We start from the raw sequence: 57,671 nt of genomic DNA, 5'->3' as shown, positions 1-57,671 counted from the left end.
GGCAATAATCACATCATATATTCTCTCTTCGGACATTCAATCCCGCCCCTTTATCCTTATAATATTCTTATTCCACCGTATAGTGTAATGAAATTAAGATTTAACGTCTATCTTTTTGCTCATTTTTTTATCGCCCAAGGCCCTTCTTCTTCTGACAGCTTGGGATGCCGCTTCAAACCCTCTTCCCATAAACGCAATGCCTTGCTTGGGTTCCCCGATTGATAAGCTGTGATGCTATACCATTTATAATAGGATGCTCTTCTTTTAGCTTGCTCCCCAGAAATATTTTGATACCGTTCATAAGCTAAACCATAATTTGCTGTTTTCGCAAAGACTTCCGCAATCCGCAGCTTTTGTTCTTCATGCATCGGATAAATATTGTTTATAATGTCGATATGCGTCTGATAATCTGCCTCTCCCGTTTCATAATAAAACAGGGCTAAATTCAAATGGCTGTGCAAATTGTTGGGATAGTCCACGAGCATATCTTCTTCAATATGCATCGCCTGTTCTTTTCTTCCTGTATAGAATAAGGCCTGGGCATAATCATGGACAGCCAGCTTCTGCTCCGGAAAGTTTTCCATGAGCTCCTCAATAAACGGAATTGCTTTTTCCCATTCATCATGCTCCATATGATAAAATGCAGTCTCCTGCAGGACAATCAGTTCATCCTCATCCTCCAGAGAAAAATTTTCTTCCTCTTCATCCTCTATTTCAATGAAGTCAAGAAGCTGCGCAGCATCATTACTGAAGTCGCCTTCTGGTTTTTTATCTAAATACATCTGCGCATACTTTTTGGCATCTTGAAGCAATCCAAGATGCGCATAGTTGTTGGCAGCTAAATAATAACAATCAATATACTCTCCAGTCTGCAGCACTTCTGTCAGCAGCTGATTGGCTTTATGATAAGCACCGGTTTCTGTATAAATAATGGATAACTGACATTTATATAAAGGAAAATGAGGCTTGTCCTCAATTGCTTTTTGAATCCATTTAATCGCAATATCAAACTTCCTTTTCTTAAATGCTTCGACACCCTTTGTATAGTAAAAGTCGCCTTCAGGAATAAATGGGGTTACGTTATTTGCAGTTGTCTTCTTATTTTTCCTTCTTAGCATGAATCAATCCCCCGTTCTTAAAGACAGTCGAGAAAAGTATACCATAGAATATAGCAGATTCCCATAAAAAATAAGACGCACGATCTGGCGTGCATCTTATTTTTTGTTTCCTTCATTTATTTATCTGGATGCGTTGTTTCGTATAATAGCTGCTCGAGTTCTTTTCGATAGACTGCTGCTTCTTCCCTGGTCCAGCCGAGCTCTTTTTCCATAAATGGCAGGACAGTATCCATATGCGTCTCCACCCATGGACGGTTGAAGAATAATGCACCGGAGCGGCGAATGAAGAAGTCTACTGCTTTATATGCCATTTCTTCATTTATTGCATATATTACCTGTGCAAATACTGCCGGTTCGATGTTTTCTTTTGCAGCTGCTTCTTTATTCTCTTTATATAGTGTAAAAATTTTATCTACATTTGCGCCATAACGCTGTGTCAGCTCTGCTGCTTCATTTTCTGATAACCCAAGGCTGCTGCCTTCTTTGACTTTTTCTGCTTTAAAATTCTTGAAGCCTTTGGATCCGCCGACTTCTCCGCCGGAAATAGGCAGGTGCTTCGTTTGGCTCTCTGTATATAGGATGCCTTCTTCTTCTTTTAACTGTTTTGCTACCATATTGACAACATGCTCGCCCATTTTGCGGTAACCAGTTAATTTACCGCCTGCCATAGAAAGTAACCCGGAATCTGATTGGAAAATCTCATCCTTACGGGAAATTTCACTTGGACTGCTTGCCCCTTCTTCCGCAATTAACGGACGGATGCCGGCCCAGCTTGATTCGACTTTACTTGCATCAATACCAACAGATGGGAACATATAATTAATGGCATCTAAAATATAATCCCGGTCCTTCTCTGTCATCGTCGGATGCGCAATATCCCCTTTATAATCGGTATCGGTTGTACCTACATATGTTTTGCCGTCACGCGGAATAGCAAAAACCATCCGGCCATCCGGTGTATCGAAATACACTGCTTGCTTCAACGGGAAGACCGATTCATCGAATACAAGATGGACACCTTTTGTTAAATGAAGGGTTTTTCCTTTTTTGGAACCATCTAATTCACGGACATCATCCACCCAAGGCCCGCCAGCGTTAATAATTTTCTTTGCATAGATTGGATGCTTTTCTTTGCTGATTTGATCCTCGGCTACAACGCCGACTACTTTGCCTTCTTCATAGATGAATTCAACTGCTTTGGTGTAGTTGACTGCTTTCACGCCGTTTTCCACAGCTTTTTTAAGCACTTCAATCGTTAAACGTGCATCATCGGTTTTATATTCTACATAAAAGCCTCCGCCGCGAAGCTCCTCTTTTTTTACAAGCGGCTCACGTTCTAATACCTCTGCCGGCTTTAACATCTCCCGACGCTCTGATTTTTTTACCCCTGCTAAAAAGTCATATACACGCAAACCAATACTTGATGTAAACGGTCCTAAATTACTTCCTTTATGGAATGGCAGCAGCATCCATTCTGGTGTCGTCACATGCGGGCCATTTTCATAAACAACCGCACGTTCTTTTCCTACCTCTGCTACCATCTTCACTTCAAATTGCTGCAGATAGCGCAGGCCGCCATGCACCAATTTGGTAGAACGGCTTGAAGTACCGGCTGCAAAATCCTGCATTTCAATCAGGCCCGTACGCAGGCCTCTTGTCGCAGCATCCAGAGAAATTCCTGATCCGGTAATACCGCCGCCGATAACTAATAAATCCAGTTGATTACTTTCTAAGGCCCCTAGTGTTTCTTTACGTTCTTTACTTGAAAAATTATGCATTATTTCCACTCCCACTCCCAGTAATGATCTATTGTTTTTATTCCCTTTATTGAAGACGGTTATTCATCAAATACAGATGAAAAGCATGAATCTGCCCGACGAACATTGGCGGGCGGCTTCATTTCCAGCACAATAAAAAAGACCACAAATGCACTGGTGTCTATACACCAGATACTTTGCGGTCTCTCCTGCTTCTCCGTCCTTTATATTAACTTGATTATATCTTAACACAGATGACTTTTATTGTATAGTCACTTGCTCGATTCGGATTTTATCTATTGCACAGCCGGTATATTACTACGTTGCCGATCAATCCTCTAATTTAAATACACGCGTCGCTTCCACCGCTTTCTTCCAGCCTTTATATAAGCGCTCACTTTCTTCTTTATCCATTGCCTCTTTAAATGTTTTCTCATTTTGCCACTGCTGTGAAATCTCTTCCTGGCTCTCCCAGAACCCAATTGCTAATCCCGCTAAGTAAGCAGAACCAAGCGCCGTTGTTTCCTGAACAACCGGTCGCTCCACGGTCACATCCAGGATATCACTCTGGAATTGCATCAAAAAGTCATTTTTTACGGCGCCGCCATCCACACGAAGCGTTTTCAAATCAATATTAGAGTCGGCAGCCATCGCCTCCATCACATCTCTTGTCTGATAAGCCAGTGATTCCAACGTTGCCCGGATAAAATGCTCCTTTTTTGTTCCTCTGGTTAATCCAAATACAGCACCGCGGGCTGCACTGTCCCAATAAGGCGTTCCTAAACCGACAAATGCCGGCACCACATAAACACCGTCTGTGGTATCAATTCTGCCTGCAAAGTCCTCACTCTCCGGACTCGATTCAATCATTCTTAAACCATCACGGAGCCACTGGATTGCTGAACCGGCAACAAAAATACTTCCTTCCAGGGCATAGGTTACCTTTCCGCCCAAGCCCCATGCAATCGTAGTAAGCAAACCATTTTCTGAACTAACCGGTTTTTCTCCTGTATTCATTAATAAGAAGCCCCCGGTACCGTACGTATTTTTAGCCATTCCCTTTTCAAAGCAGGCTTGCCCAAACAAAGCAGCTTGCTGATCACCAGCAATACCGGCAATCGGAATCTCTTCCCCAAAGAAATGATACGCCACTGTGTTGGTATAAATTTCAGATGACGGGCGCACCTCCGGAAGCATGGATTTCGGTACATCAAAAATGTCCAGAAGCTCCTCATCCCATTTTAAATCATAAATATTAAACATCAGTGTTCTGGAAGCATTGGAATAATCAGTAACATGTGTTTTTCCAGCTGAAAACTTATAAATCAGCCACGAGTCCACTGTTCCAAATAAAAGGTCTCCCGCTTCTGCTTTTTCTCTGGCACCTTCGACATGATCCAAAATCCATTTCACTTTGGTTCCTGAAAAATAAGGATCAATCAGCAGCCCCGTTTTATTACGAACGGTGTCCTCATACCCCTGCTCCCTGAGCTCTTTACAGATACCTTCTGTTTGACGTGATTGCCAGACGATTGCCCTGTAAATTGGTCTTCCTGTATGCTTATCCCATACAATCGCCGTTTCCCGCTGATTGGTGATACCGATTCCTTCTACACTGCTCGGCTCAATCCCTGTTTTATTGATTACTTGAGCTATGCATCCCAATACGGACGTCCAAATTTCATTGGCATCATGCTCCACCCAGCCCGGTTTATCAAAAAATTGCTTAAATTCGTTTTGTGCCGTTTCTACAATATCGCCTTTTTGGTTAAATAAAATCGCACGAGAACTTGTGGTACCTTGGTCAATGGATAGGATATATTTTTCGGTCATGGTAAATTCCTCCTTTTCTAATGTAGCTTCCTAAACTAAAATAAAACAGGGATCAAAAAAAGTTCACAAAGACAAAACCATAATCTTTTAAAAGATATTCTGGCACATGATGAATGCGCTTTACTTATGCACATGCTTTATCCTATTTATTTATACATTATAATAAATTGAAAGCGGTGTAAATAATTTCAAACCTTCTTATTAATCTGTTATAAAGTTAAGATTAATTAGGTCATTAGATAAATGACAACAGGAACAGTAACCAGACTCAGCACTGTTGATATCAAGGTTGCAGCAGACACATTATTCTCTTGTACCCGAAACTGGATAGCATACATTGTCGTATTTGCAGCAGTTGGTGTAGCAGCTACAATAACCATTATTTGCTTCGTCAATTCATCAAGCGGCAACTGCCATACGATAAATAATGCTAATAAAGGAGACAGCATCAGCCGCATAGAAAGACTGAATGAAAGTAATTTCCAATCCACTTTTCTGATTGTCATGTTTGCTAGTTGCATTCCTAAGGCAATCATAATCACTGGAATTGCAGCATCTGCCATAAAATCAATCCCTTTCATTAAAGTTCCCAAGGGAATATTCAACCAGTTAAATACGATTCCAAGTGTTGCCCCGTAAATCATCGGCATGCGCAAAATCTGTCCTGCTGCATCTATGCTCCCTACATTAAATGGACTCCCTTTCGCCGCATAATAGACTCCTAATGTGCTCATTAGTAATTGCTGTAAAACCATTAATACAATGGCTACCTTCATCCCTTCTGGCCCAAACAAAAAGAGAACTAGCGGCGTACCATAATTCCCATTATTCATAAACGCACTGGATAATATTAATCCACAACGTTGTTCCTCAGAATATTTCAAGACCTTTGTAAATAAAGTAATGAATAAAATACTCAAAAAGCAAAGTCCAAGTAAAAAAATAATAAAATACATAAAGGAACTATCAATCGTCTGTAAATAAAAGGTACGAAAAACTAAAAAGGGAACAAGTATGTAAATCGCCAATCTCGATATCATGACAGTTTCTAACTTGAGAAAGGACTGCGCAATGTAGCCGACAACAAACACAAAGAAAATAGGTAGCATAATTGATAGAATAAACACTTGATCACCTTGCTTATTTTATTTATTGATGGATAACAGGGCTATCCGCTTAGAATAGCCCTGTTATCCGTCTTGCGTTAACGTAATTATTGAAATACGATTAATTTTTCCTCTGTCATTTCTTCCATCGCATACTTCGGACCTTCTTTACCGGTGCCGCTCTTTTTCACACCGCCATAAGGCATGTGGTCTACTCTGTAACCAGAAGTATCATTAATAATCAATCCGCCTACTTCAATCTTCTCGGCTGCTTTCATCACAAAGCTTAAATCATTTGTAAATAACCCTGCCTGCAGTCCATACTCGGAATCATTTACTTTTTCAATCACTTCATCTTCATCATGATACGTATCTACCGCAACTACTGGTCCAAAGACTTCATTTCTGCATACTTTCATTTCCTGATTTACATTTGTCAAAATAGTCGGCTGATAAAAAACCCCGTCGCGTTTCCCGCCAACCTGCAGCTTAGCACCTTGGCTTATCGCTTCATCCACCCAATTTTCAACACGGACAGCTTCTTTTTCGGCAATCATTGGACCAATATTTGTTGAAGCATCCGCAGGGTCACCTACCTTGAGAGCTTTTGTTGTTTCAACCATTTTCTCCAAAAAGGATTCATAAATGGCTTCATGCACAAAAACACGTTGAACCGAAATACAAACCTGACCGGCATTATTAAAGCTTTTTTGCGCAGCCGCTGCTGCACTGATCTCAATATCAGCATCTCGATGAACAATCGTTGCTGAATTATTCCCCAGTTCTAATGCTACTTTTCTTATTCCAGTATTTTCACGTATAATTTGACCTACGCTCGGGCTGCCGGTAAAGGTGTACATGTTTATTTCTTGATTGGAGGTCAGGTACTCACCGATTTCTGCTCCCTCTCCAGTTAACACGTTTAAACGTCCGACAGGAAGACCAGCCTCTTCAAATATTTCCGCCAGCAACAGCGCGGATATAGATGTTTCTTCAGCTGGTTTTAATATCACACTATTTCCCGCAGCAAGACCTGGCCCAACTTTATGACAAACTAGATTTAAAGGAACGTTAAATGGTGTGATGGCAGCTACGACCCCAACTGGTGCTTTTATTGTCAAAGCTTTCCTATTTTCCGAACCCGGTGCTGACTCTATTGGCACTCCCTCTCCATGGATACGCTTTGCTTCTTCTGCCGAAACTTCCAATGTTAACGCCGCTCTTTCCACTTCACCAATTGATTCTGTTAAAGGCTTCCCAACTTCTTGAACAAGGACATTAGCAACGCTCTCTTTTCGTTCCAATAATAATTCAGAAGCTTTTTTTAAAACATGAAAGCGCTCGTAAGGTGGAAATGGTTTTTTTAAAGCCTTTTTAGCTGCTGCAGCACTTGCAGTTACATCGCTTTCTTCCGCTACAGAAATTTCAGCAATCACTTCTTGTGAATATTTATTGAAAACCGGAAGCTTTCTATCCCTCTCTGTCCATTTTCCATCAATGAAAAGACCATAGATATTTTTTAACAATACATTATTCATCATAACATCATCCTTTCATAACATAAGGTTACTATCTTTTGTTTTCTTATAAATCCTTTGCTTTTCCTTTGCTTCCAAATACCTTTATTTTTTCCTGAACTTTTTTCTTTAAATAATCTTTTCCGTTTCCTAATGAATTGGCTAAAACAATTTCATCCGGATTCTGTTTAAAAGTTTCTTTTACACCATTTGTAAACGCCTGACGCAATTCTGTATCTACATTAATTTTGGCAACACCTAATTGGATTGCTTTTTGAACCTGTTCATCAGGAACATCTGAGCCTCCATGGAGCACTACGGGACGTTGAACAGCCTTTGAAATAGCATCTAATCTCTCAAATCGTAATTGAGGTGTTTGTTTATACAGCCCATGAGCAGTACCAATAGAAACAGCTAAATAATCTACGTCTGTTGCTTCTACAAAGGCAACTGCTTCTTCTGTCGTTGTAATAAGGGCATCTTTTTCATCGACAGAAATATCATCTTCTGTTCCGCCTATTTTGCCAATTTCTCCTTCAGAACCGATATGAAGCGCTTTTGCTACCTGAACGACATCACGTGTAATGCTGCTGTTTTCTTCAAAAGATCTTGCAGAACCATCAAACATGACAGATTGAAAGCCAAGCTGAACAGCCTGCATTGTTTGCTCAAAACTCCTGCTGTGATCCAAGTGGATAGCGACCGGAATTGTAAATTGTTTTGCATAGATATCTATCAATGCTTTCATTGATTCCATTCCTAATGTCTGAATAACCTTTTGCCCCACTTGGATCATAATTGGCGCCTGTTCTTCTTCTGCCGCCTCTAAAATCCCTAAAATGGTTTCTGCATTATGCGCACTGAAAGCTCCAACGCCATATCCATTCTCATAAGCATGCTGAAGCATTACCTTTCCGTTTATAAATGACATGCTGTGTCCACTCCCTATCTTTTTAATTCAATACTATATTGATATTTATCGCTTCGATATCTTGTTTTGGTATATTCAATTGGACGATCGTCCATTCCATAGCTGACTTTTGTCATTTCTAACAGAGCTTCCCCCGGACGAATCCCTAAATAATCCGCTTCATCCATTGTTGCGTTAATTGCTCTGATGGTTTCTTTTGCACGCTTCAAATAAATATTATGCTGCTCTAAAATTTCATAGTAATGCGCTTCATTCAGATTATGTGTCTGCAATAATTCTCCAATGTCCTTTGGCCAGCAGGATCTTTCAATCGCTATTGGAATATCATCTGCCAGCCTGATTCTTTCCACCAGCAGGATAGGATCTTTTTCAGAAACCTCTAATATATCCTTTTCGAAAAAAAACGTTGATTTAAATTCGCTTCGTAAAACCTTTGCTCTAGGGATTTGTCCTCTTTCTCTTGCTTCTTCTGTAAACCCTTTTAGCTTGCCCAAGTGCCCTACCAGATTTTGCGGCCGGACAACAGTCCCTCGTCCCTGTTTCTTTTCAAGTAAATTATCCTGAACAAGCAAGTTTATTGCTTGTCTTATGGTCGTTCGGCTGACATCAAATTCTGAAATTAATTCTTGCTCTGTAGGAATAAGCGTATCCGCCTTCCAGATACCTTCCTGAATACGTTTATATAATTCTTTCTTCACTTGTAAATACAATGCCTCGCCTTTTTTAGGCTCAAAACGGCTCCCTGACATAACTATCTCTCCTAGGAATCGGTGAAGGATAAGAAGGAAGGTCTTCTCCAATTAATGGAGTCAACCACTCATAATATGCCTGATGATTATCAATAAAATAATCCGGCAGCAACCTTTCTCCCTCTTGAACTACTTCCTTCAAATCGACTGGTATTTTATTTATATTATAGTCGAATTGTTTCGTTCTTTGTAGGGAAACCATGATTTTATTTTTGCCTTCTCTTAACCATTTGCCCCCACAGATTCCAGCTTGAGATGCTTCCTTATAGTCCACTGGTGAAACAGACATGGAAGAACTGCGCTGGTTCATCCCCAGCAGCTCTGCTCTTGCCATTATCTTTAATTCCTTTTTTATTAAAAACTCGATTTCTGAGGAAATCCCGCCAAGTATCTTTCTGCCATCAACAACTTCCTTCTCAATTTGATCTGCTCCTTCCCATTTCACCCCCTCACTCACTACGATTACAGCACAACCATTCTTCTGAATTATTTTATCAACTTCTTTTAAGAATATTTCTTTTTTTACAGGTCTTTCCGGAATTAAGATGATATGCGGACCGTCCTCTTCATATCTGCGAAGAAATCCAGTAGCCAGCGCCAGCCAGCCGGCATTTCTACCCATCGTTTCTAAGATTCGGACCTGTTCAAAATTTCTCATGGAATAAAGATCTCTGCTGATATCTAAGGTTGATTGAGCAACATACCTTACCGCACTGCCAAAACCCGGCGCATGATCCGTTCCTCCCAAATCATTATCCACTGTTTTCGGTAACCCGATAACTTGTAATTCATACCCTGTATTTGCCGCTTCCTGTTCAATTTTACTTAAAGCTTCCATTGTGCCGTTACCACCGATTACGACAAGCGCATCTGCCTGTATGTTTCTTAATTGCTGAACACATTGTTCGATATGCTCAGCTTCCAAAGGAAATCGTCCAGACCCAAGGCAGGCTCCCGGCACATGTTTGTTTTCTACAATCCAGCTGTTTATTTCATCTGTTCCATCCAAAAAATTTCCGTAAACCAGGCCTTCGTAGCCGTTTTGTAAAAAGGTAAGGTTGTATTCATCCATCACTTCCTCTACAAAACCCGCTAATGTTGCATTGATAACAGAAGTTGGACCGCCTGCCTGTCCTATAACAACCTTTTTCATGAAAGAACTTCTTCCGAACGACTGTTATATACCACAGTTTCAATATTCAGCTGTTTGCCCAACTCGATTAATTCATCCGTTATATCTGCATATACAAGGGCGTAATGTGGTTCAAATCCTTCATCCATTAAATCATAAAGCGTATCTGTTACGTTTGTTCCCAATTCTACTTCTACAGAGGTTCCATTAAAACGCTGCGGTGTATCCAATGCTTCTCCTGACATGATAAGCATGCGGTATCCTTCCGGTGTATAGCTTACTCTGAAAATAGTTACTTTTCCCGGTTTTAAACCAAATTCCATGGTAAATCCCAGTTTTCTATTTGGATGGACCCCGGGACGTGCTCCAGTTTTTGGATTTGCTAAAGAATATGCACCTGCCCCGCAATGCCAAAATACCACAGAATTGCTTTCTTCATTAACATGTACCATATCTCCTAAATAAGGAGCACTTCCTCCTGACAGCTGCTGCAGAATTGACATCGAGATAGCCCCATGAATATCCGATTCACAAGCTGAAACGATACCGTCTTCAGTAAATTGTGATAGTGTTGAGCAGGCTGCAGCACCTAATTTATTGAAAAATTCCGGGTAACAACGTACTGCTGTTCCTGTAAGTTCCTCTTGATCAATTTGCTCTTTGACATAGGTGGTGAATTGTGCAAATCGTTCTACTGTTTCATCAGATCTGTTTAATCCAATCACCTGCTTCTCAGCTCTCTCAATGGCTCCAATCCATTTTTCCTTCGGGAGCTCCACACATTTCTCAAACGCTTCATTTAAATCAAAAAATTTCACCGAAACCCCCAGCTGTTCTCCAAGTTTTTCTTCATTTGTACCAGAGAAAAAGAATCCTGGTGGATGATCTCCAAAAACGCCAATTTTAATATTTTGAAGATCTTTAATAACTTTTTCTACTTCTGATTTTTGTTTCGTATTTACTTCAATCAGGGTATTAATTGTTTTTACGTTTCTTTCCTTTTCTTCTTGAACCCCATTTAGATAGTTCGATAATATTTCTTTGACTCTTAATTCTCCTGCATTGCCAAATACAAAGACATACGGATGTTTCGCAGCTTTTAGGTGATGGCTGGTTGCATTTCCTCCAGTTAGAGAATTTAACCGTAATCTTCCGCCAACACTAGGCTCTCTGACACTCCAGACTATAATCGGAGCTTTCACTACTTGAATCAGTTCTTCCACAGCAGCAGCATCAGCAAAAGTTGCATGTTGATAGACAACGTAGGATATATCATTTAAATCCTCTGTATTCAGAAAATCCATTACATCTTCAGTAGACGTAATAATCTCATTTGGTTCTATTAACGTATCAGCCAATTCACGTAAGAGTTTTGAGCTTTGTTCCCTCTGCTCTTCAGCAGCTTTTAAATCAAACGTTTTTCTTCCAATTGGAATATATACTATTTTATTAACCATGTAATTTCCCCTCTTTCCAAAAACATTTTATAAACACTGAATTAGAAATTGAACTTCAAAGTAACTCAGCTTTTTGAACACCTTCTTTATAGAAGGATTCTTTCTATCAGATTCTTCTTAGTTATTCACCACCGTGTCTTTCGGATTTGCAGCTAAAAAATCATTTATAATTACTTTTTCACCGGTTCTTAATGATTCTTCTGCCGCCAATCCTACAACGATAGACCAGAAACCTTCCTCTACAGTGGCAGTCGAAGTTGTTTTTCCTAAAATATTATCTACAAAGTAAACATGTTCATAATAAGTTGCTCCGCCATGTCCACTTTTTTGAATCTCTGTCGGATAAACCGGCGTAGAAGTTTTCGAAGGACTTCCTCCTGCACGAATAACCTCCAAATAGTTATCTGGTCCTTCTAATGGTACAAACCGTTCTGTTTCAGTAGCTTTCAGACGTCCTTCATTTCCACAAAGCACTAATTCTTCATAAAACATAGGTGAAAACATAGATAAATTAAAATTACATTGAATACCATTTTCATATTTTACAATGACAAAGCCGCTATCAATAATATCTGAACTTTCCCCCTCATATTGGAAGGTTTGAAAGTTTACTGCCTGGCTTCCTGTTGCATATACTTCTACAGGCTTCGATTGCGCAAATAAATTAAATAAATCGAAGTAATGACAGCATTTCTCTACAAATGTTCCCCCTGATTTTTCGGAGAATTTATTCCATTGCCCTACTTTATCAAGGAAAGGTACACGATGCTCCATAATGGAAATCGTTTTAATGTCACCAACTGATTTTCTTTCCAGTGCTTCATGAATTGCTTCTACATAGATTGGTTTATAACGGTATTGCAAACCTATTTGAAAAATACTTGGGTAATCTTTAGCAATCTCCATGATTTCGTATGCATCTTCCAGATTTGTGGTCATTGGTTTTTCTAAAAAAATATGTTTTTTCGATTTCGCCGCTACCCGCACAACATCTATATGCGTATAGTTTGGCGTACAGATTAACAATGCATCCGCTTCCGGATCATTACATGCTTCTTCTAACGATTCAAATACGTTTATATCTCCAGCCTGCAATTCATTAACAAATACGTCTTTCGCCTGCTCAATACTTTTTTCATTTGGATCATATAATCCATTAATGGTTGCCCGGCCTTCCAGTATGGTTACTTTCATATGTTCCTGCCCAATATTCCCTGTACCTATTAAATTGAATTTTAATTTAGGCTGATTCTCTACGGTCAGATAACGATCTTCCCCTGGTAAATAATCAAATTTTGATTTATCGAAACCCGCTAAAATATCTAATTCCTGTCTTTCTACTGTCATTTCTCCATCTCTCCTTTAAATTTAGTAAATCTTATATCGTTTCTAATTTAAAATTTTCTCCAATAATTCCAGGATAGGCACCTTTAGAAATAAGCGGTGTTCTATCTGGATGTGCAAGCAGCCATTTATTTTTCATAAATAGCAGTTTGTCCTCTTCGGTTATCACTGATTTGCTGAAATCAATAGGTTCATTGGTTCCTTTAGGTAAGATAACCATACACTTAAAACCTTCCTCATTCACTTTACAAGGTGCAAAATGCAATGTAGTCTGATAAATTTCTATCATTGTTCCTTTAGGCAAATAGAAAATATCCAGATTTTCCGTTTTATACTTATTTTTGTGAATATCTCCGGTGTGTCCTAAAATAAGAATTAAATCGGTAACAGCAATGTTGATTTCACTGCCTTTATGATATTCTAACCCATTCAAATGACTATTGGGACCATTACAATATCCAACCTGTATCTCCATTCCTCCAAACAGGGTTGTTTGGATTTTTTCTGTCAGCTTTGCTTTTTCTAAAGCTGTATCAGAAGCAATATATTGATTTACATCCTGAGGAATCTCTATCTGCTTCATGGTTTCATTCCATTCGCTCCAATCAAATCCCGTTAGAATCCTGCCATATTTTTTAAATTTATCCGCTGTAATAGAGTGAATCGTCTTATTTGAATTATTTTCTTGCAATTTCTTTAGTAGATTATTCATCCTCTACCTCCCTCATATATAATGCTAAGCTTCTTTCTTTAGTTGCTCTTCATGACTGCTTAACAGTTTGTCTGCATATTTTTTATTCCACGATTTAAGTGCAATAAGATAAAGAATGATCGTTACAACGATAAGAGCAATCGTTGCCGGCCAGAACCAGCCTGAGATAATATTTTCCGGCGAAGCCACGCCAATTGGCGAGAATAAAATATAACTGAATACCATTGCACTTAATAACAGAATCGTTACTGGCAATGCATATTTCCAAGGAACCATGCTAACCTGCGCGTTAACTTTAAATACAAATGGCTCTTCTAAAGGCTTTACCATTCCAATCACAAGCATAAGCGCAACTTCAATTACAAACATTAACCCTTGAATGTGAATGAAGTTGATAGCTAATTCCACATTAAAGAATGTTGGCAACCCCCAAATCAAGAAATAATATGCTATTACATGGAGTATAATCGTAACTTTCGGCGCTATGGAAGGAACACGTTTAGAAAAAATCCCCACTAACACAATTGCAATAATTGGAATATTGAAAAATCCAGTAAACTGACGAATCAGAGTCCATAACCCGTCAGGAGCATTGATTAACAACGGAGAAATAAAAAACGTTATTAATGCCAAAATCGTTCCAAACCACTGACTGACACGTATCATTTTTCTATCACTGGCATCTTTGTTAATAACTACCTTATAGACATCATATACAAACAACGTAGAAGCACTATTTAATAAGGAGTTAAAGCTGGAAAAAACAGCTCCTAATAATACAGCTAAGAAAAATCCATTTAAAAATGTAGGGAAGATATCACTGATTAATGTTGGATATGCCAGATCCATTGTCTCTAACCCCGGTCCATATAAATGGAAAGCAATAATACCTGGAATCATCATCAAGAATGGAACTAAAATTTTTAGGAAACCTGTAAATAACGCTCCTTTTTGACCTTCTGCCAAACTTTTTGCACCCAGTGTTCTTTGAATAACATACTGATTTGTGCCCCAATAAAATAAATTAGCAAATAGCATTCCTGTAAAAATAGCTCCAAAGGGAACTCCATCATCACTTGATCCGATAGCATTCATTTTTTCCGGATGTTCTGTCGTAATCGTTTTCATTCCTTCGAATAAATTACCATCACCTAGAGCAATGAAACCCAGAACTGGTACAAGCAAACCAACAATCAATAATCCAATTCCATTGATTGTATCCGAAATAGCTACAGCTTTTAAACCGCCAAAAATAGCATAGATAGAACCAATAATACCGATAACCCAAACTACTACCCACATCGATTGCTCAAAACTAATCCCAAGCATATTAGGTATATCGAATAATTGTAATACCGCAATAGATCCCGAATAAAGTACAGAAGGGATTGTAATCAATCCATATCCCAGCATAAACAATAACACAATCAACAATCTCGTACCCTGGTCAAATCGGTTATTGATAAACCCAGGAAGTGTTGTGAAGGCTCCGCCCAAATATCTTGGAAGTAACACAAGAGCCAGCATAATAACAGAGAATCCAGCTGTAACTTCCCAGGCCATATTTGATAAGTTTGCACTATATCCTTGTCCATTTAAACCAATTAATTGTTCGGCAGATAGGTTTGTTAAAATTAATGATCCGGCTATAAACCCGCCGGTCAATCCTCTGCCAGCTAAAAAATAACCTGTTGAATCACTTACTGTATTCTTTGTTTTATGATAAGAATACCAAGCCACCAGTCCCATAAAGAAAGCACATGTTATTAATGTAAATGCAATACTCCCCATCCTTGCTCCTCCTTTTAGATAACACGTTATTTCGTATTTTTAAACGTCCTGCCCCTCGACTGTTTTATTTGTTATCCATTTTTAATTACTCAAATTTAAATCTACCCCCTAGTTAACATCATTATGTTTTAAAAAACATCACTATCTTTAAACATATTATATTGGAAACGTATTCAAAAATGCAAGCTTTTTTTTAATTTTTTTAATGAATTATAGTTTAACAGGGCATATTTATATAGAAAACTGTTGCAGATTCAGACAAAGGTCAGATAAAGAACTGCATTTCGATTATTATTTTTTCTTTATTACTCAACTTTCGCAGCTAGAAACAACGTTCAAATTAATTAGCTGTAAAGCTTATATCTGTTCCATTACGGCCATTGACAAATGAAATAAAGAATACGGTTTATCGACTTTTAAACAAGTCCACCTTTGCCGGGAGAAGATTTTTATTGTACCTGAGCAATCATACCATCAAAAAGTTAACAAACTTAACCGATCATAATTGGCCGAAAACATTGATTGTAGACGATTGTTCGCATAACCGTAACCACAGTAAATTGGTTGAATTATTGGCTCGCTATTTTAACCATTCATCCCAAAAAATGCGCTTTTATAAAGGATTTCGCATGCTTACTCTTGGGTGGCCCGATGGCGCCACTTTCATTCCAGTAGACTTTTCTTTATTAAGCTCGAAGAAAAGCCAAATTAACGACATTTCATCAAAGATTGACAAGCGTAGTTCAGGCTATAAACGCAGAGTAGAAGCACTTCAAACTACAGCCGAACAAATACCTGGTAAGATTGAGCGTGCCATGAAAACAAGCGTGGATGCCTCTTATGTGCTGATGGATTATTGATTCACGTACCAGCCTCTCGGATAGAGATAAAGACCAAGGGCTTGATGTTATTGGCATGGTGAAAACTTGAAACAACGTTACCCCTTTCAAGATAAGCACGTAAGCCTACTTATCAAGTATTATTAAATCAGAACTTAGAAGTAGTCAAATAATTAACAAAAGATACATATGGAATAGTATACGTAACAATAATATGATAAGATTTACAAGGAATAATAAGCATTTTGGATTTTAAACGTTATATACTTTTATAATGGATGAGTTAAAATGAAGGAGATTTTTCTTTGAAAATTTTCAAAAGAACTATGTTAATCGTTGGAGGACTAGTCTCTCTAGCAGCTATATGTTTTTTTATCTGGTCACAAATCACATATAAGCCTACTAATGAACTTAAAGAGCTTGTTAATCTTTCCGAGGTAACTAATAATGAGGAAGGCTCTACTTATGTTTTTACACCAGAAGAACCATCCAAAGTTGGAATTATATTATATCCTGGTGCTAAAGTAGAAACACTGGCATATAGCTATCTCGCGGAACAACTAGCAAACGAAGGCTATAATGTGTTCATACCATCAATGCCATTAAATTTTGCCATATTCGGGATAGATAGAGCGGATGAAGTCATGCAACTTGATGAATCAATTACAACTTGGTATATTGGCGGACATTCATTAGGTGGATCAATGGCAGCGGCTTATACAAAAAAAAATCCTGACAACGTTGATGGATTATTCTTTCTGGGATCGTATACAAACGATAGCAATAATTTATCAGAGCTAACTATTCCTTCTCTTTCTATCTATGCAGAATTTGATGGATTAAGTACCTTGAATAAAATCGAAAAAAATCGTATCTATAATCCGAAATCAACTGAGTACTTTGAAATTAAAGGTGGAAATCATGCGCAATTTGGTATGTATGGTGAGCAAAAAAATGATTTAGATGCATCTATATCTCCGAAGAAACAGCAGGATTTGGTCATTGAAAAAATCATTAATTGGCTAGAGCAGTTATGATTCTTAATTTAGCTAAATGAAAAATGAGGAGGTAGCACACCGTTTATTTGTGAAGAACTGTTGCTACCTCCTTCTTTAAAAATGCTTCCATTATTTAAACTCATGTTTATAAAATTGACTTTAATAAAGCCGTCTATATATTGAGTTAAGTTTTCCTCTGAAAGTAAGCTGTTCCAAGTAATGAAATGATTAATATCAACTCAAAAAGATTGGTAATAGCACCGCTCTTTATAGGCCACTGAATAGCACTTCCAATTATCATTAATAAAGAGCCAATAAAAAAACAAGCCCATTTCTGTTTAATCCATATGAGGATAGAAACTACAACTAATACGAATGAGACAACCAATATCATGAATGGGGGACCGCTTGAAGGATCTAAGCTCCTATAACTCAGCACTCCAAATTCCCATTTTGCTTCGATGTTAAGATTAAATACTTCAGTAAATAATTCCAAAAACACGAGTAATGCAGTTAAACCTATAGCCAAAATTCGGATAGAAGTCTTTCTTGCCCATTGCATGTTTGCTTGCTCAAGTGTTTTCCAAGCGAATAATACAAGCAATGGCGTAAAGAAAGCATGTATCCAATACCTTGCAATATTTAGGTTTTCTAAGAAATCTCCTTCACCAATAATACGGCCTATAGTAAGGATGGTATTATCATAGAATAGACCTGCGATAACAGGTAATAAGTATATGGAGCTTTCAACATAAGGTTTCTTTAATAACCTTATGACTAATAGGAGTAATATGAAATAACTGATCGAAAAAATAGCAAAGAAAATAGTATCCATTGGGTTTTCCTTTTGTTCCTAAGTTTTTAGCCAATATATCTTGCTTATATTAACTGTATCCATTTACAGTATACAATAAACCACCTAACACATTTATTTTAATAGCATATGCAAAAATGGTTGAAACAATTCTTTTATTATCATCTGTATTTTCTCGATTTGTTTATGTGTTGGAATTATTGCATATGGAAACCGCAGTAAAAGAATATGAAGGGAACAAAGCAGAAGAAGAGAAAGGAGCATAAATTTCGTAAACTAATTTTAAAACAGGTTCTATAAATAGAAACAATTGGCATTTTTTATTTACACTCCGATACAAATTAACTATATATTCCTCCATTAGGAAGGGTTTTATGTTTCTGTTTCACCGAGTATTGCGTACGCAGAGTGGCAATTCTCCTTAAATGATTAAGCCTTCCCAGATATTATAGAAGCATCTTGTACTACGGCCCCCGGCTGACTTCTGATAGTTCAGTGAACATTCGCATGTTCAGTTACGACTGTGTACCGCATTTCTATCAGGCCTCCCAGGGTAATTACACACTCTTCTTCTTCATGTCCCCACTTCATTTACTCTATGCACCCTTTCGCAGTAAGGCTTGTTTTGCAGTCTTACCCAAGCACCTCTAGCCTTCTATGAAGTTCGTGTTCCTAAGGTTAACCACTACTACTCCCTTCGCAGATCGGGACTTTAACCCTACAGAGTATACGCATGCCTCGTACACAAAAAGGGTGTTGTAACTTCTTCCAACCCGCCCATCTAAATCGCCGCCGCTACCTTTAATCCCAAAGCTTCCGGCTTGAAGTAGAAACAGCAACCGCTCCAGTATCTAATGCTGCTTTCACCTGCTCTTCCTCTTTAATCAAACCGCCGGCAATGACAGGAATATCAATTTCTCCCGTTATCTCTTCAATCACTTCAGGCATCAGTCCAGGCAAGATTTCAACATAATCCGGATGAAATCGCTGAATAAGCTTAATGCTCTGTTCTAACGCCGCACTGTCCAAGATAAAAACACGCTGGATTGCCAGCAATTTATGCTTCTTAGCAGCGGCAATCACATTGCCGCGAGTTGTTAAAATTCCATCCGGCTTTATTTCACGCTGCAGAAATTCCATGCCGTACTCGTCTGCTTTCAATCCTTGGATCAAATCAAAATGGACTAATACCTTTTTATTTGCGCGATGAGCGTAATCAATCATACTCTTGAGCTGAACTAATCTGGATTCTAAAATAATAATATGTTCGTGATTACTTTCCAATACTTTCTCAAAGTCCTTCATCCGCCGTACAGCAGGCAATACCCCATGCATCAAGAATTCCTCCCTTCATGCCCATCCGGTGATTGACGCGATTCCATTTCTTCCTTGGTATAAATAATCCGCATTGGATTCCCCCCTGCAAAAGCTCCAGCCGGGACATCTTTATGAACAAGTGTCGCAGCCGAGACAATCGCTCCATCACCGATATGCACCCCCGGCAATATCGTCGAATTGGCTCCGATCATAACCTCATTGCCAATATGCACCTCGCCCAGACGATATTCTGTAATTAAATATTCATGTGCTAAAATGGTGGTGTTATAACCGATAATGCTGTTATCTCCAACCTTGATTTTTTCAGGGAACATGGAATCAGGCATCGCCATTAAAGCAAAGGATGTACGTTCGCCTACTTTCATGCGCAACAGATGCCGATACAGCCAATTTTTCATTCTTAAAAAAGGGGTATATCGCGCAACCTGAATGACAATAAAATTCTTCACTATTTTAAAAAAAGATACGGTACTGTACATCTGCCATAGAGAATTTGCTTTATGATGAACCTTATACCTTTCCGTTCTCCGCATGCCTATTCACCTGCCACTGTTAATAAATCCCTCATTGTATCCAAATAATAGGTTGGATGATAGCTTTTTAAAAAGGCTTCCGTTTTCTCTGACCAGCTTACTGCCGCCGTTTGTGTGCCTGCCCGCTGTCCGGAAACAATGTCATGAAAATTATCTCCGACCATTAACGTTGTCTCCGGATCGGCATCCAGCAAACTCATCGCTTTTTCCACCGGTTCCGGATCAGGCTTTTTATTTACTACATCATCATAGGTAATGATGACCGAAAAGAAACCCGTCAGCTTGGTTAAATCCAGCCCCATCATCACCGTTTTTTTAATTTTTGTGCTGACGATTCCTAATGTAATATCCTTTTCATACAGCTGTTTGATTGTTTCATATACATCCGGAAAAGCTTCTACATAACGGTCATGCTCTCTCATATTATACTCCCGGTACGCAGCGACCATTTGCTCAGACAGCCCCGGATTTATTTCATAAAAGGTTTCATTTAGCGGCGGTCCGTTAAGATGTTTTATTTCTTCCGGTGTAAACTGCATATCAAATTGTTGAAATGTATGTTCAAATGAAGCACGTATCAGCTCATTTGTATCAATCAACGTTCCGTCCAGATCAAACAGAATGGTACGAATGCTCATGATGCATTTTCCTTTCTTCTTTTTTCCAGAAATAAGCAAGCGTCATCGTTAAAATAATCGCTACCGATAACCGGATAATCAATAATGGCCAAACTGGAATACCAAGCGGAATAAAGACTAGTGTATCTTCGACGACCGCATGGCAGGATACCAGAAAAATCAAGGCTAAATACATATCCTTCTTTGGCACATTATCTTCCTTTACTGCCTGCATCATAAGACCTGCTCCATAAGCAAGTCCAATCGTCAACCCGGCAACCATCGTCATGGAAGCCCGTTTATCTATCCCCAGCAGCTTCATAAACGGAGCGAATTTATTGGATAAAGCTGTCATCCAGCCCAGCTCCCGCATAACCTGCATAATAATCATTAACGGAATAACGATACAAGCTAGTTGAACAATTGCTGTCAGCGCAGCCTGCGCGCCATGGAGTGCAATCTCCCACCAATTATCCAGCACTACTTCATTACTGGAAATGAATCCATATTGAGCAAGCTCTGAACCGCCATTCCAGAATAAATTAATCAGTAGCCCGGAAATGACAGCCAGTCCGACCCGAATACCGACGATGACCCACCATCTTACTCCGACACTGGTTGCTACAGCAGATTCAATAAAAAGATTATGAGAGAACGACAGCATGACTGCCATAATAAAGACTTCCTTCACTGTAAAATCAAAGGAAATAATCGCTGCAATACCTGCATATAAATTCAAGCCATTCCCTAAAACAAGCGGAACAGCGGCTTCACCTGACAAACCGAATAACCCCATAAGCGGGGAGATGATATTCATAAACCAGGGGAAAACTGGTGTAAACTGTAAAATCGTTATAATTAATGTAATGGGGAAAATAACCTTTCCAAGCTTTAGTGTGGTCTTTAACCCCTCTTTCAATCCCCTGTAAAGCATCCCTTTCATTTTCTTACCTCATTTCAACTTAGACAATTCCATTACTTCTTTTTCTTCTTCTTTTTACCTTTATTTTTATTCGACGGCTTTGCCTGTTTCTTTTTCGCAGGCACGTCAAGGTAACGGTCGTTGGATGTTTTTATCAGATACAGCATCATGATAACTCCTGCTACAATCGTTAGTATGGAAACAACCTGCGCCGTTCGCAGTTCACCAATAACATATAAACTGTCTGTCCGGAGTCCTTCGATATAGAACCTTCCAATCGAATAGGTAACGGCATACATTAAAAATACCATGCCGCGTTTTGGATTGATCCTGCGGAAAAACAGCAGTCCGAAAAATATCAGGAAATTCCAGACGGATTCATATAAAAATGTCGGGTGATACATCACACCGTCAATCACCATCTGATTCATAATAAAGTCCGGCAAATACTGATGGAAGCTCTCATAAGCCGCCTCGGAAATTGGCCCGCCATGCGCTTCCTGATTAACGAAATTCCCCCAGCGTCCAATTGCCTGACCTAAGATTAAACTTGGTGCAATCACATCAGCAAGACGCCAGAAAGAAATTTTCTTTACTTTTGTGAACACGATAGCTGTGAGAACCCCGCCGATAATAGCTCCATGGATAGCGATACCGCCCTCCCAGACGGCAATCATCTTCCAAAGCGGACCATTCGCATATTGTTCAAATTCAAAAATGACATAATAGATTCTCGCTGAAATAATCGCAATCGGCACAGCAAAAATAATGAAATCCATAATGGTTTCTTTGCCAAGGCCGACTCTTTCTGCTTCCCTCGTTGCTAAATAAACGGCTAATACGGCCCCAACGGCGATAATAATACCATACCAATAAATGGTTAATGGCCCCAGTTCTAAAAACACGCGATCAATAGGAGCGTCTGTCCCAGTCATCTATATCATCCTCCTATTGTGATTCCAAATCACCTTGTTCAATCATTTTAGTTAACCGATCCGAAAATTCCTCTGCTGTATTCACGCCCATCCGCTTCAGACGGAAATTCATGGCAGCTACTTCGATAATAACAGCAAGGTTTCTTCCTGGTCTGACCGGTATCGTTGCTTTTGGCAAATGAACATCCATGATCTTCATGGTATCTTCATCTAAGCCTAAACGGTCGTACTGCTTCTTTTCATCCCAGATTTCCAATTGAATCACCATCGAGATCCGCTTTTGGCTGCGGATGGAGCTGGCTCCAAATAATGTCATAACATTGATAATCCCAAGTCCCCGAATCTCCAGTAAATGCTCAATCAGAGCCGGCGCATTGCCAATCAGACTCTCATAATCCTCCTGCCGGATTTCCACATTATCATCTGCTACAAGACGATGCCCCCGCTTTACTAATTCAAGCGCTGTCTCACTTTTACCGACACCGCTTTGGCCGATTATCAAGACGCCGACACCATAAATATCGATTAACACACCATGTACCGCAGTAAAAGGCGCAAATTTTGATTCTAAGTAATTGGTTAAACGGCTCAATACACGCGTGGTTGTCCGCGGTGATTGTATGATAGGAACGCCAGAGTGCTTCGATGCTTCAAAAAATTCTTCCGGTACATCCATCCCGCGGGAAATGATGATCCCCGGGGTTACATCCGTACATAGATTTTCAGCACGCTGCTTTCTCTCCGCTGCATTCAAACCCAGAAAATAAGCTAATTCTGTCTTTCCGATCAATTGCAGGCGTTCTCTGGGATAATAATCAAAAAAGCCAGTCATTTCTAATCCCGGACGTGAAATATCACTTGTGATAATCTCACGGTGAACCCCTTCTTCTCCTGCTACCAATTGCAAATGAAACCTGTCCAATAAATCTTTTGTACAGACGGTTGATACCATTTTGAAGCTCCTCTCTTCAACAAAGCTAACTGATATACATTTTAGCATAATCCATTTAAAAAACGTAGGGGAGAAGTTTTGGTGTGATTAAATTATTTTTGTTGAATAGGATAAGCTTTAACAGAGGAAAGTAAGTGTTATTTTGAAAATGCGCTTCCCATAGAACGAAGCTGTTAACAAATGTACCGGATGCATTCGTTGACAGCTTCTTCGTTTGAAAACTTATTCTACGTGCTGCGGCGCCTTTCGCCCCAGCTTCACTGTTACAGCCCCCAATAAATAATAGTGATAGTATGATCAAAAAAGTCATCTCTTCATTAATTTCTCTAACTTTTTCACATTATTTTTATCCAGTCTTTTCATGCTGCTATTAAAAATTTCCCTGCTTCCGATTCAGACGAACACTTATATTTTTTCCTCTTGCACTTCACGTTACGGAAACCGTTATACTTATCTGTAAAGGAGTTGATTCAAATGTATACCATTGGAGAATTTGGAGCAAAAACCGGATTTTCAACACGGACGCTGCGTTTTTATGAAGAGCTTGGAATTCTTTACCCAAGCAAAAGAAATGAGAGCGGTCATCGATTATATGGCTTGGAAGAACTCGCTGCCTTACAGCGTATTCAATCGTTAAAGTTTATTGGCTATTCGCTTCAGGAAATCAAAGAATTGCTCGATAAAGAAGAAATTACCTTAGAAAATTTTGTAGACTCCGTCCCTGTTCAAAGAAAGGTTTTGGTGCATAAGCGCGAAGAATTAAACCGCGCCATTGCAGCTATTGATCATGTGCAAGCACTTTTAGATGATGATTTCCCATTAGATTGGACGGTCCTCACCTCGCTGCTTCACGGGATGGAATTTGAAGAAGAGCAAAAGGCATGGATGAAGGAGCATTTTCCAGATGATTTTGCATCACTTTTCACAGATATCCCAAAGAAAAAACGTGAAAAATTAGATAGAGAATGGCTTTCCATTCTGGCCGAGGTGAAAAGACTGATGCGGGAAAATGTTCCTCCGCATGCCCCAGAAGCGCAGCAGGTATTTTTAAATATCAATGATTTATTTATGAGGATTGTCCCTGAAGATGTTATTACAGAAAATATCGATAAATGGGAGGAGCAATTGGAATCTGCTGAAGCTGATGATTTTGTAGCTCCGACTTTTTGGTCGAAAGAGGAAGAAGCTTATATGGAGGAAATCGCTAAAGCGATGGAACAGAAGTATAAAGAGAGTGAAGGGAAATAATGGACTGAAAAAGTCCGAAAGAGCTCACTATCTACACTGAATCACTTCGGACTTTTTCATTCGATATTTTTATATGTACTTTTCAAGAAAAATATAATTCTGTAAGCCTTCCCCAATCTATTTCATTTGAAACATTGATAAAGTATGGCGCTTGCCATGCTTGTGTTTTTTTTGCAGCGTTATTTAACGACTTTTCCCAAGAAGGATATACTCTTATTGCCATTTTCCCTTTGTTATCAATCGTTCTTAATATTCTTTTTTCTAAAAGCAAGGACTTTGGAAAAATAAACTGACCTTTCAGGTCTTTATCTATAATTGAAATCATTATTTTATCAGGACTTTCACTATACGCATAAGCCTGATTACGCTGATTTACATCTTTTTCCCAGAAAACAACAAAGTAGCCTTTTTTCTTTGGTGTTCGTTTAGCTAAGCGACTCCTATACATCGTTTCATGAATCGTAAAAGTAGTCCCTTCATATTCCATATTTTGCGGCTCATTCACTATATTTGTGATGTCATCATCTGTGCCAGAAAGCAATGATTTGATTAGGTTTATCGATTTTAGCATTTTTTCTTCTCCTTCCTTTTTTATCCCCCTCGCCCTCAGAGCAGCGGTATCTTGACAATATCCGTTTTAGTACACAAAGAAAAAGCCAGGCAATAACCTGACCTTCCCTTCTATCGTCGTATATCCCGGACAACACTGTTTAAAATCATCGAAATCAATGAAATCACAATCGATGCGATAAACGCCGTTCCAAACCCGTCAATGACAAAGGAAGGTCCGATAAGCGCCTGCGTAATCATCAATATAATCGCATTGACCACAATTAAAAACAATCCAAATGTGATCACCGTAATGGGCAATGTTAAAATAACCAAAATCGGCTTCACAAACATATTCAGGATGGCTAAAATAACACTTGCTAACAGCGCTGTGCCAAATCCATCCAGCTGAAATGAATCAAAAATCTGGGCAACTGCTATCAGCGCGACAGCATTTAATACTAATGAAATAACCCCCCGAAGTAACATTAATACACGTCTCCTCTAGGCATAATAAATGCAGCAATCAGATAAACAATTGCCAATGTAGAAAAGCTCGGGATAAGCAGAATCAAGAAAATAATCCGGAGCAGGGTCGGATCCACATTTAAATACTCTCCTATTCCGCCAAGGACACCAGCTAATATTTTATTGGTTTCGGAACGATATAATTTTTTCATGAAAGTACCTCCTCAGGTAATTGTTTTGCCATCTATTTATTCATGGATATGTGTGCTTCTACTGGTATATACGAAAATAGAAATGAAAAAGTTTCATTTCTATTTTCCCTCTCCCTATTCTTTTTAAACAAAACAATTAGTTGGAGCTGTTCTTTTCAAAATCCCAAGTATAAAAACGTTCCATCGCCTGATGCTCAATCAGTTCATTTTTCACTTCTTCATCGATTTCATCCATCTGTTTAAACCAGCCAAACATGCCTGCTACCTGAGAATCATGAGACAGAACCGTTTGCAGCTTTTTATCAAACGTATCATGGACATCATTCACGATATCAGGGCTTCCTAAATCCTCTTCATGACCATTGGAAAAGGCTTGTGCCCATACTTTTGGTCTTTTCTCAGGAGTCATATCTTCTACAGCCTGAATCGCAGCTGCTCCCAAGGAATTATGATCCGGGTGCACAGCATAGCCGGGATAGTGTGTAATCACAAGAGAAGGTTTAATTTCTTCTAAATAGCTTCTTAAATGATCGGCCACCTCTTGTTTATCTTCAAATTCAATCGTTTTATCACGGTATCCGAGCATTTTCAGTTCCATATCTAACGTTTCACATGCCTGCTTCAACTCTTTTTTACGAATTTCAGGCAAGGATTCCCGATTTGCAAATGTCGGATTCCCCATATTCCTCCCCATTTGTCCTAACGTTCCACATAAATATGTTACTGGCACTCCATCTCTTCGAAACTGTGCGATGGAACCAGAAGCGCCGAATGCTTCATCGTCTGGATGCGGATAAATAACTACTACATGTTTCTCCATTACGTTCACCTATCTTTCTAGAATCAAGCTATATCCTTCGTTTTTTATTGATGAAAAGGCGTCTCACTAATTTCTAATGCCACCATTAACCGGCCTTCTCTGTCATGACCGGCCAGCAGCAATTGGTCTTCCTGATAAATCGTCCAGTCGGTCAGTCCTTCTGCATAAATCCAGCCAAGCTCCATTTTCAAACCAACACGATAGGAGTTCCCTTCTCCTATAATCTTTGCCTGTTTATAGGTTACTTTTGCATTACGTATATATGCACCAACGGTATAGGCATTGGCGTCTAAATGATTCGCATAAGCTCCATTTGTTGTTTCCAAATGAACATACACTTCTTTATTTAAGTAACTGTCCAGCGCCTGCTGAACTTTTTCAATTTCTATCGGCTTCATGTTTCAACCTCCACTTCTTATTCTTTTACTCTATCGAAATGCGGACAAATCGTCAATTAGATAGCTTATTCATACGAAAACAACGCTTTAAGCTGATTTAAAAATTACATTTGCACCCTATTCGTAAGATATTTACGTTTTATTATACCATAGTATTCTGATTGGATTGCAAATGTATGATGAAATAAACTATTTTTTCTCCAACAGCATTGTGATTTGCCTTAAAAACATTGTATCTATCTGCAAATGTTTTTACAGTCTGTGATTCTGTGATAAAACAAAGTCCATCTAAAGAGCAAAATTGCACTCTAAAGATGGACCGGCTATCCTCTATTTACTGCTGACTTTCTCTTTCAGCATGTCCTTCATACGTTCCTTATCGCGCTCTAACACAGGGCCAAGATACTTTCCTGTATAAGAAACATCTGCCTGTTCTGCGATTTTTTCCGGCGTTCCCTTCGCGATAATCTGACCGCCGCGGTCTCCGCCTTCCGGACCTAAATCAATAATATGATCCGCACTTTTGATGACATCCAGGTTGTGTTCGATAATTAAGACAGAATCCCCATTATCTACAAGTCTCTGCAGAACCTCCAGCAGACGGCGGATATCGGCAGAGTGAAGTCCTGTTGTCGGCTCGTCCAGAATATAAAATGTCTTTCCGTTAGAGCGTTTATGCAATTCACTCGCCAATTTCACACGCTGTGCTTCCCCGCCGGATAATGTCGTTGCCGGCTGACCTAACTTAATATATCCTAAGCCGACATCATAGATCGTTTGCAGCTTCCGTTTAATTTTTGGAATCGCAGAGAAAAACTCCAGTGCTTCTTCAATACGCATTTCCAAAACATCAGATATGCTTTTACCTTTATACTTCACTTCCAATGTTTCCCGGTTATAACGTGCTCCGTCACAAACCTCACAAGGGACATACACATCGGGAAGGAAATGCATTTCAATCTTGATGATTCCATCGCCGCGGCAGGCTTCACAGCGTCCGCCTTTAACGTTGAAGCTGAAACGGCCTTTTTTATAGCCGCGTATCTTCGCCTCATTTGTCTGGGCGAACACATCACGAATATCATCAAATACCCCGGTGTACGTCGCCGGATTGGAACGCGGTGTTCTCCCGATTGGAGACTGGTCGATATCAATGACTTTTTCAATATGCTCGATGCCTTTTATGCTTCGATATTTCCCTGGTTTTACTTTTCCTTTATATAATTCTTTTGCTAAGGATTTATAAATGATCTCATTAACCAGCGTACTTTTCCCTGAACCGGAAACCCCTGTGACAACGGTCATCAGACCAATCGGAATTTCAGCTGATACGTTTTTTAAATTATTTTCCGAAGCGCCGGTAACTTTTATTTTGCGTTTATCCGCTTTTTTACGTTTTGACGGCACAGGAATAAATTCTTTTCCAGATAAATAACGGCCCGTTAATGAATTCTCATTTGCCTTCACATTCTCCGGCGTATCACTGGCAACAATCTCCCCGCCATGCTCACCGGCGCCAGGTCCGATATCAATCAGCCAGTCCGCCGCAAGCATCGTATCTTCATCATGCTCCACCACAATCAGCGTATTATCTAAATCACGCATCTGTTTGAGTGTTTCAATCAGACGGTCATTATCCCGCTGATGCAGTCCGATAGAAGGCTCATCCAGCACATAAAGCACTCCTGTCAACGCAGAACCGATTTGTGTCGCCAGACGGATCCGCTGTGCTTCCCCTCCGGAAAGTGTTCCTGCTGAACGGGACAGCGTTAAATAATCCAAGCCGACATTATTTAAGAATGACAGCCGGTTATCTATTTCTCTTAAAATCAATCGTGCAATCTGACGGTCCTTTGCACTCAATTCAAGCTGCTTAAAGAAATCCATTGATTCCAGGATAGAAAAATCTGTTACCTGACTGATATGCTTCCCGTCAATTAATACAGCAAGCGCCTCTTTATTGAGACGGTTCCCTTTACAGGTTGGACAATTTTTCTGCGCCATATATTTTTCTAATGTCTCACGGATAAAATCCGAAGAAGTTTCTTTATATCTGCGTTCTACGTTCTTTAACACACCTTCAAATGCAACATCCTTCGTACGGGAGCTGCCAAAATCATTTTCATAATGAAAGTGGATTTTTTCTTTCCCGCTTCCATATAAAATTTTATCCATTTGTTCCTCAGGGATATCCTTCACTGGAACATCCATCGAAATGCCATAATGGTCGCAGACGCTTTTCAATAGCTGCGGGTAATACTGCGAGCTGATTGGCTCCCATGGTGCGATAGCATGCTCATTTAACGTCTTATCCCAATCCGGAATAACCAATTCCACATCGACCTCCAGCTTGGTGCCCAGCCCATCACAGCTTGGACACGCGCCAAAGGGGCTGTTAAAGGAGAATAAACGCGGCTCTAATTTCCCGATAGAGAAACCGCAAATCGGACAGGCATGGTTTTCACTGAATAACAATTCTTCATCATCAATAACGTCCACGATTGCATTGCCTTCTCCCAGCTTCAGTGCTGCTTCCAGGGAATCACTCAGCCGGCTTTCGATGCCGCTTTTAATAACAATACGGTCGATAACCACCTCGATAGAGTGCTTTTTATTTTTCTCCAGATTAATATCATCCGCAACCTCCATCATATCGCCATCAATTCGAACACGCACATAACCTTGCTTTTTCAAGTCCTCTAATACTTTAACATGTTCCCCTTTTCTGCCGGATACGACCGGAGCCAAAATCTGCATTTTCGTTCTCTCCGGATATTCCAGAACCCGGTCAACCATCTGCTGTACAGTCTGCGAGCTGATCTCGATACCGTGCTTCGGACAGGTCGGCTTCCCTACGCGTGCAAAAAGCAAACGCAAATAATCATAAATCTCGGTCACTGTTCCGACTGTCGATCTCGGATTTTTGCTGGTTGTTTTTTGGTCAATCGAAATTGCCGGAGACAAGCCCTCAATCACGTCCACATCCGGCTTGTCCATCTGTCCCAGAAATTGTCTTGCATAGGCAGACAGCGATTCTACGTATCTGCGCTGTCCTTCTGCATAAACGGTATCAAAGGCAAGGGAGGATTTCCCGGAACCAGAAAGCCCTGTAAGAACCACTAATTTATTTTTAGGAATATCCACATCGATATTTTTTAAGTTATGCGCTCTGGCACCTTGGATTTTTATAGATTTACTTGGCATAAAAAATTCATCCTTCCGCTTTAAGCTCCAAGAGAACATCTCTTAATTCTGCTGCTTTCTCGAAGTCTAGATTTTTGGCTGCCTGCTTCATTTCTTTTTCCATATTTTCGATGACTTTCTGCTTCTCTTTCTTCGTCATCTTCTTCATTTGCTTCGCTTCCGATTCATACGTTTCCGGTGCTTCCGCAGCAATTGTTGCCTGGATAACGTCGCGTACTTCCTTGCGAATCGTTTGCGGGGTAATGCCGTGTTTTTCGTTATATTCCTGCTGAACCATACGGCGGCGTTCTGTTTCATCAATTGCTTTTTGCATCGAATCGGTCATCTTATCAGCATACATAATAACTTTACCCTGTTCATTTCGTGCGGCACGACCCATCGTCTGAATCAGCGAACGCTCGGAACGAAGGAAGCCTTCTTTATCCGCATCCAAAATGGAAACTAAGGATACTTCCGGAATATCCAGCCCTTCCCGGAGCAGGTTGATTCCGACAAGCACATCATATTTCCCGACACGCAAATCACGGATTACTTCAATCCGCTCTAATGTTTTGATTTCCGAATGCAGATAAGCTACTTTTATCCCGATTTCTTTCAGGTAATCTGTTAAGTCCTCTGACATTTTCTTCGTTAACGTCGTAATCAACACGCGTTCATTGCGTTCCGTCCGCTTATTGATTTCACCTATTAAATCATCGATCTGCCCTTCAATCGGACGGACCTCCACCTCTGGGTCCAGTAAGCCGGTCGGACGGATGATTTGCTCTGTCATTTCTGGTGAATGATCTAATTCATACGGTCCCGGTGTCGCCGAAACATAAACCAACTGATTGGTCTTTTCTTCAAATTCTTCAAACCGCAGCGGGCGGTTATCCATCGCAGAAGGCAAGCGGAAGCCATGATCCACTAATACCTGTTTCCGGGCCTGGTCCCCGTTATACATACCGCGAATCTGCGGCAGCGTCACATGGGACTCATCAATAATTACTAAAAAGTCCTCTGGAAAGAAATCCAGAAGTGTATAGGGCGTTGCTCCCGCTTCACGCAGTGTCAGCGGACGTGAATAGTTTTCAATCCCGGAACAAAAGCCCATTTCCCGCATCATTTCTAAATCATAATTGGTCCGCTGCTCGAGACGCTGCGCTTCCAGCAGCTTCCCGGCATCGTTTAATTCCTTCAACCGGTCTTCTAATTCTTTTTCAATATTTTTAATCGCAATTTTCATTTTCTCTTCACGGGTCACAAAGTGAGAAGCCGGGAAAATAGCTACATGCTCTCTGTCGCCGATGATTTCTCCCGTCAGCGCATCGACTTCACGGATCCGGTCGATCTCATCTCCGAAAAATTCTACCCGGATACAATGCTCCTCATGAGATGCCGGGATAATTTCCACGGAATCCCCGCGCACACGAAACGTCCCGCGCTGAAAATTAATATCATTTCTTGCATATTGAATATCTACTAATTCCCGCAGAAGCTGATCTCTTTCTTTTTCCATGCCAAGTCTAAGGGACAGCACCTGGCTTCTGTATTCTTCCGGGTTACCTAAACCGTAAATACACGACACACTCGCTACGATCAATACATCGCTTCGTTCAAAAAGCGCCGATGTCGCAGAGTGGCGCAATTTATCTATTTCATCATTGATGCTGGCGTCTTTTTCAATAAACGTATCGGTAGAAGGCACATACGCTTCCGGCTGATAGTAATCATAATAGCTCACAAAATACTCTACCGCATTGTTTGGAAAGAACTCTTTAAACTCACTGTAAAGCTGTCCTGCCAGTGTTTTATTATGTGCAATAACAAGCGTCGGCCGGTTGATTTCTTTCACCACATTGGACATCGTAAATGTTTTCCCCGTTCCAGTAGCACCGAGTAACGTCTGATGATGCTGGCCGGCAAGTACCTTATCTACAATTTCCTGAATAGCTGCCGGCTGATCACCCGCAGGCTCATAAGCAGAAACTAACTCAAATTGCTCATTCATCCTATTTCCTCCGTTCCATACCATAGCTATTTTCTATTATATCCTTTTCTCAAAAAACGAACAAGTATTCGTTCTTGTTTTTAAGAAATTATATATTTTTTTATATTATTATTGAAATAACCTCTATTTTCATTATAGCCTTTCTGTCAATCTTTCAATCCTCGTTTTATTGTTATAATCAAATAAGAATGCTTGGATGCAGCAGTAAACCACTGTTCCAAGCATTCTTATGTTAAGAGGCGTTTGTATTCTTTTCTCTTCTAGCTTTAAAAGGCTCTTCAGCAAATTGAAAGCCTAAGGAATGGTGCTCTCCTTCATACAGAGATCCTTGTACAAAACGAACCTCTTCCTCATGGTTCAAAACTTCCATTTTAATATAAGCTCCGCTTCCCTGCAGTGCTTCATAAAAAGCTTGGCTTGTCCGTACGTTTTTCCCGCCGACTCTGTAAATGACCTCGCCAGTCTCTATTTCCAGCCTGTCTGCCGGACTGCCAGGCAGCACGCCAACCACTCTCAGGCCTTTGGCATGCGGCTGATAGTACGGACGGCGCAAACGGTCTCCTTCGCGATAGCGATAATTCAAATACTCTTTTCCGATAATCGCCAAAATTATCGCAGCCAGGGAAAGGTACGGGATAAATACTCCGCCGACAGCAATAAGTAAAATACCGATTGCTAAAAAGGTATTTGCTTTTGCCAGCTTGTAAATCGCATCCTGATGAAAATGTCCTTTTGCTTTATAGTTAAACCCAATCAAAAATGGAATCAGTGCTAAGCCTAAGCTGGATTCTCCAATGGATAAATACGGCCACCAGGGAGCAAAGGAAGTAATTAATCCTTCAGGCACAAGCATCAGCAGAGGAACAACCGTTAATCGTTTGATTTGCTGTTCGCCTACCCAGACACCGCGGTCACTCAGCGTAATTCTTGGAAACGTATCTTGCTTTTCAATACGTTTAATGAACAGGGATTCTACAAAAAGAAGCAATCCCGCTAATACAGCTAACGCCGGAAGACTGCTTTCGTAAAGCAAGGAATAATCAATGACATCTTGCATGTCAATAAGATACGGTGCAAAAAACAAAATAAGAAAAGTCAGCCCAAGTGTATAGCTGGGAGACAATAATGTAAAATGCGTACTGATGCTTAATACAACAAAGCTTAACGCTAAAACGAGAAGTGTTTCATAAGAGAATACCATGCCTGTGCCAATAATGACGGCAGAAATCAGTATTCCGCTGATTAAGGAGACAAGCCAGGTCCGATGCCACTCCATAAACTTCGGATATATTTTTATCCCAAAATCGTACCGCTCCCGTTTGATTCGAAAATAACTTGCCATCGTCAATATAAATAAAAACCAGTATAATGCCGGATTCAGAAAAAATTTGCCTATACCTTTTGCCAATTCAATAAGCCATGCTTCCGCCAATACTCTTCACCTGCTTTGCAAATACAATTTGTTCATCCATCACATAGTGGTGGATGAACAAATCTCTTATTTTATCACGGAGAATCGCCCGTAAATCTTCCGTCTCAAAATAGAAAGTGGAAATATAATTAGTCAGAGGGGAGTTAACGGGCGCTAACTCCCTGAATCATTTAGGCTAATTCAGCGAGAGAAAAGCAACAACTCCCGCTGAATGAAGTTTCGTTTTATTGATAAAGTTCTTCTAAAGAGCGTTCCAGCTGTCGGTCGTCCTCTCCGTCCCGAATCTTTTCAATAACCTGTGTTTCAATTAAACCGCCTGTTTCTTCGTCTACTTCTCCAGTTGTTTCCAAGTCATTATCTTCCTGAAATTCTTCTACAGCTTGCTCTGTTTCTTCACTGAAATAACCGTCTGTTCTTCCAGTATCATATCCCAGTCCAGATAACATCACTTGCATATTTGCCACTGCTTCGCTTGTATGGTCAAACGTGAGCGGCTCGTCATCTGTCACTTGAATCGGAGTAGAGTAGTAGTAATCATCCTGCCTTTGTTCGACGGTCGGTTCCACTCCTTTTCCATCAATCCACTCGCCGCCAGGAGACAGCCATTTAAGAGTTGTCATTTTAATAGAACTGTCATCCCCAAGCGGAATAGCCTGCTGTACGGTACCTTTTCCAAAGCTTGTTTCTCCCACAACATCATAATCAAGCTCTTTCATAGCAACAGCGACAATTTCAGAAGCAGAGGCACTGCCTTCATCAATTAACACGCTGATTGGATAATCTTTCGCCTCATCCAGATTAGACACATACTCTTCTGCATTTCCATTCGCATCCTCGATTTGCAGATAAGGCATATCACTTGGAACAAATTGCTGTAAGATTTCTTCCGCAACATCTAACAGTCCGCCCGGGTTCCCGCGAACATCAATGACTAGACCGTCAATATCCTGCTCTTCCAGATCTGCCAGCTGTTCTTCAAATTCTTCTCCTGTATGTTCAGAGAAGTTTGTGATTTGAATAACTCCTGTATCCTTGCCATCTTCTGATTCCACTTCACTATATACGGTTTCCACCGGAATCGTATCTCTTTGAATCGTTACTTCAAATGGATCCGAAGTACCTGAACGCTGTATTTCTAAAACAACATCGGTTCCTTTTTCTCCGCGGATTTTAGCAACTGCCTCGTTTACATTCAATCCTTCTAAACTCTCTCCGTCCACACTTAAGACCTGGTCATTTGGACGCAGCCCTGCTTTTTCCGCAGGTGATTCTTTCATTGGCGACATAATGGTTATATAGCCGTCTATCTCACTGACCTCCGCACCAATTCCTTCAAACGAAGACTCAATCTGCTCGTTGAACTGCTCCATCATTTCACTATCTAAGTAAGAAGTATGCGGGTCTTCCAGCGTCGAAAGCATCCCTTCTATAGCGCCTTCCACCAGTTCATTATCATCAACATCTTCTATATAGTTTGATTTGATTAAATCAAAGGTTTGAGAAATCTTGTCTAAATCTGCCGGTAATTCAGCAGATGATTCTTCCTCGGCATTATCAGTTTCATTTTCTGAATTCGTTATTTCCAAAGGAGCGTTCCCCTCTGAATTTTGAGCTAATTTAACTCCGCCGTAGCCCCCTAACACACCGATAAGCAGAGCACCAATTAATATCAGTATGATTTTAGTTTGATTAAGCTTCATTTCTACACCTCTTTGTTGCTTCAAAAGCTTCCATCCAGCTCCGAAGTTGAATTAATATATCTATCACAAGCAGCAAATCATTTAGAAAAACTGATATTCGTAAAAATCATTTAAAAAGCGTATGTTCCTATATAAAAATAAAGACACTTCTCAAGTAAAACAAAGCATATTTATTTTCTAATAAAGAAATCATATCATGTTATCCAGTGAATGACTATGATTTTACACACAAACATTATCTAGAACCTTTCTTTTGAATAGACTATTCAGAACATTCTTCTGGCAGCTTTATTTAATAACAAGAAATCCGAACTAATTCACATTCTGCCTAAAAGCAAATGAAGTACTAGTTCGGATTTATTATTTGATAAATTTCTATTTATTTAGCTTTGAATTAATTAAAGTAGCCTGCCGGGTCAACCGGGTTCTTATAGCCTCCAGGGTGAATTTCAAAATGGAGATGGACACCAGTGGAACCTCCCGTATTGCCCATTACAGCGATTTGATCGCCTTGGCTCACCGTCTCGCCATTAGATACCGTAAAGCTATCCAAATGTGCATATAAGGTCGTATACTCCTGGCCGTTTATATTATGCGTAACCATCACCGTATTGCCATAACCACTCATTGAACCAGTATAAGCCACCACACCATCAGCAGCTGCACGAATTACTTTATCCGCTTCTCCGGCTTGCCCAAAATCCATTCCGTTATGCGGTCTGACATCTCCATGTATCGGATGTACACGATTCGGATCAAAAGGAGAAGTGGTCGGCCCGGAGGTTGGTCGAATAAAACCAGAACGATTGCTTGGCGCAGCATCTTCTGATTTCACCTCACCAGAAGCTCCGCTGGCTACTTGCACGTCCACATCACTTTCTTCTTCCTGCTGTTCTGTTTCTTCTTCACTGGAAGTATCTTCACTCTCTGATTCTTCCTCTGCCGGCTGGCTCTCTTGTTCCTGCTCTTCACTTTCTTCTTCCTGCTGCTCTGATTCTTGTTCACTTTCTGCCGCAGCTCGACGCGCTTCTTCCGCCTGACGTTCTTCTTCTGCCTTGCGCTCTGCTTCGGCTTCTGCCTCAGCACGTGCTTTCTCTTCTGCTTCCTTCTGTTCCAGATCATCCTTTTTACTTTGAGCAGACTCTAATGCAGATTGCTTCGCTGCTGCCTGAGCGTCAATCAGCTGCTGCTCCTCCTCAGCTGATAACTTCACTTCTTCCATTTCATCGTACTCAATTTCTAAGTCAGCTAATAACGTTTCTTTATCAGATATTTGTTCATCTAATTGGTCTTGCAATGCAAGCAGGTCATCATGCTGATCTTCAAGCGCTGCTTTATTTTCTTCTACAGCAACCTTATTTTCCTCAACCGTCACTTTACTTGCTTCCAGTTCCCCTTTATCGTCTTCCAGCTGCGCCTTATCATTAGCCTGTTCTTCCATAATAGATCTGTCAGAATCCATTACTTTATTCACCGCGGTACTGCGAGAGACGAATTCACTGAAATTTTGTGCACCAAAAATAACCTCTAAGTATTGAATTTCTCCACCATTCTGCTGAATACTGCGGAGACGGTCTTTAATGAGCGCATCTCGCTGTTCGATTCGCTCTTCTAAATCTACTATGTCTTCTTCTAATTCCTCTATACGATTAGACAATTCCTCTATTTCATCTGTTAAACTTTCAATCTCCTGATTGGTTGCTTCAATCTCGCCTTCTTTATCAGCGATATCTGATTGTGTCCGGCTCAATTCTTCATCTATGGATGAGATTTCACTTTCCACGTCACTTTGTTCTTTTTTGTTTGATTCAAGCTTTTCCTCCGAATCATCTTTCTTTTTCTTTGCTTCCTCTTTTTCCGATTCCAAATCAGACTTCTCTTTCTCCAGTTCGTTAATTTCATCTTCTACATCTTTTACAGACTCTGCTGAAACAGAATGTATTGGTGTCGTGACTGTGAGCAATGTAACCAGGCTGAATGCCGCAAGTGCTCTCAAGCTTCTCATATGTTGTTCCCCTCTCCATTTTGTTTCTGCTTTATAGTAAATTGTGATTTTTTTATCAGCTGAAAACTGCCCCCTATGTCTTTCTGCTCAGCTGACTATTCTATTTTAGAAAAACTCGTATTCACTGCGTTTGCAGCAAATGCGAGTTTTTCTTATTTTCCCTATATGGAACATAATCTTTATTTCTTTTGTATGCTAGACTTTTAAGAATTTACGTACACTCATCACGCTTCCCCAAACGCCGATTACTGCTCCTATCAGCAGTACCATCCCGGACAGCTGCCAAGCAAATGGATTGAATGGCAGAAGGTCTATAAATCGGAAGGTATTCGTTATACCTGGTAAGTTATGATAAATATAATAATAACCTCCCACGATAACGGCCATTGGGGTTATGGAACCAAGTATCCCTAACAGTGCCCCTTCCACAAAGAACGGCCAGCGAATAAAGGAATTCGTTGCTCCTACTAATTTCTGAATGCCAATTTCGGTACTTCTTGCAATAATTGTTATCTTGATTGTATTTGAAATTAAGAAAATAGCTGTAAATACCAGCGCTATAATCAATGCCATTCCAATTGCTCTTGCATAATTATTAAATTGGAAAAGCCGATCAACTACTTCTTGGCCATATAATACATCTTCTACGCTGTCTAACTCGCTGATTTGATTGGCAATAGCCTCTGTTTCCTCAGGAATGCCAGCTTCCACGATATATACATGGTTCAACGGGTTGTCCTGCTCCAGCATGACCCACGCCTGGCCGTCATCTCCCATACTGTCAATTAAGCTTTTTAATTCATTATCATTGGAAGAAAATTGAACCTCTGCCACACCATCTATCTGTTCAATTTCTTCACCGAGTTCGACAATTTGATCTTCATCTGCCGTTAATTCAATTAGCGTACTGATTTGTACATCCTGCTCGATATTCCTTGCCATTTGGTCAAGGTTCAGAACTAAAGCCAAAAATACAGCTACAAGAATTAAGGTTGTGGTTACGGCCGCAATGGAGGCAAAGGTCATCCAGCCATTCCGGAATATGTTTTTCATACCTTCACGTATATGTCTTAACAATGTTCTAAACTTCATAGCCGTAGTCACCCCGCTGTTGATCTCGTACAATATTCCCATCTTCAATTGCAATGACACGACGTTTAATTGTATTAACAATATGTTTACTGTGAGTTGCCATGATTATGGTTGTACCTTTTGAATTAATGTCTTCTAAAACTTCCATAATTCCCCATGAAGTATCCGGGTCCAGGTTTCCTGTCGGTTCATCGGCTATTACAACCTTAGGGTTATTTACAATCGCCCGTGCAATTGCCACACGCTGCTGTTCCCCGCCAGATAATTCACTTGGAATCATTTTTGCTTTATCCTCTAATCCTACAAGCTGCAAGACTTCTGACACTCTGCGTTTGATACTTTTTGGCGACGTTTCGATTACTTCTAAAGCAAACGCCACATTTTCATAGACTGTCAGTTTTTGCAGAAGTTTGAAATCCTGAAAGACAACTCCTATATCACGACGCAAGTATGGGATATGCCTTTCTTTTATTTTACTTAATTCTCGTCCATTAATGATTATCTTACCTTTTGTCGGCTTTGCTTCACGATAAATCAAACGAATAAAGGATGATTTACCAGCCCCGCTCGGCCCGACAAGATAAACAAATTCACCACGATCGATATGTATATTTATATCGTTCAGTGCTGTCACACCATTACTATATGTTTTGGATACATTCTCCATTGTTATCATTTCATGACCACCTAATTTAATATATTATTTCCGCTTATGACTTTAACCGTTACTGATATCTGTCTGATTAACTGCCAAAAAAATACATATTTTGCAAGCTCTATCTATTTATATATTTCTGTTATATTTTTATTTCTGCTATTTTATCTCTATCTTTTTTATATCATTAGAATTCATTTAAATAGATTTAAACGACCAAAAATAATTATAACATCTCTGTGTATTTTATGATGAAAAAATCGTATTACATTTTTATTTCAATTCGACAACTCTTGTAACAATCAAAAAAGAACACTAATTAAGCTCGGCATAGAGCGGTTTAACACAGCTTCTTATAATCGACAATTTTTTATGTTTACTAGTTGAAAAGGTTTTGTTTTAAAGGATAACGGGTAATTGAGCGGTTTGTGCTAAAACGACGGATTTTGGAATTTTTGAAAGGCTGGAGGGTACACTGTATTTCATGAAGAAGATTGATTTTTATCATTATTTCTATTTGAACATTCAAGTAAAAAGCAGCATTAACCCGCTATACCTAATAAACGAAGAACTATGAATGTAAACCTGATAACGACGAAATATCAATGCTTTTAAAATACTTTTTTTAAATAAAATGAGAAGAAGAGACACAGACGCTTGCCGTAAAGCAAACGTCTGTCCGTCCCTATTGTTCAATTAACCAGGATGCCAACTCTTCTAAGTCTTGTCCTTCTACTTGCGACTGCGGCGGCATGCTGCCAATACCTTCTTGGACGATATCCTCAATTTGTTCCTGAGAATATTTTGACCCAATATCAAGCAGTTCAGGACCGCCATTTCCAGAAAGGTCAGCACCATGACAGTTAGCACAGTTATTGCGATACACTTCCTCGCCAGCTTCTAAATTTTCAGCTGAATCGCTGTTGGTATCGTCTGCATTACCGCAAGCTCCCAGAATAATAACCATTCCCAGGAACAAGGCAGCTAATCCTTTTTTCATCGCCTCAATCCTCCTTGCCAGTTGCTACTATTAGTATATCTGCTTCGGTTTCATTCTACATAAATCATTATGAACAAAAAAGGACAATTGGTGTTTATTTCATTTGGGAACGGAGATATCCGTCAATAAATATATCCAGATTACCGTCCATTACTGCCTGCGTATTCCCTGTCTCCACATCTGTTCTATGATCCTTGACCATTGAATACGGGTGGAAAACATACGAACGAATCTGGCTTCCCCAGCCAATTTCCATTTGTTCTCCGCGAATTTCTGCTAGTTCTTGCCGCTGTTTTTCAATCTCCAGCTGATAAAGCTTTGATTTTAACATTTTCATCGCTTGTTCCCGGTTTTTGATCTGGGAACGTTCATTTTGACAGGTAACAATGATATTAGTCGGAAGATGCGTAATCCGTACAGCCGAATCCGTCGTATTGACATGCTGCCCGCCGGCGCCGCTTGCACGATACGTGTCTATTTTTAAATCCTCTGTTTTTACATCAATATCTACGTCGTCGCTCATCTCTGGTGTCACATCACAGGATACAAAAGATGTATGCCGTCTTCCTGAGGAGTCAAAAGGAGAAATTCGGACAAGACGATGAACCCCTTTTTCCGCTTTTAAATAGCCATAGACGTTATGACCTTTGATTAATAACGTAACGCTTTTCACACCAGCTTCATCTCCGGGGAGGTAATCAATGGTCTCCACAGAAAACGAATGGCTTTCCGCCCAGCGCTGATACATACGCAGCAGCATACTTGCCCAATCCTGCGATTCTGTACCGCCTGCTCCTGGGTGCAGCTCTAAAATCGCATTATTCGCATCGTAAGGCTCGCTCAATAAGAGCTGTAATTCAAATTTATTTACTTTCTCTTTAAAATCCTTCAGCTCTGACTGCAGATCTTCAAATAACTCTTGGTCATTTTCCTCTTTAACCAGCTCATAAGATACTTCCAGATTGTCTAATGTTTCTTCAATCTCTTCAAAAGAATCGACGTAGCTTTTTAATCCATTCGATTCTTGAATAACTGTTTGCGCTTGATTCTGATCATCCCAAAAAGCAGGATCGGCCATCAATGCTTCTAATTCAGCAATCCGTGCTTTCTTTTGTTCGAGGTCAAAGAGACCCCCTGAAATCTTCAACACGTGAAGTTATTTTTTCCAGTTCTTGTTTAATTTCGCTTAATTCCATATACTGATTCCTCCTAATATTGCTTTTCCTTGCCATGGTATAACAGGTGCTCTGTGCAGGAAAGCTCTCTGTTTCCCCCAGCCGGGTTTCCCCGCCAATAGCCGTTGTATCCACTATTGAACAGGGGGTTATTTCAAATGAATGCCGATTAGCTTATTGCTTACCATGACAGTTTTTATACTTTTTACCGCTGCCGCATGGACAAGGGTCATTTCGCCCTACGGTATTATTTTTCACAACTGGTTTTCTGGATTTTTTCTTCTGACCGTCACCGCCTCCAGAAACAGCTTGCGTATTTTTAACGACTTCCTGACGCTGCAGATTATCCTGAATCTGTGCTTTCATCACATATTTGGATACTTCCTCTTCAATGCTTGCAATCATTTCTTCAAACATTGTGAAGCCTTCCATTTGATATTCACGCAGCGGATCGTTCTGACCGTAGGCACGTAAATGAATACCTTGGCGAAGCTGATCCATCTGGTCAATATGGTCCATCCATTTTGTATCTACTGTGCGCAGCAGAATAACTTTTTCAAACTCAACAAACTGTTCCGGCGTAATCTCTGCTTCTTTTGCATCATAACGGCGATTCACTTTTTCCATAATAATGCCGGTTATTTCTTCTGCTTCCTTATCCTGAAGCTCTGCCGTTGTCATATCACCTTGCTCTAATAGGTTACCTTCTATATATTCCACAATAGCATCCAGGTTCCATTTATCTTCATCATTATCCTGTGTATGTGTTGCAACAATTCGCTCTACAGTAGATTGAATCATATTTATAATGATTTCACGCAGGTTGGTTTCAGAATCAATGACGTCAAAACGCTGTTTATAAATAATTTCACGCTGTTCACGAAGCACATCATCATAAGACAGAACCGTTTTACGTGCATCGTAGTTATTCCCTTCCACACGCTTTTGAGCAGATTCTACTGCACGGGAAACCATTTTACTTTCGATTGGCTGGTCATCATCCATGCCAAGCCTTTCCATCATCGCTTTCAAATTATCTGAACCGAAACGGCGCATCAGCTCATCTTCCATAGATAAGAAAAATTGGGATATTCCCGGATCACCCTGACGTCCGGAACGTCCGCGGAGCTGATTATCAATACGGCGTGATTCGTGTCGTTCCGTGCCGATGACAGCCAGTCCGCCGAGGTCTTTCACACCGTCTCCTAATTTAATATCTGTACCGCGGCCTGCCATGTTGGTTGCGATGGTTACTGCACCTCGCTGACCGGCATTTTCAATAATTTCCGCCTCACGGAAGTGGTTTTTCGCATTTAGTACTTCATGCTTTACTCCCGCACGCTTCAGCAGCTGTGAAATCAGCTCGGAGGTTTCTACCGCTACCGTACCGACCAGAACCGGCTGGCCCGTTTCATGGCGTTCTTTGATGTTATTAACAACGGATTTAAACTTGCCTTCCATCGTTTTATAAATTTGATCTGCACGGTCATCTCTTTGGACTGGCTGATTAGTTGGGATAGCAATAACATCCATATTATAGATGCTTCTGAACTCTTCTTCCTCTGTTTTTGCTGTACCTGTCATACCAGACAATTTTTTGTACATACGGAAATAGTTCTGGAAAGTAATCGAAGCAAGCGTCATACTCTCATTTTGTATTTGTAAGTTTTCCTTCGCTTCAATTGCCTGATGCAGACCATCACTATAGCGGCGGCCTTTCATTTTACGTCCAGTAAACTGGTCGATAATAATGACTTCGCCTTCTTCTACCATATAATCCGTATCTTTATGCATGGATACGTGCGCTTTCAATGCCTGATTAATATGATGCGTTAAGGAAACATGTGATAATTCAAATAAATTTTCAATACTGAAGAATTTCTCTGCTTTATCAATTCCTTGTTCCGTTAATTGTACTGCTTTTGTTTTTTCCTCGAAGGTATAATCTGTTTCCTTTTGCAGTGTACGCACAAATCGATCTGCCTGCTGATAGAGCGATGCAGATTTTTTTGCTGATCCAGAAATAATCAATGGCGTACGGGCTTCATCAATTAAAATCGAGTCAACCTCATCGATAATGGCATAATTCAATGGCCGCTGCACCATCTGTTCTTTATATAACACCATGTTATCTCTTAAGTAATCAAAACCAAATTCATTATTTGTTCCATAAGTGATATCTGCTTGATACGCTTTACGCTTATCTTCCTTGGGAAGACCATTGTGGTTTAAACCGACCGTTAATCCTAAAAAAGCAAACAGCTCTCCATTTTCTTTCGCATCACGATCTGCTAAATAATCATTGACTGTAATAATATGCACGCCTTCACCCGAAAGCGCATTAAGATACGCTGGCATCGTTGAAGCCAACGTTTTCCCTTCCCCTGTTTTCATTTCAGATATATTTCCATTATGCAGCGCTACCGCACCGACTAACTGTGTACGGAAAGGGCGCATTCCGAGCACACGCTTAGAGGCTTCACGAACAACCGCATATGCTTCTACAAGAAGGTTGTCCAATTCTTCTCCATTTGCGACCCGTTCCTTAAATTCCTCTGTTTTCTTCTGTAAATCATTATCTGAAAGCTTCTGCACCTCAGGCTCTAATGCTTCGATCTTGTCTACCTGTTTTTCGATACGCTTCACTTGTTTTTGATTTCCGTCACCAAAAATCTTCGTTAAAATTCCTGCCATTATGAACGCTCCTCAGTTAATTGAAACTTTTATTGCTTATAGAATTACACTTGATTCAAAATTATATGTCATATACCACTATTTAAAGGTAATGATATCGTAGCTGATAAATTTACCATGTCTGATAGGCAATAGTCAATATAAGTAATCATAACACTTCCTAAACCGTTATGACAACTTACATTGTCCGTTTCGTTCCCAGCAGGGTCTCTTTCTGACACAAGCTAATTATCTATATACTGACAGACCTCCTGCATGTATAAAAAAAAGAACTGAAATGTTGATTTCAGTCCTGAATGAAGTGATCTTCCGAGGGTGTTTTGCGAAGAGTAGTACCGATAATAGATACACTACTTTTAAACTTTTTCTTTTTGTTCAGAGGATATCTGTGCAAGATGCTTATTGAGGTTGCCTACAATACGTAATAGCTGCTGAATCGTATGCTCGTGCTGACTTACCCGCTGTTCCAATTCATCCAGCACTCGCTGTGTCGTATACTGCATTTGACTGCCCCCCTTTACTTTCTAATTTATTTATACCACACGCCTTCTTTTCCAGCGAATCCGCAAACTCCATTTTTCAACAGCCAAAAACACAGTTTGTCTAGACAAACTGTGCTTTTGGCTGTAAAAATGACGCGTTTACCCGTATAAACTGAAAAAAAACGCCAGTTTGATGTTTTTTTCGACAAAATTTCATCGATTGGATAAAATTGATAAATTTTTTGGCTTATTTATTCTTCCTTTACCACAACAAAGCCTGTACATACGCACTTTGTGAGCTATTTCTATCATCGCTATATATTTTTTTCTTGATAAAAAAACTTTTTAGCCATCTCGTAAAAAAGCAGGATATTGCTCCCTCCATCGGAAGCAATATCCTGCTTTTTCTATTAATATACTATTTTATTTTGATTTAAACATGCGGTTCAATCAATCCGTATTTTCCATCACGGCGTTTATAAACCACATTGGTTTCTCCAGATTGATCATTAGTAAATACAAAGAAGCTGTGTCCAAGCATATCCATTTGCAGGATTGCTTCTTCAGAATCCATTGGTTTTAAGTTAAAACGTTTGGTACGTACTAATTCAATTTGATTTTCATTTTCTTCAGATGCCAGTTTTGCTTCTTTTTCTAATTCAGCAAAAGCATGCTTAGGAGCGCCGTTTTGTCTGAATTTACGATTGATTTTAGTTTTATGTTTGCGAATTTGTCTTTCTAATTTATCTACGGCTAAGTCTACAGCAGCATATAAGTCAATATGCTGTACCTCTGCACGCAGTAAGAGATTTGTCATTGGGATGGTAACCTCAATGCGCTGTTCATCATTATAGACACTTAGATTTACATGCACATCGCTAGTCGGAGCGGAATCAAAATATCTTTCCAGTTTGCTGATTTTCTTCTCAACATACTCTCGAATAGCGTTTGTAACCTCAATATTTTCGCCTCTAATATTAAATTTCATATAAGTGTCCTCCTTCTTTACTTTTATAAATATATTATAGCACTATTTCACAAACTTCTCTTGTCTAAACCCTTAATTTTCGTAAACGTTTTCTATTCATCCGGCCCAACCCCTGTACATGCAAGGATTAGAAAGATTAAAATTTTTTGACAAAATTCGAAGTTATGTTTGAATTCGATTTACTAGAATCATATCCTTCTATTCTTTTTCTTCTCCACATCTAAGACAGAAAGTAAAGCATCCTCTCTTCTAAAAAAAGATAACCAGCTTGGCCATTGCTGATTATCTCTTTTTGAAAGGTAACAAACCTTTATTTTTTCTGATCTAAAAACATGCCGTCCATGCTTTGCATATTTTTATATGGATTGGAATAGCTTGATGTTGATTTCTTTTGCTGCTGTACCTGCTTCATTTCATTTTTTAAAGCAAAGAATATAAATTTTATCTTTTGCTCAATATCTTGGTTCATGTGGACGATTGCTTTTCCCAGCTTGTCTTCATCCTTTGTGTATGGAGGAGCTATTGCATCAAGCAGCTCTCCTCTCTCTTCCATCATTTTTTGAAAGGTATTGATAACCTCTTCCCGATTATGTGAATCAATATCCTGGGATAATAGCTGCTGCATGCTCTCTGTTAATTGGTAGATAGGTATGATCCGGTTCATCAGATGGAAGCACCCTGACTGTATTTCTGCTGACGATCCTTTAGAATGACCTGTTTCCAAACATCGCGAAATTCCTCTGCATAGCTGAGCGCCTCTTCTAACTTTTCGGTATCATTTTTTATATTCGCTTCTGTTAATAGATTATGCATATAGTCATATAACGGCATCATCTGATGAGAGATTTCCATATTCATATCCAATGTCACCATGAGTTCATTAATGATTTTTTGCGCTTTTTGGATGTTGGTATTTTTAGCAGCAAAATGGTCATTATCCATCTCTTTCCTTGCTTGTTTAATAAATTTAATACAGCCATTATAGAGCATCAGCGTCAGCTCTCCGCCTGATGCTGTATTAACGGCGTTATTTTGATAGGTTTGATATGCTTTATTACTACTCAAATTGCATCACCCTTCTTTCTTATTGTGCCAGTCCAGGAGCAAAATTCGACATCAGCATATCGGATTGCTGATTCATCATGGAAATAGCACGCTCCATCTCTGAAAATTGTCTCCAATAACGCGATTCAACTTTTTCCAAACGACGCTCGAAATTCTCAATTCGGCTGTTGATTTCTTCCATGCGCTTCCCTAGTGCATACCCATCTAAGGATACACTTGTTGCCGTGCCAGCACGCTGATTAATTTGACCGATTGTATCTTCCACAGCATCTTCCAGACGATTGATTAATCCTCTGCCTTCTCCTTCTGAACTGTTCGAGAAGAGCCTTTGTACACTTTCCGGATCGGCAGCAAGTGCATCCCGCAAATCAGCTTCATTAATAACAAGCTTCCCGCCATCCATATAATCAGATGACGTTTCAATTCCAATCTCTGTTAATGAAGTGAATGCTCCGTCATTTTTAACTGTTCCATACCAGCTTTGGCGCATATTAGTTAATCCACTAGATAAGAATGATTCTCCCCGCAGCATTCCGCTTTTTGCTTTTTCTTCCCAAAGTTCAATTTCACGCTCGGACATATCTGATTTTTGCTCATCTGTTAACGGAGGAAAATCACGGAAAACTTGTTCCCGCTGCGATTCATTAATTTTCTCAACAATTTCATTATAAGCTTCCACAAACTCGGTGATTTTTTCAACGGTATGGTCAATATCATTGGTTACGTTTAATGTTGCTTCGCCTTCTGTTTTATTTAAGAATTGGAAGGTGACGCCATTTAGCTGGTAGTGGTTATCCTGAGTTTCTACTTCATAGGCACCGTTGTATGTGAATTTTGCGTTTTGGGCGCCTTGTTCTCCACCTCTCATTACTCCATCTTCCACTTCTACCGGATCTTGACTTAGTCCTAATTGTGAGAAAAAACTTCCTTCACTATCATCAAATTCTATTTCTTTTCCATTCGGATTATAAACCCCGGTTCTTGTAGCTTCTATAATAACTTTATTTGAATTCTCATCATAAGTCATCCGAACTGGACTATCTACATCATCATTAATTCTCTTGACAACATCGGAAAGTTTGTCTCCATCCCGAATCTCATATTTATGTTCTTTAACCCCGTTATCTCCGTAAGAACTATCTTTTCCATATGTTTTAAATGTGATAGAACCAGTAATTCCATGCTCACTTAAAGTCTTTTCAGTATCAAATTGAACTTCTTTAGCTCCAACATTAATCGCAGAGGTCGCTAACTGCTCCACATTAATCCGATACGTACCACTATTCGCACCAGCATTCCCCGTAGCACGAACCGCATCCTCCTGTGTCGAGGAAATAATTTTTTTATTAAAAGTTTCACTCAATTTCATATTCAAAATCATATTCTGATCAAAGTTGCCTAATAATTTATTAACGTCCCGGAAAGCATCACGTTTCCATTCCAGCTTTGTCCGGTCCTGATGCATTTTATCAAGCGGGATTCTTTCTGCGTTCATTAAATCTTTAATCATGGATTCTGTATCAATTCCACTTGCCAATCCGCCAATTCGCATATTCACTCACCTCTATATCTTTTTATTGATTAACAGGCCCATGAAGTCGGCCATTTCTGCATACATATCTAATAACTTTTTGGGAGGAATTTCTCGTATAACCTCGTCTTTATCTGCGTCTACAACAGTAACATAATACTTTTCCAATTTATCGTGCATTTCAAACTTTACATTTCTTCTGACCGGCTCTAAAAAGCCATTCATTTTTTCAATAACCTGCTCTACTTGTTCTTTGCTCACTGCTCTGCTCGCTTCTGTCTTGGTTGCTTCTATTTCTTTTGCTTCAGATGGTAAAGCAGCGGGGGATGTAACAGCCTTAATGGGATGAGGAATAAATGAAGTGTCCTGCACTCCAGTTTTATTTACAACCATCAGGTCACAACTCCTTACTGTTTATCTTTTATATCGGCTTCTTTTATGAAATGTAAAGGGTTAAATACAAGTTTTCTAGCATGATTGTCAGGTTTATCTGTACGATAATAAAAGAAGGACGTAAAAGTTATAGTTTTTCTCCTTTTAAGAAATCAAAGAGGTTTTGATCAATCTGTGCCGCTTGATTATTTTGGTTTTTGATATCTACATAAATCTCCTGCCGGTAGATATCTACTGACTTTGGCGCACGAATACCCAGCTTGACCTGATCCCCTTCAATCGCAATTACTTCTACTTCAATATCGTCACCGATTTGGATAGCTTCATTTCTTTTTCTGGAAAGTACAAGCATTATTTTTCCTCCTTTTCATGGGAAGGCCGGTTGATTGGCGTTCTGGATGAATACGCATCCGTTTGAAGGACGACCTGTTTTGCCAAGTTTTCTTTAACGTGAATCACAATTGGCGCTTTCAGGTTAATGGTGCTGTCCGTAAAAGGTTTATTTACAGTGACAATCGTATAGATAGCTACATCATTGCGATCTTTTATTTTTAACAGGTCAATAGTAGAGGGTTCCAGTTCAAACACATAATCCTGATACAGATAATAGGGGTCGGTAATGATAAAAGCTAATTGCGCATTATCTGCCGATTGTAAAATATGAAACATCTGGTTATCTGGAAATTCCAGTAATACAAATTGTTTGGACTCTGAAAATCCGGGTATTCCGGATGGAAATGTAATTATTTTTGACTCATCGACTTCGATTTCACCTAAGTACGCTGATGTCATCTTCATGGTGCACACTCCTTATATTTTTTTATTGATTACTTCAATTGTTAACTCCGGACGCTGGGCGAGGGAGGATTCTATGCTTCCAGGTGTATATTGCATGATTGGTTTATTTGCTCTTCCTTCAATCACCGGCTGATGTGTTTGCACCTGAATATCTAAATCTGCCGGTTCATAGGAAGTTTTTACAGCAAAGGTAGAAGGTATAAATGTAATCCCCAATCTTTTTTGCTCTGAAAATGCGTTTTCCATCGCCTGTGCCTTGATGGTATCTGCACTATTTTCAATGCGCATTAATGCATTGCCCTGCCGTGCTCTTCTGGCAGTCCCTTGAGCAGCCGCCTGTTCCCCGGCCTGCGCATTTTTGGCGATGCTTTTTTTCGCACTTAATAAATTCATGTCCTCCCATGCCTGGCTCTGATCGATGTTTAGCTTTCCTTGTTTCGTACGCATGGAGATTTCTGCTTTGGGCTGTCTGATGGTTAAATCACCAGACGGTTGTGACATATGTAATTGTGCCGGCTCTGTTTGAATTTGTATTTTTGCCGGCTGTGAATGCATTCTAATTTGTGGAATCTCCATCTCTTTTCCCTCTCCATCGCATGATTTAGAAAACATTGGCTTGGCTAAGCCTTTGAGTGAATAACATGCTCACATCCGTCTTATAAAAAAACTGTCCTATTTGCTAAAAACACCCTGCTCCAAACAACGTAGTGGGCAGGGTGTTTTATACGTAACAAACTTTCACGTGAACTTGTCCTTATCGTAAAAAGTCAACCAGAGAAGGCTGGATAATACGAGAACCTGCTGAAAGTGCTGCCCGATGTAGACTCTCTTGTGTAATCAGGTTCGTAATTGCCTCTGCAAAATCGACGTCTTCATTATCAGATAACGTTTTTGTCGTGACGATTTTTTGATCGGCTAAGCGGTTTTCGACAAGCTCTACCCGATTCATACGGGCACCGATTTCTGCACGTGAATCAAGAACGCCGCCAATCGACGCTTCTAATTCGCCAATGCTTTCTTCGATACCTTCTCCGTCTACAAGGCGTGAAATAAAGCTATCTACCGTTGCAAATAAATCTCCATTCTCGCCAAAAACGGTAGATCCATCTGTATTTGCTTTTACGGTAATCCCGCTTGAAACTTCGATAACCACATCATCATCTGCAAAATCAACCGTCAGTTCTCCATCTTCGCCTATTGTTACTGGTTGTACATCCGAATTTGTACCGTTAAAAATATATTTTCCATTCACACTCGTATTCGCTATATCTACTAAATGCTCTTTTAATTGCTTTGCTTCTTCTACAATACTCTGGTATTCATCACTGCTGTTTGTCCCATTGCTTGCCTTTACTGCCAGCTCTTTTAACCGCTGCATCGCATGATTGGTCTGGTCAATGGCAGCATCTGTATTATCCAGCCAACTGTTCACTTCAGAGGTATTCCGTTCAAACTGTTCGATTCGTGCTAATTCGGAACGGTAAGAAACGCCCTTCATCGCAATCATCGGATCATCAGAAGGCTTGGATATCTTTTTCCCCGTGTACAGCTGATCCATATATTTATTCATTTGCGTACTGTTATGTGATAAATTACGTAATAAGTTATTGGAAAGCATACTTTGAGTGACACGCATTTTTCTAACCTACCTTCCTACTAATCCCATTCGGTTGATAATTGTATCTATTAATTCATCCATCGCTGTCATTCCGCGGGCAGCTGCATTGTATGCATGCTGGAATTTAATCATGTTCGTCATTTCTTCATCCAGAGAAACTGCATTGATCGATTGACGCTGGTTATTGACCTGGTGCTGCAATGTCGCTGTATTATCCAGCATGGTGATGGCATGGTTAGCATCCACGCCGACTTCACCGATAATGGATTCCAGATAACCGTTCACAGAGACACCATCTAAATCCTCATTAGCACTTGTAAAAACATTCGACAAATCTCTTGCCAGGTCTCCTGAATTTCCTTCTCTTGACACATTAACTTCGGAACGGTCTTTTAAAGCAACTGCCATTTTCCCGGCAGCCCCCCGTGCATCAGTTAATTCTTCAAAAAATGGCAGCCCGGAATCCCCTTCTTGATGCAGTTCATTGATGCTGGTCACAATTGCATATGCCAGATTATCCAGCTTTTCAAGCATTTCCGGGAAATCGCCTTTTGCTACCGCGTTATCCCCTTCGCCCTCCGCATATCCGGAAGCATGTACATAGCTTTGGATAGTGCCTCTGGAGGATGTAATATCCACATCGCCTACATTAATGCTTTCAAAAACTTTCATTCCATTAATTTCTGTATAAACCGGGTCATCGATCTGCCGGGTTTCTCCTGTCACCCCATTTACGATATTCACCGGCTCACCGTCTGCAACAATGATATTCACAATGGCGACACCATCCCCCTGCTTCCCGCCCGGAATATGGTCTTTATTGTATGTCACATCAATATTCACAATTTCTGAAAGCTCATCCAAAATATTATCGCGTCGATCATATAAATCATTGGCAGTATACCCATGCGTTTCGAGCTTTTTAATTTGGGAATTGATATCTTTCAGGTTTTCAATCATACTATTTGCCTGATCAATTGTATTCTCTGTCTCCGTTTGTAAATCCGTACGAATCGTATTCATCGAAGACGACAGATGATTGAACGTATCAGCCAGCGCTTCCCCTCTGCTCAGGATGACTGCACGTCCCCCATTTTCGCCCGGGGTGGTAGATGCAGTCTGCAACGCACTCCAGAAATCACTCATTGCTGCTTCGATGCCTGAATCGCTCGGTTCATTCAATAAATTTTCCATTCTTGAAAGTGCCTCTGTCCGTTGAGACCAATAGCCTACAGAAGCATTCTCCGATCGAAATTGTGTATCTAAAAATTGATTGCGGATACGCTGTACAGACCCGGCTTCTACTCCGGTCCCCATCTGGCCAGGCAGATGCGGACTGTTCATCCCCGGCGTCGGGTAAGGATTCATCGCCTGCATATTAACGCGCTGTCTGGAGTATCCAGGTGTATTGGCATTGGAAATATTATGCCCGGTTGTATATAAAGCACTTTGCTGTGTACTCAGTGCCTGACGTGCCATTTCTAATCCTCGGAACGTGCTCATGCCTTCTTCTCTCCTTTTCTACGCTTTCGAATCAAATAAAGAACGGTTGGACATCTTATCAGAGGATGCAGTTCCGTAATTCATTGAGTTGATGGAAGGATTAACTAATTCCATCGAAAGCTGAACAAACTTCATCGATTCTTCCAGTAATGCTTTATTTAATTGCTCTTGTCTTTTTAGCTCTGTCATTGTATCCGTTAGTGCAGCCGCTGCATCTGCTGCCATTTTCTGCTCTTCTCCATCCAGCCTGTCCAAGATTTCTGTAATGGTCAGTGATGCTGCGGCATCAGGCTGTTCTTGATTCCATGCTTCTGCGGCTTCCTGTCTTTGTTGTTCCTGTTTCTCCAGTTGACGGATAAGCTTCTGCTCTTCTAAAAGCAATGCCTGAAATTCATCCAGCTTATTATTCGTCAAAGCTTCTGTCTTTCGCTTGGATAATCCCAGTAAATCTTTGTGTGTTGCGGTTAAATCATTCATTGCGTGAATCAGCTGTATGCCCACACCGTTTCCTCCTTTGACGGTATTCCCTTACTTACCAGTCCAAAAATCATGCATTTTCTGAGCAACCTTCTCATAATTTATTTCATATTGATTGCTCTCGATTTTTTGTTTTATCTCATTGACATATGCTGCCCGCGTTTCATTGGGCTGCTCCTGCTTCTGCAGCTTTTTCGCTTCCGGCGATATCTCAATACTGTCCTTCTTATATGCTTCAGACTCGACTGCCTGTTTATCCTTAAATGCCTGTTTATATGGATTAAAGTTGGTTGGATTTGGTCCATGTATTTTCAATTTCTGCACCCCTTCCAGTAATGCGTGATTTCTTTGGATACTGCATTACTCTTTCTTTGTTCGATTCTGGTATATTAATCTTTCTTCCATTCTCCTTTTGCATAATACGTTGTTTCACTTTCTTCTTTCAGCGCTTTTTCCTGAATGGATTCCACTGCATCATGCCGCTCCAGTTCTTCCTTCAGCTCTGTCTGGCAAGCATCACATAAAGTCCCTTCTGTAATAGGCCGTTGGCACCTTTCACAAGGATAGGACAAATTAGGGAAGTGAGAAGGCTGGAGCCTTTTTTCCCGGATAAATTTATGAAGAATACTTTCATCTACATCTATCGCCTCTACAATCTGCCCAATTGTAGCCATCCGGTTTTCCCGTTTTCTTAAAAAGTTATATACCATTCTAAAATCTTCTTCTTCTTTTTTATAGCATTCGTTGCATATTTCTCTAAATTGCTTCACAAACACACGATTACATCGTTCGCAGTTTGCCAGTTCTCCCATTGCCGTTTCTCCTCTCTGCTCTGCATATTGCCAGGAAGGAATTTATCATTTCATATTTTATTTTCACGAAATACTTTTGCCTACTTATATCATCGTCACTATTGCCGCTATTGTTAATAGTAAATTCGATTTATTTTACGTTCGTTACATTTATTATAACAAATCGTTTCGCAGTTTTGGGAGCAGTTCTATTATTCATCCTGTGCAGGCCTGCCCTTCTAACTTCGTGCTACTGTTAAGGAATACACTGCCGGGCAGCCGTGAAGCTTCAGCTGCTGTGCTGCCTGCCGGACAGTTGTACCAGTTGTATAAATATCATCTACAATCAAAGCTGGCTGCTGGAGGGCCTCTGTGATAAAAAAAGGATTCCCTCTTTTTAAACGCGACTTCCGATTTTTCTTTGCCTGCTTTTCCCCGCTGTTTCTTCCCAACGCATGCTTTACTGGAATATCCAGCATTTCTGCCAGAGCTAATGATTGATTAAACCCCCGCTCCTGCATTCGATTTTTACTTAATGGAATAGGCACGGCCGCTATGGATGGCGTAATCGAAGCAAATTGTTTTTCAAAAGCACGCTGCAGGTCCTTCCGAAAAACCTCTCTTAATACATAATCTCCCCGGAATTTCCATTGGGTAATCAGGTCACGCATCGTTTCATTATAATAGTAAATAGAATAATTCCCTTCTATATTTTCTCCTAATTGCCTCCACTGCTGACAATCAGAACAAATGGCGCCGTTCCACGCCCGGCTGCATACCTCACACCGCTTTCCAGAAATTATTTTGAGTTTTGCGGCACATGTTTCACAAAGAACCGAATTCGCTTCTATCGTCAGCCAATTCGACCATGTCAGGGGCTTTTCTAAGAGGGCATAGCAGTATAAACAAATATTCAACGCTTTCTCCCCCTTGCATTCATATCTAAAATCATCTGCCTGGCTTTTTCCATGGCATATGTTTTCCCATCATGGAAAAAGATAACCTCTCCCGATGGGTCATCCGCACTTCTTCCGGCACGTCCAGCAATTTGCACCAGTGCAGCTTCATTAAATACTTCATGGCCGGCACCCAGCACAACTACATCCACAGAGGGAAAGGTCACTCCCCTTTCCAGGATTGTTGTTGTAATCAAGGCGTGTAATTTCTTTTCCCGGAACTGGTTGATTTTTTCTTCTCGATTCTGATCCGCCGCAAAAACGATTTCTAATTCTTCTGCGGCTGCTATCGTATTGGTTTCAAGCAGGGAAGTGGAAATGACTTCCTTTAATTCCTTTGCCATGACGATTTCCGGCACGAATAACAGCAGCTGCCGCTTCGGATTTTTTCTCTGCGTAAGCCATTTTAATAAGACATGGGGAAGCTTTTTATTTGTCAGCTGACTGGTAAGGTAAAAGGAAAATTTAAATTTGGGGACAGGTAAAAGATGTCCATGGTAACGCAAAGGCACAAAAACATGCGGGAGTTTTCCAAGCTTCATTTGCAGCCTGAAGTTTTTACGAGGGGTGGCTGTGAGGTATAATGTCGTAGCCTGCTTCTTAACAGCTTGCTTGGCAGCATACATCAGGCTTCTATCTAAATAATAGGGAAAAGCATCTACCTCATCAATGATTAATACATCAAATGCCTGATAATAGCGCAGCAGTTGATGCGTAGTGGCTAAAATCAATTGGGACCTGCCAGTACGTTGCTCACTGCCGCCATAAAGAGCTTCTATGGTGATGTTTTGAAAAGCCTGTCTCATTCTGGGGAGTAATTCCCGGATAACATCGACGCGTGGAGAAGCCAGAGCAACACGATCCCCGCGCTTCAATGCCGCAGTAATTGCCGGGAACAGCATTTCTGTTTTGCCGGCACCGCAGACAGCCCAGCATAGATAGGATGGAATTATTTCGTTAACGGCTTGCTCCAGGTGCGCCGCAGCCCTGCTTTGAGCTGGCGTTAACTGTCCTTCCCAGGTTAACGGATTGGCATGCACCGGCCACCGTGCCTCTGCGCCATTCCAACTATACAACGGCTTGCATTCGCTGATCCTTCCCATTTGGATACAGTTCCGGCAATATAAATGGGTTTTCTGGCAAATTCCACAAGAGTATTCGGAAAAATAATGCATGGCTGTATTGCCGCAGCGAGTACATTTTGCTGCTCCTTTATTATTTTCAATTGCAGGAATTGGAATGAGCTGCTTCGTAGATCGGAGTACTTGAAAACAGGCTTGAGGTATGGGGACTTCATCTTCTAATAATCGTTTTCCGGATAAAGCCTGAGCGAGGAGTGCAGGGGTTAGGGGAATCTGTTTGTCCATACGTAATATAACACCTCCGTAAATTGTGGGGAAAAGCATCTATTTAGCAGAAAACTTCATTCAGTGCGCTTTTCTGCTGCTGAATGAAGTTTTATTCTATTTTTTATACCAAGCGACGCCAACAGCGCCTTGTCCGAGATGCGTACCAATAACAGGTCCAAAATAACTGATAGATGTTTCGATTTCCGAATGTTTTTCTTTAAAATCCGCTTCGAGCTTCTCGGCATAAGAACGGTCATTTCCATGAATAAACACTACGCGCAGTTCCTTGCCTCCGTCAACCTCTTCTTCCAGCATGGCAAGGATGCGGGATATCGCTTTTTTCTTCGTGCGGATTTTTTCAAAAGGAACAATCAGCTTATCCTCAAAATGAAGAATCGGCTTGATTTGTAACAGACTTCCTAATATCGCTTGGGCATTCGATAATCTTCCGCCTTTTTGGAGGTTCGTTAAATCATCCACCATAAAATAAGCGCGGGCTGATTTTTTTATTTCATCCAATCTCGCTAAAATAGCCTCTGCGGATGCTCCATTTTGAGCCATTGCCGCAGCTTCAAGCACATAAAAGCCCTGCAGCATACAGCTGATTTCCGAATCGTAGGCATACACATCGATTCCTTCCACCATGTCACCTGTACTTACCATGGTCTGATAGGTTCCGCTTATTCCGCTCGATAAATGAACCGAAATAACAGCGTCATAGTCTTCTGCTAATGCTTCTAATTTTTTCGTCATCTCGCCGACAGACGGCTGTGAGGTACTTGGCAATTCTTTGGCGTCAGCAAGCTTCCGGTAAAACTCCTCCGTGGTAATATCTAATTCTTCACGATAGGATCCATCCGGGAAATTGACACTTAACGGAACCATATGAATATTATATTTCTCCCGTTCTTCCGGCGTAATATATGCTGTACTATCTGTCATAACAGCAACTTTCATAGGCAATTACCCCTTTTCTTTTCTGTTACTATACTGTCTTGTTTCTGTATATCCTCATAGAAAACGGCTTACTTGACATTATTCTACACGAAACGGCTGTAAAAATCGAATGCTTTCCGGCAAGATGAACGTCTCTCCTCACCATTATGAAGAAATGAGAGATTCTGCTTGCCCAGAGGGAAAAAAGCGCCCTGACAGACTCAATCAGGACGCTTTTTTGTTTATTATAATTAAATAACCTCTACCCAGCCTTTTCGTATAGCACACACAACAGCCTGCGTACGATCATTCACATTCATTTTTTGAAGAATATTACTTACATGGTTTTTTACTGTTTTTTCACTGATATAAAGCGACTCTGCTACAGCACGGTTGCTTTTCCCCTCTGCCAGCAGCTGCAGCACCTGACATTCACGTCTTGTCAATAAATGAAGCGGCTTGCGGTGCTCTACATGTCTGTTTGCCAGACTGGAAGTATTTTCCCGTGCCAGACGTCGATACTCTTTTACTAAATTATGTGTAATGCGCGGATGTAAATAAGAACCGCCCTCGCTAACTACTTTAATTGCTTCAACAAGTGCTTCTGCATCCATCTCTTTTAGCAGATAGCCTTGCGCCCCCGTTTTCAAAGCATGTGTCACATAATTTTCATCATCATGGATAGATAGAATGATTATTTTTGTATGCGGAAATTGTCTCAGTAAGTCAGCAGTTGCCTGTACCCCG

56 protein-coding genes and 1 pseudogene (2 of these 57 only partly in view) are annotated in these 57,671 nt (G+C 40.2%); 4 read left to right on the top strand and 53 right to left on the bottom strand.

The features are described from left to right. The 13 genes from trxB to BN997_RS05065 form a co-directional block, all read right to left on the bottom strand. A protein-coding gene (gene trxB / locus BN997_RS05125) for a thioredoxin-disulfide reductase (RefSeq protein ID WP_042530261.1) crosses the window boundary here: on the bottom strand, positions 1-36 show its 5' portion. The gene continues 897 nt to the left of window position 1, outside the view; the window shows 36 of its 933 coding nt (coding positions 1-36); the start codon lies at positions 34-36; the stop codon falls past the left edge of the window. Between the two features lie 83 nt (positions 37-119). Further along, entirely contained in the window at positions 120-1,118 is a 999-nt protein-coding gene (locus tag BN997_RS05120) for a tetratricopeptide repeat protein (RefSeq protein WP_042530259.1), read from the bottom strand. Positions 1,119-1,234: 116 nt separating this feature from the next. After that, a complete protein-coding gene (locus BN997_RS05115; RefSeq protein ID WP_042530258.1) occupies positions 1,235-2,896 on the bottom strand; it encodes a glycerol-3-phosphate dehydrogenase/oxidase in 1,662 nt (553 codons plus the stop codon). A gap of 309 nt (positions 2,897-3,205) precedes the next feature. Then, a complete protein-coding gene (glpK, locus tag BN997_RS05110; RefSeq protein ID WP_042530256.1) occupies positions 3,206-4,708 on the bottom strand; it encodes a glycerol kinase GlpK in 1,503 nt (500 codons plus the stop codon). Positions 4,709-4,935: 227 nt separating this feature from the next. After that, entirely contained in the window at positions 4,936-5,835 is a 900-nt protein-coding gene (locus BN997_RS05105; protein ID WP_139089019.1) for an AEC family transporter, read from the bottom strand. Between the two features lie 86 nt (positions 5,836-5,921). Then, positions 5,922-7,352 (bottom strand): aldehyde dehydrogenase family protein, encoded by a 1,431-nt coding sequence (locus BN997_RS05100; RefSeq protein WP_042530251.1) that lies wholly within the window; start codon positions 7,350-7,352, stop codon positions 5,922-5,924. Between the two features lie 46 nt (positions 7,353-7,398). After that, complete coding sequence (locus BN997_RS05095; RefSeq protein WP_042530248.1) at positions 7,399-8,262, bottom strand: class II fructose-bisphosphate aldolase; 864 nt, start codon at positions 8,260-8,262, stop codon at positions 7,399-7,401. Positions 8,263-8,276: 14 nt separating this feature from the next. Further along, positions 8,277-9,011 carry a GntR family transcriptional regulator gene (locus BN997_RS05090; protein ID WP_042530246.1) on the bottom strand — a complete coding sequence of 245 codons (735 nt, stop codon included), beginning with the start codon at positions 9,009-9,011 and terminating at the stop codon, positions 8,277-8,279. Further along, positions 8,992-10,164: a diphosphate--fructose-6-phosphate 1-phosphotransferase gene (locus BN997_RS05085; RefSeq protein WP_042530244.1), complete on the bottom strand. Its 1,173-nt coding sequence runs from the start codon at positions 10,162-10,164 to the stop codon at positions 8,992-8,994. The genes BN997_RS05090 and BN997_RS05085 overlap by 20 nt, the downstream gene beginning before the upstream one ends. Next, the gene (locus tag BN997_RS05080) at positions 10,161-11,600 is read right to left on the bottom strand and encodes an L-fucose/L-arabinose isomerase family protein (RefSeq protein ID WP_042530242.1); all 1,440 of its coding nucleotides are present in this window, start codon (positions 11,598-11,600) and stop codon (positions 10,161-10,163) included. Before BN997_RS05080 ends, BN997_RS05085 begins: the two co-directional genes overlap by 4 nt. Before the next feature lie 117 nt (positions 11,601-11,717). Next, the gene (locus BN997_RS05075) at positions 11,718-12,947 is read right to left on the bottom strand and encodes a Gfo/Idh/MocA family protein (RefSeq protein ID WP_042530239.1); all 1,230 of its coding nucleotides are present in this window, start codon (positions 12,945-12,947) and stop codon (positions 11,718-11,720) included. 31 nt (positions 12,948-12,978) lie between these two features. Beyond that, entirely contained in the window at positions 12,979-13,656 is a 678-nt protein-coding gene (locus BN997_RS05070; RefSeq protein ID WP_042530237.1) for a DUF4867 family protein, read from the bottom strand. 24 nt (positions 13,657-13,680) lie between these two features. Beyond that, entirely contained in the window at positions 13,681-15,447 is a 1,767-nt protein-coding gene (locus tag BN997_RS05065) for a solute:sodium symporter family transporter (RefSeq protein ID WP_042530235.1), read from the bottom strand. 395 nt (positions 15,448-15,842) lie between these two features. Between BN997_RS05065 and BN997_RS05060 the strand changes: the two are divergent. Further along, positions 15,843-16,415: pseudogene (locus BN997_RS05060) on the top strand (transposase); the annotation flags it as partial. A gap of 176 nt (positions 16,416-16,591) precedes the next feature. Then, a complete protein-coding gene (locus BN997_RS05055; RefSeq protein ID WP_052484914.1) occupies positions 16,592-17,323 on the top strand; it encodes an alpha/beta hydrolase in 732 nt (243 codons plus the stop codon). 145 nt (positions 17,324-17,468) lie between these two features. On the opposite strand, the gene BN997_RS05050 is transcribed toward BN997_RS05055, so the two are convergent. After that, positions 17,469-18,119, bottom strand: a complete 651-nt coding sequence (locus tag BN997_RS05050; protein ID WP_042530233.1) for a hypothetical protein — start codon at positions 18,117-18,119, stop codon at positions 17,469-17,471. Positions 18,120-18,235: 116 nt separating this feature from the next. On the opposite strand from BN997_RS05050, the gene BN997_RS23670 reads away from it, so the two are divergent. Then, positions 18,236-18,364, top strand: coding sequence for a hypothetical protein (locus BN997_RS23670; RefSeq protein ID WP_256704976.1), 129 nt, complete (start codon positions 18,236-18,238; stop codon positions 18,362-18,364). Between the two features lie 535 nt (positions 18,365-18,899). Here BN997_RS23670 and BN997_RS05045 read toward each other — a convergent pair. The 6 genes from BN997_RS05045 to hprK are packed head-to-tail and all read right to left on the bottom strand — an operon-like array spanning position 18,900 to position 23,395. After that, positions 18,900-19,433 (bottom strand): glycerol-3-phosphate responsive antiterminator, encoded by a 534-nt coding sequence (locus BN997_RS05045; protein ID WP_042530231.1) that lies wholly within the window; start codon positions 19,431-19,433, stop codon positions 18,900-18,902. After that, on the bottom strand, positions 19,433-19,969 hold the full coding sequence (locus tag BN997_RS05040; protein ID WP_042530229.1) for an acyltransferase: 537 nt from the start codon (positions 19,967-19,969) through the stop codon (positions 19,433-19,435). Before BN997_RS05040 ends, BN997_RS05045 begins: the two co-directional genes overlap by 1 nt. A gap of 2 nt (positions 19,970-19,971) precedes the next feature. Next, positions 19,972-20,607 (bottom strand): pyrophosphatase PpaX, encoded by a 636-nt coding sequence (gene ppaX, locus BN997_RS05035; RefSeq protein WP_042530227.1) that lies wholly within the window; start codon positions 20,605-20,607, stop codon positions 19,972-19,974. Then, complete coding sequence (locus BN997_RS05030) at positions 20,582-21,529, bottom strand: nucleoside recognition domain-containing protein (protein ID WP_042530225.1); 948 nt, start codon at positions 21,527-21,529, stop codon at positions 20,582-20,584. The genes ppaX and BN997_RS05030 overlap by 26 nt, the downstream gene beginning before the upstream one ends. A gap of 32 nt (positions 21,530-21,561) precedes the next feature. After that, complete coding sequence (lgt, locus tag BN997_RS05025) at positions 21,562-22,443, bottom strand: prolipoprotein diacylglyceryl transferase (protein WP_042530223.1); 882 nt, start codon at positions 22,441-22,443, stop codon at positions 21,562-21,564. Positions 22,444-22,456: 13 nt separating this feature from the next. Then, positions 22,457-23,395, bottom strand: coding sequence for an HPr(Ser) kinase/phosphatase (hprK, locus tag BN997_RS05020; RefSeq protein WP_042530222.1), 939 nt, complete (start codon positions 23,393-23,395; stop codon positions 22,457-22,459). A 474-nt stretch (positions 23,396-23,869) separates the two neighbouring features. Here hprK and BN997_RS05010 point away from each other — a divergent pair, with 474 nt between their 5' ends. Beyond that, positions 23,870-24,643: a MerR family transcriptional regulator gene (locus BN997_RS05010; protein WP_042530217.1), complete on the top strand. Its 774-nt coding sequence runs from the start codon at positions 23,870-23,872 to the stop codon at positions 24,641-24,643. A gap of 82 nt (positions 24,644-24,725) precedes the next feature. Here the strand turns inward: BN997_RS05010 and BN997_RS05005 are convergent, their stop codons facing one another. The 33 genes from BN997_RS05005 to BN997_RS04850 form a co-directional block, all read right to left on the bottom strand. Beyond that, the gene (locus BN997_RS05005; protein ID WP_042530215.1) at positions 24,726-25,214 is read right to left on the bottom strand and encodes a MepB family protein; all 489 of its coding nucleotides are present in this window, start codon (positions 25,212-25,214) and stop codon (positions 24,726-24,728) included. A 110-nt stretch (positions 25,215-25,324) separates the two neighbouring features. Then, on the bottom strand, positions 25,325-25,681 hold the full coding sequence (locus BN997_RS05000; RefSeq protein WP_042530213.1) for a phage holin family protein: 357 nt from the start codon (positions 25,679-25,681) through the stop codon (positions 25,325-25,327). Next, complete coding sequence (locus tag BN997_RS04995; protein ID WP_042530211.1) at positions 25,681-25,872, bottom strand: PspC domain-containing protein; 192 nt, start codon at positions 25,870-25,872, stop codon at positions 25,681-25,683. The genes BN997_RS05000 and BN997_RS04995 overlap by 1 nt, the downstream gene beginning before the upstream one ends. A gap of 136 nt (positions 25,873-26,008) precedes the next feature. Beyond that, positions 26,009-26,692, bottom strand: a complete 684-nt coding sequence (gene bshB2 / locus BN997_RS04990; protein WP_042530210.1) for a bacillithiol biosynthesis deacetylase BshB2 — start codon at positions 26,690-26,692, stop codon at positions 26,009-26,011. A gap of 44 nt (positions 26,693-26,736) precedes the next feature. After that, complete coding sequence (locus BN997_RS04985) at positions 26,737-27,090, bottom strand: YojF family protein (RefSeq protein ID WP_040978834.1); 354 nt, start codon at positions 27,088-27,090, stop codon at positions 26,737-26,739. A 330-nt stretch (positions 27,091-27,420) separates the two neighbouring features. After that, on the bottom strand, positions 27,421-30,294 hold the full coding sequence (gene uvrA / locus BN997_RS04980; RefSeq protein WP_042530208.1) for an excinuclease ABC subunit UvrA: 2,874 nt from the start codon (positions 30,292-30,294) through the stop codon (positions 27,421-27,423). Between the two features lie 7 nt (positions 30,295-30,301). Then, positions 30,302-32,284 (bottom strand): excinuclease ABC subunit UvrB, encoded by a 1,983-nt coding sequence (gene uvrB / locus BN997_RS04975; protein WP_042530206.1) that lies wholly within the window; start codon positions 32,282-32,284, stop codon positions 30,302-30,304. Positions 32,285-32,516: 232 nt separating this feature from the next. Continuing rightward, positions 32,517-33,716 (bottom strand): PDZ domain-containing protein, encoded by a 1,200-nt coding sequence (locus tag BN997_RS04970; RefSeq protein WP_042530204.1) that lies wholly within the window; start codon positions 33,714-33,716, stop codon positions 32,517-32,519. Positions 33,717-33,940: 224 nt separating this feature from the next. Continuing rightward, complete coding sequence (locus BN997_RS04965; RefSeq protein ID WP_042530202.1) at positions 33,941-35,416, bottom strand: S41 family peptidase; 1,476 nt, start codon at positions 35,414-35,416, stop codon at positions 33,941-33,943. A 394-nt stretch (positions 35,417-35,810) separates the two neighbouring features. Continuing rightward, a complete protein-coding gene (locus BN997_RS04960; RefSeq protein ID WP_052484913.1) occupies positions 35,811-37,421 on the bottom strand; it encodes a murein hydrolase activator EnvC family protein in 1,611 nt (536 codons plus the stop codon). Positions 37,422-37,616: 195 nt separating this feature from the next. After that, positions 37,617-38,513, bottom strand: coding sequence for a permease-like cell division protein FtsX (gene ftsX / locus BN997_RS04955; protein ID WP_042530201.1), 897 nt, complete (start codon positions 38,511-38,513; stop codon positions 37,617-37,619). Next, a complete protein-coding gene (ftsE, locus tag BN997_RS04950; RefSeq protein WP_042530199.1) occupies positions 38,503-39,189 on the bottom strand; it encodes a cell division ATP-binding protein FtsE in 687 nt (228 codons plus the stop codon). The genes ftsX and ftsE overlap by 11 nt, the downstream gene beginning before the upstream one ends. Before the next feature lie 664 nt (positions 39,190-39,853). Next, positions 39,854-40,168 (bottom strand): c-type cytochrome, encoded by a 315-nt coding sequence (locus tag BN997_RS04945; protein WP_042530197.1) that lies wholly within the window; start codon positions 40,166-40,168, stop codon positions 39,854-39,856. Between the two features lie 94 nt (positions 40,169-40,262). Then, positions 40,263-41,364 (bottom strand): peptide chain release factor 2 gene (gene prfB, locus BN997_RS04940; protein WP_139089017.1). Its coding sequence is split into 2 segments (ribosomal slippage): positions 40,263-41,291 and positions 41,293-41,364, totalling 1,101 coding nucleotides; the frame shifts between segments, so codons are not numbered across the junction. 153 nt (positions 41,365-41,517) lie between these two features. After that, a complete protein-coding gene (gene secA / locus BN997_RS04935) occupies positions 41,518-44,037 on the bottom strand; it encodes a preprotein translocase subunit SecA (protein WP_042530195.1) in 2,520 nt (839 codons plus the stop codon). 356 nt (positions 44,038-44,393) lie between these two features. Continuing rightward, positions 44,394-44,540 (bottom strand): hypothetical protein, encoded by a 147-nt coding sequence (locus BN997_RS23100; RefSeq protein WP_175297008.1) that lies wholly within the window; start codon positions 44,538-44,540, stop codon positions 44,394-44,396. 412 nt (positions 44,541-44,952) lie between these two features. After that, positions 44,953-45,507, bottom strand: a complete 555-nt coding sequence (gene hpf / locus BN997_RS04930) for a ribosome hibernation-promoting factor, HPF/YfiA family (protein ID WP_042530193.1) — start codon at positions 45,505-45,507, stop codon at positions 44,953-44,955. 310 nt (positions 45,508-45,817) lie between these two features. Beyond that, positions 45,818-46,171, bottom strand: coding sequence for a flagellar protein FliT (locus BN997_RS04925; protein WP_042530191.1), 354 nt, complete (start codon positions 46,169-46,171; stop codon positions 45,818-45,820). Further along, positions 46,171-46,572: a flagellar export chaperone FliS gene (gene fliS / locus BN997_RS04920; protein WP_042530189.1), complete on the bottom strand. Its 402-nt coding sequence runs from the start codon at positions 46,570-46,572 to the stop codon at positions 46,171-46,173. The genes BN997_RS04925 and fliS overlap by 1 nt, the downstream gene beginning before the upstream one ends. A 19-nt stretch (positions 46,573-46,591) precedes the next feature. Continuing rightward, on the bottom strand, positions 46,592-48,124 hold the full coding sequence (locus tag BN997_RS04915; protein WP_042530187.1) for a flagellar hook-associated protein 2: 1,533 nt from the start codon (positions 48,122-48,124) through the stop codon (positions 46,592-46,594). A gap of 12 nt (positions 48,125-48,136) precedes the next feature. Continuing rightward, positions 48,137-48,496, bottom strand: coding sequence for a flagellar protein FlaG (gene flaG, locus BN997_RS04910; RefSeq protein WP_084612853.1), 360 nt, complete (start codon positions 48,494-48,496; stop codon positions 48,137-48,139). A 127-nt stretch (positions 48,497-48,623) separates the two neighbouring features. After that, on the bottom strand, positions 48,624-48,848 hold the full coding sequence (gene csrA, locus BN997_RS04905; RefSeq protein WP_040978816.1) for a carbon storage regulator CsrA: 225 nt from the start codon (positions 48,846-48,848) through the stop codon (positions 48,624-48,626). Continuing rightward, positions 48,848-49,294, bottom strand: coding sequence for a flagellar assembly protein FliW (gene fliW, locus BN997_RS04900; protein ID WP_042530185.1), 447 nt, complete (start codon positions 49,292-49,294; stop codon positions 48,848-48,850). The genes csrA and fliW overlap by 1 nt, the downstream gene beginning before the upstream one ends. Before the next feature lie 12 nt (positions 49,295-49,306). Then, positions 49,307-49,870: a DUF6470 family protein gene (locus tag BN997_RS04895; RefSeq protein WP_042530183.1), complete on the bottom strand. Its 564-nt coding sequence runs from the start codon at positions 49,868-49,870 to the stop codon at positions 49,307-49,309. 178 nt (positions 49,871-50,048) lie between these two features. Continuing rightward, on the bottom strand, positions 50,049-50,930 hold the full coding sequence (flgL, locus tag BN997_RS04890) for a flagellar hook-associated protein FlgL (protein WP_042530181.1): 882 nt from the start codon (positions 50,928-50,930) through the stop codon (positions 50,049-50,051). A 9-nt stretch (positions 50,931-50,939) separates the two neighbouring features. After that, positions 50,940-52,415, bottom strand: a complete 1,476-nt coding sequence (gene flgK / locus BN997_RS04885) for a flagellar hook-associated protein FlgK (protein WP_042530179.1) — start codon at positions 52,413-52,415, stop codon at positions 50,940-50,942. A gap of 18 nt (positions 52,416-52,433) precedes the next feature. Beyond that, positions 52,434-52,916 (bottom strand): flagellar protein FlgN, encoded by a 483-nt coding sequence (locus BN997_RS04880; RefSeq protein WP_052484912.1) that lies wholly within the window; start codon positions 52,914-52,916, stop codon positions 52,434-52,436. A 27-nt stretch (positions 52,917-52,943) separates the two neighbouring features. After that, positions 52,944-53,207, bottom strand: coding sequence for a flagellar biosynthesis anti-sigma factor FlgM (gene flgM, locus BN997_RS04875; RefSeq protein ID WP_042530177.1), 264 nt, complete (start codon positions 53,205-53,207; stop codon positions 52,944-52,946). A 74-nt stretch (positions 53,208-53,281) separates the two neighbouring features. Beyond that, positions 53,282-53,704: a TIGR03826 family flagellar region protein gene (locus BN997_RS04870; protein ID WP_042530176.1), complete on the bottom strand. Its 423-nt coding sequence runs from the start codon at positions 53,702-53,704 to the stop codon at positions 53,282-53,284. A gap of 218 nt (positions 53,705-53,922) precedes the next feature. Beyond that, positions 53,923-54,600: a ComF family protein gene (locus tag BN997_RS04865; protein ID WP_042530173.1), complete on the bottom strand. Its 678-nt coding sequence runs from the start codon at positions 54,598-54,600 to the stop codon at positions 53,923-53,925. Continuing rightward, complete coding sequence (locus BN997_RS04860; protein WP_042530171.1) at positions 54,597-56,006, bottom strand: ATP-dependent helicase ComFA; 1,410 nt, start codon at positions 56,004-56,006, stop codon at positions 54,597-54,599. Before BN997_RS04860 ends, BN997_RS04865 begins: the two co-directional genes overlap by 4 nt. A gap of 96 nt (positions 56,007-56,102) precedes the next feature. Further along, positions 56,103-56,945, bottom strand: a complete 843-nt coding sequence (locus tag BN997_RS04855) for a DegV family protein (RefSeq protein ID WP_042530170.1) — start codon at positions 56,943-56,945, stop codon at positions 56,103-56,105. Between the two features lie 230 nt (positions 56,946-57,175). Beyond that, positions 57,176-57,671 carry the 3' portion of a response regulator gene (locus BN997_RS04850; RefSeq protein ID WP_042530169.1) on the bottom strand. It continues 197 nt past the right edge of the window, so the window shows 496 of its 693 coding nt (coding positions 198-693); its start codon lies beyond the right edge, outside the window — the gene reads right to left on this strand; its stop codon occupies positions 57,176-57,178.

Source organism: Oceanobacillus oncorhynchi (genome assembly GCF_000821065.1).
GTDB classification, from domain to species: domain Bacteria; phylum Bacillota; class Bacilli; order Bacillales; family Amphibacillaceae; genus Oceanobacillus; species Oceanobacillus oncorhynchi.
The sequence above is the reverse complement of the archived record's forward strand: the minus strand, read 5'-3'. Positions and strand labels throughout refer to the sequence as shown.

Coding starts and splice junctions, on each gene's coding strand:
- BN997_RS23100 (WP_175297008.1), bottom strand. CDS start 44,540: ATGCAGTATACGACACAGCGAGTGCTGGATGAATTGGAACAGCGGGTA.
- flgK (WP_042530179.1), bottom strand. CDS start 52,415: ATGAGCACGTTCCGAGGATTAGAAATGGCACGTCAGGCACTGAGTACA.
- hprK (WP_042530222.1), bottom strand. CDS start 23,395: ATGGTATCAACCGTCTGTACAAAAGATTTATTGGACAGGTTTCATTTG.
- csrA (WP_040978816.1), bottom strand. CDS start 48,848: ATGCTTGTACTTTCCAGAAAAAGAAATGAAGCTATCCAAATCGGTGAC.
- BN997_RS05065 (WP_042530235.1), bottom strand. CDS start 15,447: ATGGGGAGTATTGCATTTACATTAATAACATGTGCTTTCTTTATGGGA.
- BN997_RS05100 (WP_042530251.1), bottom strand. CDS start 7,352: ATGAATAATGTATTGTTAAAAAATATCTATGGTCTTTTCATTGATGGA.
- BN997_RS05070 (WP_042530237.1), bottom strand. CDS start 13,656: ATGAATAATCTACTAAAGAAATTGCAAGAAAATAATTCAAATAAGACG.
- bshB2 (WP_042530210.1), bottom strand. CDS start 26,692: ATGGAGAAACATGTAGTAGTTATTTATCCGCATCCAGACGATGAAGCA.
- BN997_RS04995 (WP_042530211.1), bottom strand. CDS start 25,872: ATGAAAAAATTATATCGTTCCGAAACCAATAAAATATTAGCTGGTGTC.
- BN997_RS04915 (WP_042530187.1), bottom strand. CDS start 48,124: ATGCGAATTGGCGGATTGGCAAGTGGAATTGATACAGAATCCATGATT.
- BN997_RS05090 (WP_042530246.1), bottom strand. CDS start 9,011: ATGTCAGGGAGCCGTTTTGAGCCTAAAAAAGGCGAGGCATTGTATTTA.
- BN997_RS04860 (WP_042530171.1), bottom strand. CDS start 56,006: ATGGACAAACAGATTCCCCTAACCCCTGCACTCCTCGCTCAGGCTTTA.
- ftsX (WP_042530201.1), bottom strand. CDS start 38,513: ATGAAGTTTAGAACATTGTTAAGACATATACGTGAAGGTATGAAAAAC.
- flgL (WP_042530181.1), bottom strand. CDS start 50,930: ATGCGTGTCACTCAAAGTATGCTTTCCAATAACTTATTACGTAATTTA.
- BN997_RS05040 (WP_042530229.1), bottom strand. CDS start 19,969: ATGCGGAGAACGGAAAGGTATAAGGTTCATCATAAAGCAAATTCTCTA.
- secA (WP_042530195.1), bottom strand. CDS start 44,037: ATGGCAGGAATTTTAACGAAGATTTTTGGTGACGGAAATCAAAAACAA.
- BN997_RS05010 (WP_042530217.1), top strand. CDS start 23,870: ATGTATACCATTGGAGAATTTGGAGCAAAAACCGGATTTTCAACACGG.
- BN997_RS04895 (WP_042530183.1), bottom strand. CDS start 49,870: ATGGAGATTCCACAAATTAGAATGCATTCACAGCCGGCAAAAATACAA.
- BN997_RS04925 (WP_042530191.1), bottom strand. CDS start 46,171: ATGAACCGGATCATACCTATCTACCAATTAACAGAGAGCATGCAGCAG.
- BN997_RS05085 (WP_042530244.1), bottom strand. CDS start 10,164: ATGAAAAAGGTTGTTATAGGACAGGCAGGCGGTCCAACTTCTGTTATC.
- ftsE (WP_042530199.1), bottom strand. CDS start 39,189: ATGATAACAATGGAGAATGTATCCAAAACATATAGTAATGGTGTGACA.
- BN997_RS05115 (WP_042530258.1), bottom strand. CDS start 2,896: ATGCATAATTTTTCAAGTAAAGAACGTAAAGAAACACTAGGGGCCTTA.
- BN997_RS05080 (WP_042530242.1), bottom strand. CDS start 11,600: ATGGTTAATAAAATAGTATATATTCCAATTGGAAGAAAAACGTTTGAT.
- BN997_RS05095 (WP_042530248.1), bottom strand. CDS start 8,262: ATGTCATTTATAAACGGAAAGGTAATGCTTCAGCATGCTTATGAGAAT.
- fliW (WP_042530185.1), bottom strand. CDS start 49,294: ATGAAGATGACATCAGCGTACTTAGGTGAAATCGAAGTCGATGAGTCA.
- BN997_RS05050 (WP_042530233.1), bottom strand. CDS start 18,119: ATGGATACTATTTTCTTTGCTATTTTTTCGATCAGTTATTTCATATTA.
- BN997_RS04870 (WP_042530176.1), bottom strand. CDS start 53,704: ATGGGAGAACTGGCAAACTGCGAACGATGTAATCGTGTGTTTGTGAAG.
- uvrB (WP_042530206.1), bottom strand. CDS start 32,284: ATGAATGAGCAATTTGAGTTAGTTTCTGCTTATGAGCCTGCGGGTGAT.
- lgt (WP_042530223.1), bottom strand. CDS start 22,443: ATGACTGGGACAGACGCTCCTATTGATCGCGTGTTTTTAGAACTGGGG.
- ppaX (WP_042530227.1), bottom strand. CDS start 20,607: ATGAGCATTCGTACCATTCTGTTTGATCTGGACGGAACGTTGATTGAT.
- BN997_RS05075 (WP_042530239.1), bottom strand. CDS start 12,947: ATGACAGTAGAAAGACAGGAATTAGATATTTTAGCGGGTTTCGATAAA.
- BN997_RS04985 (WP_040978834.1), bottom strand. CDS start 27,090: ATGAAGCCGATAGAAATTGAAAAAGTTCAGCAGGCGCTGGACAGTTAC.
- flaG (WP_084612853.1), bottom strand. CDS start 48,496: ATGGTTGTAAATAAAACTGGAGTGCAGGACACTTCATTTATTCCTCAT.
- BN997_RS04855 (WP_042530170.1), bottom strand. CDS start 56,945: ATGAAAGTTGCTGTTATGACAGATAGTACAGCATATATTACGCCGGAA.
- BN997_RS05005 (WP_042530215.1), bottom strand. CDS start 25,214: ATGCTAAAATCGATAAACCTAATCAAATCATTGCTTTCTGGCACAGAT.
- BN997_RS23670 (WP_256704976.1), top strand. CDS start 18,236: ATGGTTGAAACAATTCTTTTATTATCATCTGTATTTTCTCGATTTGTT.
- uvrA (WP_042530208.1), bottom strand. CDS start 30,294: ATGCCAAGTAAATCTATAAAAATCCAAGGTGCCAGAGCGCATAACTTA.
- hpf (WP_042530193.1), bottom strand. CDS start 45,507: ATGAAATTTAATATTAGAGGCGAAAATATTGAGGTTACAAACGCTATT.
- BN997_RS05045 (WP_042530231.1), bottom strand. CDS start 19,433: ATGCATGGGGTATTGCCTGCTGTACGGCGGATGAAGGACTTTGAGAAA.
- BN997_RS04960 (WP_052484913.1), bottom strand. CDS start 37,421: ATGAGAAGCTTGAGAGCACTTGCGGCATTCAGCCTGGTTACATTGCTC.
- glpK (WP_042530256.1), bottom strand. CDS start 4,708: ATGACCGAAAAATATATCCTATCCATTGACCAAGGTACCACAAGTTCT.
- BN997_RS05120 (WP_042530259.1), bottom strand. CDS start 1,118: ATGCTAAGAAGGAAAAATAAGAAGACAACTGCAAATAACGTAACCCCA.
- BN997_RS05000 (WP_042530213.1), bottom strand. CDS start 25,681: ATGTTACTTCGGGGGGTTATTTCATTAGTATTAAATGCTGTCGCGCTG.
- BN997_RS05030 (WP_042530225.1), bottom strand. CDS start 21,529: ATGAAAGGGATGCTTTACAGGGGATTGAAAGAGGGGTTAAAGACCACA.
- BN997_RS04945 (WP_042530197.1), bottom strand. CDS start 40,168: ATGAAAAAAGGATTAGCTGCCTTGTTCCTGGGAATGGTTATTATTCTG.
- BN997_RS04965 (WP_042530202.1), bottom strand. CDS start 35,416: ATGAAGCTTAATCAAACTAAAATCATACTGATATTAATTGGTGCTCTG.